Raw genomic sequence first — 55,910 nt, 5'->3', positions numbered from 1 at the left:
AGCGACGAACGCCGGATCTTTTACCGCTTTGGTGCCGATGATCACGTAGCTGACGCCAGCCTTGACGTAGTGCTCGATGGTTTCCAGCGAGCGGATGCCGCCACCGATCTGGATCGGCAGGGTCGGGTAGCGCTTGGCGATCGCAGTCACCACTTCGCCATTGACTGGCTGGCCTTCGAACGCGCCGTTCAGATCGACCAGATGCAGACGGCGGCAACCGCCCTCCACCCACTTGGCAGCCATGCTCACCGGGTCATCGGAGAACACTGTGGAATCTTCCATGCGGCCCTGGCGCAGACGTACGCAGGCACCGTCTTTAAGATCGATAGCGGGAATAATCAGCATCTGGCAAACCTTCAAATTTGAATGTTCAGCTTGGCTCGGAAATCAGTTTTTCTCGAGCGCCCACAGGTCGCTTTCGATGCTTTCAAACCGCTCTTTGAGGTGGGTCTGCACATCGAAAATCGCCCTGTTGTAATAGTGCGGAGCAATTTCGCGGGTAAACAGCTCAAGAATTTCCGCCGCTTCGAACGAACCCAGGTCCAGTTCGAAACGATCTTCCATGAACCGCTGAATCTTGCGATTGGCGTCACTCTCCTGCTCGGCAGTGAGGGTCAGAATCGGCGGTTTGGACTTCTTGGCAGCCATTTACCAGCGACCGTCCCACGCAGCGAAGTTCTGCAGCAACTGCAGGCCATGGGTATGGCTTTTCTCCGGGTGGAACTGCACGGCGAAACGCGAGCCATCGGCCAGCGCCGCAGCGAAATCGACGCCGTAATGACCGCCACCGACCACTTGCCGCGCGTTGGCAGCGGCGATGTAGTAGCTGTGCACGAAGTAGAAACGCGCCATGTCCGGAATGTCATGCCACAGCGGGTGGCTGACCTTCTGCTTCACCTCGTTCCAGCCCATGTGCGGGACTTTCAGGTGCTCGCCGTCTTCGTGCAAATCTTTGCCGAAGAACTTCACCGCGCCCGGGAACAGACCGATGCAGTCGACGCCGTCGTTCTCTTCGCTGGTGTCGAGCAAGGCTTGCATGCCGACACAGATGCCGAGAAACGGACGATCCTGACTGACTTCACGCACCAGCGAATCGAAACCGAGGCGACGGATCTCCGCCATGCAATCGCGAATCGCGCCAACGCCTGGGAACACCACGCGGTCGGCTTCGCGAATCACGCTCGCATCGCTGGTGATCAGCACCTTGCCAGCACCGACGTGCTCCAGAGCCTTGGCCACCGAGTGCAGGTTGCCCATGCCGTAATCGATAACTGCAACCGTCTGCATTACAGAACGCCTTTGGTCGATGGCATTTGCCCGGCCATGCGCTCATCCAGCTCGACGGCCATGCGCAGCGCGCGGCCGAAAGCCTTGAACACGGTTTCGATCTGGTGGTGGGTGTTAGTGCCGCGCAGGTTGTCGATGTGCAGGCTGACCAGCGCATGGTTGACGAAGCCCTGGAAGAATTCCTGGAACAGGTCAACGTCGAAGCCACCGACGGTGGCGCGGGTGTACGGCACGTGCATCTGCAGGCCTGGACGGCCGGAGAAGTCGATGACCACACGCGACAGCGCTTCATCGAGCGGCACGTAGGCGTGGCCGTAGCGACGGATGCCTTTTTTATCGCCGATGGCTTTGGCAAATGCCTGGCCGAGGGTGATACCGACGTCTTCCACCGTATGGTGGTCGTCGATATGCAGATCGCCCTTGCATTCAATATCCAGGTCGATCAACCCGTGACGGGCGATCTGATCCAGCATGTGCTCAAGAAAAGGAACACCGATATCAAATCGGGCCTTTCCGGTGCCATCAAGGTTGATCGAGGCTTTGATCTGGGTTTCCAGAGTGTCGCGCTCGACAGACGCCTTACGTTCGGCCATCACCAGCTCCGCAAAATCATTGGGCGAAAAAGGCAGCCATTATAGGCACGCGGGGCGTAAACAGAAACACGAGAGGTGAGATGGCTGACGGATAGAATGCCCGGCTGTCGCGGGTAGACATGTCCATACAAGCCATTACAGGCACTGCAAAAACCAATGTGGGAGCGAGCCTGCTCGCGAATGCGGTGGGTCAGCCAACACTGATGTCGACTGACACTCCGTCTTCGCGAGCAGGCTCGCTCCCACAGATTCGGTGTTTATCCAGCTAACACCTTAGTGAAACAGTACCGCCGTCTTCTGCAGGGTTACCCACACACCCCACGCCAACGGAATACCCACTGCCAGCCACGCAGCGATGGCCAACGGCTTGCTGCCCGGCGCGGCTTTCCACTCCAGAACCGTGCTGGCATCAGCACCTTTGTCGTGACCCAGCGCCTGTTCGGCGGCCAGTTCCGCGTCGGTCATGAAGTACTTGTCGGCCACCGGACGCACCAGCAGGTTGCAGAGGAAACCCAGCACCAGCAGACCGGCGAGGATGTACAAGGTGATGTCGTAAGCGGCAGCGCGTTCAACGCCGATGCTCAACTGATATTCACGCAAGTAGTTCACCAACACTGGACCCAGTACGCCAGCCGCAGCCCAAGCCGTCAGCAGACGACCGTGGATCGCACCGACCATCTGCGTACCGAACAGGTCGGCCAGATACGCCGGCACCGTGGCAAAACCACCGCCGTACATCGACAGAATGATGCAGAACGCCGCCACGAACAGCGCAACGTTGCCCAGATGGCCCATGTTCGGGATCAGCGCGTACAGGGCAAAACCCAGGGCGAAGAACACGAAGTAAGTGTTTTTGCGGCCCAGGTAGTCCGAGAACGACGCCCAGAAGAAACGACCACCGATGTTGAACAGGCTCAGCAAACCGGTGAAGCCGGCAGCAATCGCCGCAATCGAAGCCAGTTGCCCGGCGTCGAGTTGACCGAACGGCACATCAACGCCCAGCAGTTTGCCGCCGAACACTTCCTGCAGCAGTGGCGAAGCCATGCCGAGGATGCCGATACCGGCGGATACGTTCAGGCACAGCACCAGCCACACCAAACGGAATTGTGGGGTTTTCCACGCCACATTCACGTGCACATGACGATTGGTGATCATCGCATTCGCCGCTTTCTTTGCCGGCGCCGTCCAGCCTTCAGGCTTCCAACCGGTTGGCGGCACGCGGTAAGCCAGAGCACCACCGATCATGAACACAAAGTAGATCGCGGCCATGGCCACGAAGCTCTGCCAGACGCCAACCCCTTCAGCCGAGCCGAAATGGCTCATCAGCGCGGTTGCCAGCGGTGCACCAACCATCGCGCCGCCACCGAAACCCATGATCGCCATGCCGGTCGCCATGCCGCGCTTGTCCGGGAACCACTTGATCAGGGTCGAGACCGGCGAGATATAGCCCAGACCGAGACCAATACCACCGATCACGCCGGAACCGAGCCACATCAGCCAGATCTGGTGAGTATAAATACCCAGCGCCGAGATCAGCAGACCGCCGCACCAGCACAGTGCCGATACCACGCCAGCCTTGCGCGGCCCTGCGTGTTCCAGCCAGCCACCCCAGATCGCTGCCGAGCAGCCGAGGAAGATGAAGAACAGCGTGTAGATCCAGCCGAGCATGGAGATCGGCCAGTCGCATTGCGACGAAAACACTTGTGTGATGAAGCTCATGTCCGGTGCGCAAGCCACCGGAGCGGTCACGCCCAGCGCTTTGGACAGCGGCAACCAGAACACCGAGAAGCCGTAGGCCATGCCGATGCACAGGTGGATGGCCAGAGCGGCCGGTGGAACCAGCCAACGGTTGAAACCGGGCTTGGCGATGATGCGTTCCTTGGACAGGAACGCAGGCTGGTCGGCTTTGAGGCCGTCCGCCGTAATGCTCGTGCTCATTGTGTATCCCCCAATTATTAGTATGGTTCGCCAGCCACTGTTCACCCTCGGCCTTATGCACGCAGGCATGACCGTTTTTTAAGGTGAAGCTCCTTGAAGGCGCGACGTTAAGTCGCAGAAGGACGGACGAACGGGCGAAGGTTACCATTTGCAGGTGACAGAAAAACCAAACTGATATCACCTTTTTTCATGTCATCTGATCTCTATACCGGGGAAACGCATGCCAATCATCGTTCAGGCGCTTGCAGACAGCAGTTATCAGGATCAACAGGATTTGCAGAAAATCTACCGCGACGCTCCGCCGTGGCTGTTCGCGCCGTTTTCCGGGGAGATCGATCTGATCGAGCGCAGCCTGGCTGACGGTTGTTTTATTGCCGGACGTTTCAATGATCGCCTGCTCGGCGCAGCGCGCCTGCAAAGGCACCATGACGTTTGGTACTTGTCCCATTTATGCGTACGAAAAGTTACCCGTCGCCGTGGGGTCGCTGAACGGCTGGTGAACCAAGCGCAGGAAATGGCGTCGCAAGCGGGGGCCGAACTGCGCCTGCTGGCGCCTGCCGGGCATCTTGAAGCTCAGGCCATCGCAGCGAAGTTGCACGTCCCGCTGGAGGTACTGGCAACATGACGCCACACCGAACCGGGCATTTGCAGCGCTATACTCCCCGGCTAAATTACGAATTCGACTAATTACAAGGACTCGCCCATGAAAGCGTTCGGCAAAATCCTGGGTCTGGTACTTCTCGGGTTGTTGCTGATCATTGTGGCGGCAGGTTTTGCCCTGACCCACCTCTTCGATCCCAACGACTACAAAGACGAGATTCGCCAGATAGCCCGCGACAAGGCCCACATCGAGCTGACGCTCAATGGCGATATCGGCTGGAGCCTGTTCCCGTGGCTCGGCCTGGAGTTGCACGAGGCCAGCGTCGCCACCCTGGTCAAACCTGCCGAACCGTTCGCTGATCTGCAGATGCTCGGCCTGTCCGTGCGCGTGCTGCCGTTGCTGCGCCGCGAAGTGCAGATGAGCGACGTACGGGTCGAAGGCCTGAACCTGCGCCTGAACCGTGACAAGAACGGCCACGGCAACTGGGAAGACATCGGCAAGGTGCCCGCCCCCGCCGGAGCAACGCCGCCAACCGCTACGCCGGGCCAACCGGCCACCGAAGCCCCTGTTGCAGTGGAAAAACCACCACAGCCGATCCGCCTCGACATCGACAGCCTGACCGTCAACAACGCCCGCGTTGAGTACAACGACGAGCAGACCGGCAAGCAGTTCAGCGCCGAGAGCATCCAGCTCAGTACGGGGCCGGTCCATGACTCGACCAATATCCCGGTGAAAGCCACGGCATTCCTCGGCACCAACCAGCCCGTCCTGCGCGTGCGCACTGAACTCACTGGCGAGTTGCGCATCGAGCGCGCACTGCAACGCTACAAATTCGAAGACATGAAGCTGTCCGGCGAACTGGCCGGCGATCCGTTGCAAGGCAAGACCATGACGTTCGCGGCTCAGGGCCAGATATCGCTGGACAAAGCCGCGAACGTCGCCGAATGGACCGGCATCAAGATCTCCGCCAACCAGTTGCGCGCGTTGGGTGAACTGAAAGCCAACGACCTCGACAAGACTCCGCAGATCACTGGCGGCCTTTCCATCGCCCAGTTCGATCTGGCGAAGTTCGTCGACAGCATCGGCCAGAAACTCCCGGCGATGGCCGAGGGCAGCCTGAGCAAAGTCGAGCTGGTCAGTCGCGTGGCCGCCACGCCAACCAGCGTCGCCTTCGACAACATCAACCTGAAACTCGACGACAGCAGCTTCAGCGGCCGCATCGCCGTCGAAGATTTCGCCAAGCAATCGCTGCGGGCAATCCTCAAGGCCGACACATTTAACGCCGACCGTTACCTGCCGCCAAAATCGGAAAAAGCCGCCAGCGCCACACAAACGCGTCAGGCCGAAGTTGCCAGCACGGAAGCCGATGCCATGGCCGGCGCGGGCTCCACGCCTCTGCCAGACAAACCAAGCAAAACCGCCTGGAGCACTGAACGCCTGCTGCCGGTTGAACGCCTGGCCAAACTCGACATCGACGCTGACCTGACCTTCGGCCAGTTGACCCTCGATAAATTGCCGATCCAGAACGCAGCGCTCAAGGCCACCGGCCAGGGCGGCTTGCTGACCCTGACCAATCTGAGTGGTGAGCTGTACAACGGTGGTTTTGCAGCCAACGGCACCCTCGACGTTCGCCCAGCCGCACCGGTGCTGAACCTGCAGACCAAGCTCAACCGGGTCCCTGTTGAAAAGATTCTCGAAAGCCAAGGCAAGAACCCGCCCGTCAAAGGCCTTGTGACCCTCACCAGCAACGTGACCGGCAGCGGCAACAGCCAGCAGGCGCTCATCGACACGCTCAACGGCAACGCCAGTTTCGTGATCAACAACGGTGTGCTGCTCAACGCCAATCTTGAACAGCAACTGTGCAAAGGCATCGCCACACTCAACCGTAAAACCCTCAGCGGCGAGCCGCGGGGCAAGGACACGCCGTTCCAGGAACTCAAGGGCAACCTGACCTTTCGCAACGGTGTCGCCAGCAACCCGGACCTGAAAGTGCGCATCCCCGGCATGACCGTCAACGGTGACGGCGACATCGATTTACGCGTGCTCGGCATGGATTACCGCGTCGGCATCATCGTCGAAGGCGACACCAGCGCCATGCCGGACCCGGCCTGTCAGGTCGGCGAAAAATTCGTCGGCATCGAGTGGCCGCTACGCTGCCGAGGCCCGCTGGAATTGGGCGCCAAGGCCTGCCGCGTCGACAATGATCGCCTCGGCCAGGTCGCGACCAAACTGGCCGGCGACAAGCTCAGCGAAAAGATCGACGAAAAACTGGGTGACAAAGTCAGCCCGGAACTGAAAAACGCATTGAAGGGGCTGTTCAAGCGATGAGAGCGGAGCAGTTTTCCACGGCGGTGCTGGAATGGTTCGACCGCCACGGCCGCCACGATCTGCCTTGGCAGCAGGACATCAACCCGTATCGGGTGTGGGTGTCGGAGATCATGTTGCAGCAGACTCAGGTCAGCACCGTGCTCAATTACTTCGACCGTTTCATGGCTGCGCTGCCGACGGTCGAAGCGCTGGCCGAAGCGCCGGAAGATGAAGTACTGCACTTGTGGACCGGCCTCGGTTACTACACCCGCGCGCGCAACCTGCAGAAGACCGCGAAGATTGTCGTCAGCCAGTACGGTGGCGAGTTTCCGCGTGACGTCGAAAAGCTTACCGATCTGCCCGGCATCGGCCTGTCCACGGCGGGCGCCATCGCCAGCATCAGCATGGGCCTGCGCGCGCCGATCCTCGACGGCAATGTCAAACGCGTGCTGGCGCGCTTTACCGCGCAAGAGGGCTACCCCGGCGAGCCGAAGGTCGCCAAACAGCTCTGGGCCAACGCCGAGCGCTTCACGCCGCATGATCGGGTCAACGCCTACACCCAGGCGATGATGGATCTTGGCGCGACACTGTGCACACGCAGCAAGCCGAGTTGCCTGCTGTGTCCGCTGGAACGTGGCTGCGAAGCGCACATGCTTGGCCTCGAAACCCGCTACCCGATCCCCAAGCCGCGCAAAGCCATCCCGCAGAAGCGCACGCTGATGCCGATGCTCGCCAACGGCGACGGCGCGATTCTGCTTTACCGTCGCCCTTCGACGGGCCTGTGGGGCGGTTTGTGGAGCCTGCCGGAACTTGACGACCTCGACGACCTGCAACATCTCGCCGATCAGCACGCGCTGACCATGGGCGAGCAGCAGGCGCTGCCGAGCCTTGTCCACACCTTCAGCCATTTCCAGCTGTCCATCGAACCCTGGCTGGTTCAGGTACAGGAGGCCAGCCATCACGTGGCCGAGGCCGACTGGCTCTGGTATAACCTCGCCACCCCGCCGCGCCTGGGCCTCGCCGCCCCGGTCAAAACCTTGCTCGAACGCGCGGCCGCCGTCTTGAATGCAGGAGAGTCGCCATGACCCGCACCGTAATGTGCCGCAAGTACAAAGAAGAATTGCCCGCGCTGGACCGCGTTCCTTTCCCGGGCGCCAAAGGTCAGGATATTTTTGACCACGTCTCGGCCAAGGCCTGGGCTGACTGGCAAAAACACCAGACCCTGCTGATCAACGAAAAGCGTCTGAACATGATGAACGCCGAAGACCGCAAATATCTTCAGGGCGAAATGGACAAGTACTTCTCCGGCGAGGAATACGCCAAGGCCGAAGGCTACGTTCCGCCCGCAGAGTAAACCCCGCAAAATCGGGGCTCGGATCGTAAGCGACGGAATTAATTTAAGAAATTTTAAAAAAGTCGTTGACGTAAATCCGAAAAACCCTTTTAATGCGCCCCGTTGCCCAGATAGCTCAGTCGGTAGAGCAGGGGATTGAAAATCCCCGTGTCGGCGGTTCGATTCCGTCTCTGGGCACCAAATACCGAAAACCCTGAATCGCAAGATTCAGGGTTTTTTTATGCCTGCGATTTGCTGACTACTGTTTTAGGCACTGAACTCGCGCTACCTTGATCGCCCCTTACGGAAGAGGGTCATCCCGGCGATGAACCAGAAACGCACCCGCATTCCCCTGCCCCATCCGCCACCGTACCGCCCAAGCCGCGTGACTTACTGGCTGACCGTCCTCGTTGCCGTGCTGATTATTTTCGCCATCGGCACCTCGATCTGGATGCTGGTCGACAGCTGGCTCAGTGGCTCCATCACCACCAATAACCGCGGCCCACGCAGCACCTACACGCTGGCTCTGCAACCACGGCGGTTCTGGTTTGAGTTCGTGCAGCAGAGCATCGGCACAGTGTTCTTACTGATGATCGGGGTATTCGGGCTGTGGGCTTATCGCAAAGTGCAGGAGCCTGTGCAGCCGCCAAAACGTAAGCGCCGCGCAAAGAAAACCTAAAGTGTATTGATGTAATCGACAGGCAGCAGAACCGTATCCAGCGCGGCATCCACTGGCAGGGATACGACGGTGATGACCGGGCAGACAATCATCATGTAACAGATGACGGCCGCCGGCATGCCATCGCTGCCCCCGCCACGCACGCCCAGCAGGTGCAGGTTGCCATCAACCCCGCGGTAATACTGGGCATCGGACAAGCCATCATTCAAACGCCCGATAAACGTTCCGCAGCCGGTCAACTGCAACACGATGCCTGCAACACCAACAGCCCGAAGAATCCCTTTCAAACCAGCGCTTCCTTACATCACCAAACAAGAGGCGCGGGATTGTACCCGCGCCTCAACTCTGTAATCACACCTATCGCTATCCAGCGTCATTCCAGTGGAACACCAGATTGCGCGCCGTGGCGCTGCCGACGTCTGTCACATCGTGCCGCACTTCGCCGTTTCGAGTGACGACCACGGTGTACTTGCCGGGTGGCAATTGCACGTACACCAGCGGCCCTGTGTGATTGAGGGTCAGTACGGTTTGTCCCGGCGACTTTTCAATCACCACATCAACGTCAGCGGTGTACTCCTTTTGCGCGCCCGCCGAAAACGTCATGTGCAGGTTGTAACCGGTGGTTTGTTGAATGGCCTTCGCCTCATCCTCACCGACCCCGCCGGCCAGATAGCTGATGCCGTTCTGTTGTTGCTGCTGGACTTGCACGCCCGCGTTGTCGATGGGCTCAAGACTGGCTGCCTGCAACATCACTGGAAACAACAATGCGATCACAGCGGCGACGGGCAGCATGAAGGTTAGAACGCGTTTCATGATGACGACTCCCGGGCTCTGGCAGAGCCCAACCGTTACTCCTTTTAGATTTTGCCGAACGCGGCGGGTTTCAGATTGATTGGCACTTGGCGGGTGTACGAAATGGACTACAGCCCTTGCCCGTCAGAGCCGTTTTGCTCGGCAATGTCCTGCAACACCAATCGCCTCTTCCTGCGGATTTCATCGTCTCTCCCGACATACCGCAACCGCGACTATTGGCATGCTTTTGTCTCTGTTCCCAATGACGCGGAAGACCGATGAGCCAGCTAAAACCTGCTGACACGCAAGACCCGAAAATCGATTCATTGCTGGGGGAGCTTGGCGAACTGATTCGTCAGGCACGGCAAAAAGTGCTGCGAGCGGTTGATACGATCCAAGTGCAGACCTGCTGGCAGATCGGCAGGCATATCGTCGAGTTTGAACAGCAAGGTGCCCAGCGTGCGGGCTATGGAAAACAGCTGATTGGCCTGCTGGCGAAGGACCTGACGGCGAAGTTTGGTAAAGGATTTGATGATCGTAATCTGCGATACATGCGCAGTTTTTATCAATTGTTTCCAATTTGGAACGCAGTGCGTTCCGAATTGAGCTGGACCCACTACCGTCGGCTGTTGGGAGTGAACAATGAAAAAGCACGCCATTGGTACATGGACGAATGCGCCAACCTGAACTGGTCGAGCCGCGCCCTCGATCGCCAGATCCTTACGCTCTACTACGAGCGCCTCCTCATGAGTCGAGACAAAGCCGATGTGATCGACGAAGCCACCACCAACATCGATGCAATGAAGTGCAATCCGCGTGAATTCATCCGCGATCCCGTCATGCTCGAATTTCTCGGTCTGCCATCAGCGGGCAAGGTCAGGGAAAGCGGCCTGGAACAAGCCCTCATCGATCACCTGCAAGGCTTCCTTCTTGAGCTGGGCAAAGGCTTTTCCTTTGTCGCCCGACAACAACGCATCAGTACCGACGGCGTCGATCTGTACATCGATCTGGTGTTCTACAACTACCTGCTCAAATGTTTTGTGATCATCGATCTCAAACGCGGAAAGCTCAGCGCCCGCGATGTCGGGCAGATGGACATGTATGTGCGCATGTACGACGAGCTCATGCGCAGCGAGGGCGACAAGCCGACAGTCGGGATCATTCTGTCTGCCGAGAGCAACGATTCGGTGGCGCGCTACTCAATGCTCAAGGGCAATGAGCAACTGTTTGCCAGCAGTTACAAGACAATCCTGCCGAGTGAAGAAGAGCTTCGCGCAGAACTCAATCGCGAACAGGCCTTGATCGAAGAGCGCATGCTCACCCAAGCCACTGATTAAAACCTGCGGATTGTTCCCGGGCGGCGCGCAGACTATCGTTGGCAACTTAGCCGCCAAGGTCGATCGTCATGAGCTGTCAGGACACGCCCGCAATGCAGGATACGCAGTCAAGGTCGCCGACTTTGGCTGCAATGCAAGGTGAGCCTTTCAAGGAAGCGGCTGCCGACGGCTATGTGCTTGGTGGTTTCACCTGGGGCCACACAGCCCCCGATGCTCAGCGCCCCGTGGTCATCATCAACGCGGCTACGTCTGTTCGCTGCCGCCACTACTCGCGTTTCGCGGCATACCTGTTCGCCAATGGTTTTGACGTGATGACCTACGACTACCGTGGCATCGGCGAATCGCGACACGCTTCGATCAAAGGCTTGAACGCCTCATGGACGGATTGGGGCGCACTCGATTTCGAAGCGATGCTCAAACGCGCGCAACGGGAGTTTCCCGGTCAACCGGTCGATGTGGTCGGCCACAGCTTTGGCGGTTGTGCGGCGGGGCTGGGCGAGTCCGGACAGATTATCCGACGGCTGGTCACCGTCGGCGCGCAGTTCGCGTACTGGCGCGATTACGCCCCCGAGCATCGCTGGCGCATGTTCGGCAAATGGCATGTCGTGATGCCGTTGCTGACGCTGTTCTGCGGGTTCTTCCCGGGTAAACGTCTCGGCTGGCTGGAAGATACACCGACAGGCGTTGTGCGCGACTGGAGCACGCCTGCCGCGCGTTACGAAGACCGACCGAGCGGTCGTTCACTCGTGGACAAACCCGGCGCCCTGCCCTTCGCTAATGTCCGCGCAAAAACCCTCGCCCTCAGCATCAGCGACGATCCCTACGGCACGATTCCCGCCATCGAACGCTTGCTCGGCTACTTCGGCAACGCGGCAAAAACCCACCTGCGCATCGAACCGCAGGACATCGGCGAGCAACAAGTCGGACATTTCGCCTTTTTTCGCAGCGCATACCAAGCCACACTATGGCCCATCGCTCTGACCTGGTTGCAAACCGGCGCACTGGCCCCCGACACACCCGGGCGGCAAGTCCCGCGCAGCTGAGCCCTCTCAACGCACGACGGAACACATCATGGCCTCCGCCAACAAGCAGCAAAAACGCGCCACCCGGGCCAAAGCCAAGGCCAAGCAGAACCGCACCAAACGCGCCGAAGCGCCGGTCGAGCTGGACCCGAACGACGACCGCATCGACTTCGAATCGGTGGACCTGACCGAGCTGTTCAAGAAAATGATCGACGCCGAGAAGATCAGCCAGCAAGCCCTGTGCAGCGCCTTCCTCGAAGACCCGTTGCTGGAGCTGGTTTACGAACAGGAAGGCGAAGAAGGCGCAATGGACTTCATCCTTGCCGCACTGATCGAGTATCGCCAGTGGTCGCAGGAAACCGACGAGGCCGGCGCGCTGGCGTGGATCGAATCCCCGGCCTTCCAGGCCGACTATGTGGCGGCGTCCGACGCAATCGCCGCGCAAACCCAACAGAAGAACTGAGTTCCCATGGCATCCCTGAACAAGCAACAGAAACGCGCCAAACGCGCCAAGGCCAAAGCCAAGCAAATCCGTATGGTCGGCCGCAAACCACTGGAACAGGACGAAGACCTCGACCACCTCGCCGAGCCGATCCCGGAATACACCCTGGCGATGTTCAGCAAAATGCGCGACGCCGAAGCCATTAGCCGCAACGAAATGTTGCTGACGCTGCTGCGCGAACTGGCGTTCGTCATCGTTGACCACCCAGAACTGCTGGACATGGAAAACGCCGACAACGAAGGCATGGCCGCCACCCACCTGGCCGCCGACATGCTGATCGACTACCGCATGTGGGCCGAAGGCGTAACGATCGAAGAGGCCCAGGCCTGGCTGAGCGAGCCACAGTTCATCACCGATTTCGGGGTGGCGCTGGATGCTTATGGCAAGTCGGTGGAAGCGCAGGAAGACAAGAGCGAATAAACCCCGCTCACAAACAAAAACGGCCGCTAGTCATCACTGACAGCGGCCGTTTTGCATTACGCGTTGCGGATCAGTTCAACACCACCGCTCCACGTTTTTCCAGCTTGCGACGACGTGCTACCAGCAGACCGGCAGCCACTACCATCAGACTCAGCAGGCCAGTCGCGAGGATTTCCACGCGATGCGCTTCCTGGAACAGCATGATGGTCAGCGCCGCGACGATGAAGATGATCACCGCGTAGGTCAGGCCCGGGAACAGCCACATGCTGAATTCGATTTTCTCGCCGCGCGCCACACGTTGTTTGCGCATGCGCAATTGCGAGAAGGCGATTACCAGGTAAACCAGCAGGGCAATGGCGCCGGAGCTGGCCAGCAGGAATTCGAACACCGCGGCCGGGGCCACGTAGTTGGCGAAGGTGCAGAGGAACGCCGCGCCGGTGGACAGCATTACAGCCCAGTAAGGCGTGCCGCTTTTGTTGGTGCGAGTCGCCATCGCCGGTGCGTCGCCACGCTTGCCGAGGGAGAAGAGCATGCGCGACGAGGTGTACAGCGCCGAGTTCAGGCAGCTGGTCACCGCGACCAGCACCACGATGTCGACGATCATTTTCGCGTTCGGAATGCCCATGCGCTCAAGCACGGTCTGGTAGGAACCGAGGTTGGCCAGCGTAGGATCGTTCCATGGCACCAGGGCCACCACGATGAAGATCGACACGAGGTAGAACAAGCCGATCCGCCAGATCACCGAGTTGGTGGCCTTGGAGATCTGCTTGCCCGGGTTCTTCGATTCTGCGGCCGCAATGGTCACGATCTCGGTACCCATGAAGGAGAACATGGTGGTCAGAATTGCACCCAGCACCGCGCCCATGCCGTTTGGCAGGAAACCGCCGCTGTCGAACAAGTGCGAAACACCGCTGACCTGGCTGTTCGGCAGGAAGCCGAAGATTGCCGCCAGACCGAGGATGATGAAGCCGATAATCGCCAGCACTTTGATCAGCGCGAACCAGAATTCGAACTCGCCGTAATTCTTCACGCTGAACAGGTTGGTCACGGTCAGCAACAGGGTGATGACCAGCGCAAACGCCCAGATGCCGACATCAGGGAACCAAGCGTGCAGGATGGTTGCAGCGGCGTTGGCTTCCAGTGGAATCACCAAGACCCAGAACCACCAGTACAGCCAGCCGATGGTGAAACCGGCCCAGTGCCCGATGGCACGGTCGGCATAAGTCGAGAACGAACCGGTATCCGGCGAGGCAACAGCCATTTCGCCGAGCATGCGCATCACCAACACCACCAGCGTACCGGCGGCGGCGTAAGCCAGCAGCACGGCAGGGCCGGCGGCAGCGATGGCGTGGCCGGAGCCAACGAACAGACCGGCGCCGATCACACCGGCGATCGACAACATAGTCACATGACGCGGTTTGAGCCCCTGTTCGAGGCCATTGGAGCTTGGGGTACTGCTCATCGAAACTACCTTTGCGAGGAAAGCGATTGCGTCCGGCCCGTCTGGTATTTTCTTTCTCGTAAAAAGAAACCAACGGGGCGTTCCAGATTCTGCACGCAATAAATGCGCCAAAATGTTTCAAAGTCTTCTGGAATGCGGTTTTGCGCGCGACCGGACAGTCATCGCAAGTCCTTGAGATTAATGGCTATTCGCCAGAACGTTACCCTGCGACTCACTTTCAAGACGAATTCGCGCACCAGAAACACACTGAAAAAGTGTGGGATGCACAATAAAAGGGCGAATCAGGAACGTTCGGCCGGATAGCGCTTCCAACACCCCGCCAAAGCTGGCAACATCGCGCCTTTTTTTACGCGACACCCACGGGTTTGCACGATCAAAGACCCGTTCGGTTGTTGATGGGGCGACAGTCTGCTGCGCCGATGCGACAACCTGCCACATGCCACCCGTTTACCGCTCGTAGCGCTGTTGGCTGCCATTGAAACGCTATGCTAGCTTGGCCGCCTCGCCAGGAAGGCCATCCAACAGCTGGAGCGCAACATATATGAGGAACGCACATGGCTGAGGCCACGCCCGCGCTTGAAATCCGCAACTTGCACAAACGCTACGGACAGCTTGAGGTGCTCAAAGGCATCTCGCTGACCGCCCGCGACGGCGATGTGATCTCGATCCTCGGTTCCTCCGGTTCCGGCAAGTCCACGTTCCTGCGTTGCATCAACTTGTTGGAAAACCCGCACCAGGGTCAGATTCTGGTGGCCGGTGAAGAACTCAAGCTCAAGGCCGCCAAGAATGGTGAACTGGTGGCCGCCGACGGCAAACAGATCAACCGCTTGCGCTCCGAGATTGGTTTTGTGTTTCAAAACTTTAATCTGTGGCCGCACATGAGCATCCTCGACAACATCATCGAGGCCCCGCGTCGCGTGCTCGGCCAAAGCAAAGCCGAAGCCATCGAAGTCGCCGAAGCGCTGCTGGCCAAGGTCGGCATCGCCGACAAGCGCCACGCCTACCCGGCGCAATTGTCCGGTGGCCAGCAACAACGCGCAGCGATTGCCCGCACGCTGGCGATGCAGCCGAAGGTGATCCTGTTCGACGAGCCCACCTCGGCGCTTGACCCGGAAATGGTTCAGGAAGTACTTAGTGTCATCCGCGCATTGGCTGAAGAAGGCCGCACCATGCTGCTCGTGACCCACGAAATGGGTTTTGCCCGTCAGGTCTCCAGCGAAGTGGTGTTCCTTCATCAGGGCCTTATAGAAGAGCAAGGATCGCCTCAGCAGGTGTTCGAAAACCCGCTTTCGGCGCGCTGCAAACAATTCATGTCCAGCAACCGCTAACGGAGCAACATGCATGCAGAATTTCAAGAAGGTCTTCCTGGCCGCCGCCGTCACCCTCGCGTTCAGCGCCGGTGCCATGGCTGAAACCCTGAAGATGGGCATCGAAGCGGCTTACCCGCCGTTCAACAACAAAGACGCCAGCGGCAACGTGGTCGGCTTCGACAAAGACATCGGCGACGCCCTGTGCGCGAAGATGAAAGTCGAGTGCACCGTGGTCACGTCCGACTGGGACGGCATCATTCCGGCCCTGAACGCGAAGAAGTTCGACTTCCTGATCTCCTCGCTGTCGATCACCGAAGAGCGCAAGGGCGCGGTCGACTTCACCGACCCGTACTACTCGAACAAGCTGCAGTTCATCGCCCCGAAAAACGTCGACTTCAAAACCGACAAGGACTCGCTCAAAGGCAAGACCATCGGTACCCAGCGTGCCACCCTGGCCGGTACCTGGCTGGAAGATACCTACGCCGACGACATCAAGGTCAGCCTCTACGACACCCAGGAAAACGCCTATCTCGACCTGACTTCCGGTCGCGTCGACGCGATCCTCGCCGACAAATACGCCAACTATGACTGGCTGAAAAGCGACGCCGGCAAGAACTACGAGTTCAAAGGTGACCCGGTTGTAGAAAGCGACAAGATCGGCATCGCTGTGCGTAAAGGCGATCCACTGCGTGAGAAGTTGAATGCCGCTCTGAAGGAAATCGTCGCCGACGGTACCTACAAGAAGATCAACGACAAGTACTTCCCGTTCAGCATCTACTGATCCTGACCTGTGGGACTGGCGCCGTGATGCAACGGCGCCGGCTCCCGACTTTGCCTGCCGCAATTTGAACAGAAACCCATGATTATCGACCTCTACGGATTCGGCCCGGCCCTCGCTGCCGGCGCGCTGATGACCGTCCAACTGGCCCTCACCGCCCTGTGCCTGGGACTGGTGCTCGGCCTGCTCGGCGCCTTGGCCAAGACTTCCCCGTACAAGCCGTTGCAATGGCTTGGCGGTACTTATTCGACGCTGGTACGTGGCGTCCCGGAATTGCTCTGGGTGCTGTTGATCTACTTCGGTACGGTCAACCTGATGCGCGCCCTCGGTGAGTACTTCGGCAACCCCGACCTGCAACTCAACGCTTTCGCCGCCGGTGTGATCGCCCTCGGCCTGTGTTTCGGCGCCTACGCCACGGAAGTGTTCCGTGGCGCGATCCTCGCCATTCCCAAAGGCCACCGTGAGGCCGGCCAGGCCCTGGGCCTGTCGAAATGGCGGATCTTCACCCGGTTGATCATGCCGCAGATGTGGCGCATCGCCCTGCCCGGTCTGGGCAATCTGTTCATGATCCTGATGAAAGACACCGCGCTGGTCTCGGTGATCGGCCTGGAAGAAATCATGCGACACGCGCAAATCGGCGTGACCGTGTCGAAACAACCGTTCACCTTCTATATGGTCGCCGCGATCATGTACCTGGGCCTGACCGTGCTGGCGATGACCGGCATGCACTTTCTGGAAAAACGCGCCGCCCGCGGCTTTGCGAGGAGCGCTTAATGAACTGGGAAGTGATCATCAAGTGGCTGCCGAAACTGGCACAGGGCGCGACCCTGACCCTCGAACTAGTCGCCATCGCGGTGATTGCCGGTCTACTGCTGGCGATTCCGCTGGGCATCGCCCGCTCTTCCAAGCTTTGGTACGTGCGTTCGCTGCCTTACGCTTACATCTTCTTTTTCCGTGGCACGCCGTTGCTGGTTCAGTTGTTCCTGGTTTACTACGGTCTGGCGCAGTTCGACGCAGTACGTGAAAGCGCGTTATGGCCATACCTGCGCGATCCGTTCTGGTGTGCAACAGTGACCATGACGCTGCACACGGCGGCGTACATCGCCGAGATTCTGCGCGGCGCGATTCAGGCGATTCCGCCGGGCGAGATCGAAGCCGCGCGGGCCTTGGGCATGTCCAGGCCCAAGGCGATGTTCTACATCATCCTGCCGCGTGCCGCGCGCATCGGCCTGCCGGCCTACAGCAACGAAGTGATCCTGATGCTCAAGGCCAGTGCCCTGGCCAGCACCGTAACCTTGCTGGAACTGACCGGCATGGCGCGCACGATTATTGCCCGCACTTACTTGCCGGTGGAGATCTTCTTCGCCGCTGGCGTGTTCTATTTGCTGATGGCTTACGTGCTGGTACGCGGCTTCAAGCTGCTGGAGCGCTGGCTGCGCGTCGATGCCTGCCAAGGGCGCTGACATTTCCCACGTGCTGACGGGCGAGGACTTACTCGCCCGCTTCACCGCGCTGGATGCTTTTCTGATTGAGCATCAGGCGCTGTGGAAACCTCGACCGTTCACTCATCTGCAACTTCCCTGGGAAACGTCCCACCCTGAATTGGCTTTGTGGCTACGGGGGCGGTCGCTGGAAGATGCCGAGAATGCTCACAACCAACCTGCCGAACTCAATAATGCGCCGCAACCGTTTGCTTCCCTGGCAGCGCGGTCGGCTGAACTGAGTGCCGTCGGTGCGCTGCCGGCACATGCGCTGGAAGCGGCCGGACATCGACTGAATGTCGATGTACCGGGGCGCAAATGGCAGCAGATCGAGGCATTTGCCAGTCGCTTGTCGTTCGTTGCGCCGCCGACGCACTGGCTGGACTGGTGCTCCGGCAAAGGTCATCTGGGCCGGCGGCTATTGGCTGAAGGGCAGCAACTGACGTGCGTGGAATATGATCCTGCGCTGGTTACCAGCGGGCAGGCATTGAGCCAGCGGCATCACCTGAACGCTCTGCATGTTGAGCAGGATGTATTGGCGTCGGATGCGGCAGCACTGCTGAGCAGTGTGCACACCCCGGTCGCCCTGCATGCTTGTGGTGATCTGCATGTGCGCTTGATGCAACTGGCCAGCGCTGCCGGTTGCCGGCATATGGCAATCGCACCTTGCTGTTACAACCGCATCCAACACCGCGAATATCAGCCATTGTCCTCTCTCGGATCGACATCGCTCCTACAACTCTCGCTGGAAGATCTGGCACTGCCTATGAGCGAAACCGTCACCGCCGGTGCACGCGTCCGACGTCAGCGCGACACCTCGATGGCCCGGCGTCTGGCTTTCGATTTGCTGCAGCGGCAGTTGCGCGGTGTCGACGAATACCTGCCGACACCCTCCCTGCCCAGCGCCTGGCTGGATAAACCATTCGCCGGTTATTGCCGCGATCTGGCCGCCCTCAAAGAGTTATCCACAATCGGCTCAGCCGATTGGACGGCACTGGAAGCTGCCGGTTGGCAGCGGTTGGCCGAAGTTCGCAACCTGGAATTGCTGCGCGGACTTTTCCGACGGCCACTGGAGCTTTGGCTGAATCTTGATCGGGCGCTTTTCCTCGTCGAGCAGGGATGCGTCGTACGCCTGGGGACCTTCTGCGACACCCCACTCACACCACGCAATTTTTTGCTGCTGGCTGAACGTACTTAAAATCTGGCAGCCTGTGGATAACTCTGTTGATGGATTTGCCGTGGATCCAATATCCGCGCCTGTTTCGCCCCTTTACCAGCTCTGGTCATTTTTTGTTCATATAAATAAAAAACCTGTAAAACAGGGATTTGCGAACAAAATGAGAACGCGTCCACAAAATCCCCCGCAAGCGGTGCGACGCCGCTTCCTGTTGTGCATAAGCTCCAGATCGAAATGACATAACCGCCGAATGGCGGACTGGTTCAGGAGTGAATTGCGCCTGTGCTCCACCCTTGCTATACAAGCTCACACCGTGCAGGCAGCACACCCTCGAACAAGAAAAACCCGACCGACAGGGAGCGACCGTGACGTTCATTTCATACGCACAGAATTTAGAAGACATCCGTCTATGGCGCGCGCTCAAATTCTTTGAAAACGGCTTTTACCTCGACGTCGGCGCCAACGATCCCATCCATGATTCGGTGACGAAGGCCTTCTATGATCGCGGCTGGAGCGGCATCAACATCGAGCCGATGCAAAATTTCCACGACGCCCTGGTCGAGCAACGGCCACGTGACACCACTTTGCAATGCATCGCCAGCGATGCGCCCGGCGAAGTCACCTTTTACGGCATTCCCGGCACCGGCCTGTCCACCGCCGACCCGGTGATCGCTCAGGAGCGCAAGGACCGCGGCCTGAATGTGCAAAGCCTGACGGTGAAGGCCCGCACGTTGACCTCGATCTGCGAAGAACACGCCGCCGACCGGCCGATCCACTTCCTGAAAATCGACGTCGAAGGCCACGAAGAAACCGTCCTGCGCGGCATGGACTTCAGCCGCTTCCGCCCGTGGCTGATCCTCATTGAAACCCCGTTCGAACGCGACCACACCTGGGAACACCTGATCACCGACGCCGGCTATCAGAACGTCTGCTTCGACGGCCTCAACAGCTACTTCCTCGCCGACGAACACCTGAACCTGAAACCGGCCTTCGACATGCCGCCCTGTCAGCTCGACAACTTCCAGCTGTGCCTCGGCCACCCTTTCGCCCACCCCGTCAGCCCCAGCGAAGCTGACGCCTTGGCCCAAATCAGCGCCGCCACACAACGCGCCGAACGCGCCGAAGCGCAACTCCACGCCATGCAGAACAACCGCGCCTGGCGCGCCCTGCAGAAACTGCACAACGTGCTGCGCCGGGCATGATCCGGCCCCACGCAAAAATAGTCTGAATTCAGGGGTTTACAGAAACCACCCAATCGCTATAATCGTCGCCCACAACGCCGGTATAGCTCAGATGGTAGAGCAACTGACTTGTAATCAGTAGGTCCCGGGTTCGATTCCTGGTGCCGGCACCATACAAAACAAAGCCTCTGCAGAAATGCAGGGGCTTTGTTGTTTCTGGGGTATTTATATTTCTCGCGGTCCAACCTTCAGTGGAAATAGCTTCTCCCCTCGCCGCACACTTCGCTCGATCAGCCAAATCCTTTTACACACTTCGAAAGCACGGACTTTGAACCGACGGTTCACATTTCCGTCTTTATGCTAAATTATGAAATAGCAATAATTATGCTGTACACATAAAAAGGTGTAATCGTATGAGCAGCATTTTCCAGCGCCCTGAACTGGCTGAGTCAATGGCCAACCAGCTTCTCAATCCAGGCGTACTCGACGAAGGTCTACGCTCAGGTCTATTTCTATCTGGGCTGCGCCGCACAGGTAAAACAACGTTTCTGAGGAACGACCTTATCCCGGCCCTGGAGGAAGCAGGTGCTTTGGTCATCTACGTCGACCTATGGAGCGACACTCTGGCCAACCCGGCAACGCTTGTGCACAACGCCATCCGGAAAACCCTGAAAGATCTGCAAACGCCGGGCTCCTCTGCTTTGGAAACATTCAAGCGAGTCAGCAATGTTGAAATCGGCGCCGCTGGATTTAAATTCGGTTTCAAACTCGACAGTATTGGCAGCGCCGACGGCCCGACTCTGGCACAAGCACTCACCGAAGTTGTCGATCAAGCAAAGACTGATCTGGTGCTGATCATTGACGAAGTGCAGCACGCCATTTCCTCCGACGACGGCAATCAACTGCTCCTCGCACTCAAGGCCGCCCGCGACGCCATCAATCCTCGCCCGAAAACGTCGGGATATTTTCTGTTTATTGGTACTGGCTCACACAGGGCGCAAGTCAGCGAACTGACCGCCAAACGCAACCACGCCTTTTCCGGGGCCACGTCAGCAGCCTACCCATTGCTGAAAGGCGAGTACGTTGAATTCCTGCTTAACCGGCTCGCAATGACAGTGAAGAAGGACAAACTGCCATCTCTCGAAGCCGCTATCGACGCGTTCAACACCTTGGGAAATCGACCTGAGGAAATGCTGAAGGCCCTCCGCCAACTCTTGCAGCAAGAGGGTGAGCCTGATGTATTCCTACCGGTAATTGCCAGCACGTTACGCTCAGCGGCGGCGAGTATCGAGCTGGAAAAAGTCGAGCAACTGGGAAGCCTGGCTCAAGCCATTTTCAACAAAATCGCGTCTACGGAAGGCGATGCTCGCGGAATTTTTTCCACTGACGCGGCGGCCGAGTATTCAAAGTCAGTCGGGCGAGAGGTACGGGTCGAAGAGATTCAACCGGTGGTGATTGCGCTGGTTGCCGAGAACATCATCATGCGACGAGGGCATGGGATTTATGCGATTACAGATCAGTTTGTTCAAGAGATCTGGTTGGAGGAGCGGGCTCTAATTGAGGGGAGTTAAGCTGTGAGGCTGGTCTCGATCCTGTAACGGATATCTGCGGCTGTAAGCGGAATCAGGAAGGATGCAAATCACGCAACGCCTCTGGATGCTGACTGGCAACCCTCAAGAGAGTTTGCGCAGCACCAGTCGGTTGCCTGGACCTTGCTCCCAATCCTGCAATGTCCGCAGACTTACACCGATCAGCTTGGCAAAAGCGCTCTGCGAAACGCCCACCTTCGCACGTGCTTCTGCTGCCGCAGAGAGCGGCACCTGCGTTACGCGCGAGACCTTTCCTGCCTTCATCTGACGGACAGAGTCCAGCAAGTCCTCCTGGAACTGCTCCAGTTCATTGACCATCGCTGATTTCCTCCTTCAATTGCTTAACGCAGGAATATACGGCTATGCCGTATACACAAACCATAAACGCTTATGAAGAAGTTCGAAGAACCGCATCATGCGAATTCTTGGGAAATTTGCCGTAACGAAAAGCCAGGCAAAGCCACTACTCGCCACGATTGCGCATCCGCTCTCGCCCCAGCTACCGTCCAGTTCGTCGCTGCCAATTCGGCGACCGGGCCTGAGAACCCGCGTAAGATGCAGGCGCACCAGCGCCCCAACCCACGTTTGCCGGCGTTTTTTGTGCCAGCATTTCCGTGTCATGGCGGCTGTGCGTGGGAGACCTTCGGGTCTGCCGGGTTCCTGTATCTCCGGTTTCTCAGCCTGCGCACGGCTGCCACCTTTTCGCCTGAGAACGAAAGAAGCAGCGCTCATTTGATACAGGGAGTTTTACGAATGAATGCCATTGTTCCATCCGCAATCCGCGTCTTTGCTGCTCCAGTCATCCACCGCCCAGCCACGGCAGGTAAAACCCAATGACTGATATTCAGAACCTCAAAACCCTCGGCCTCACCCACTTCGCTTTCCAGTCGAACCACGCATTGTTTCGCACCAATCGCGGTGTTCCGGTAATCACTGCTCTCTCCCACGCGTCCCACCTGCTCCATATCTCCAGACTTCTGACCGCTGAAAACTGCGCCGCACACGATCCCGAGCTTCACAGTTGCGCTTCGCAATATCTGCAGGAGTTGAGCAAGGCGCTGATCGATGACGTGGTGAAAGTGCTGGATGCCCCCACGCCCCAGCCATAAACCGTCACCCACAAAAAAGCCCCCGCATTTCTGCGAGGGCTTTGCACACCTGCAATCCTCAGTGCCCAGCGCTCTGCCCACCGTCCACATGCAGGATCTCACCGGTTACAAATGCCGCGTTGTCCAGGTACACCACCGCCTGCGCGATGTCTTCGACTTCGCCCATACGCCCGACCGGGTGCAAAGCGCCCAACGCTGCGTGCGTTTCTTCGCCATGCATTGGTGTCTTGATGATGCCCGGTGATACCGCGTTGACCCGAATCCCCCGTTTGGCGTATTCGATCGCCAGGGATTTGGTCGCGGCGTTGAGGCCGCCCTTGGTCAGTGAAGCGAGCACCGAAGGCACGCCGTCGACAGCGTGGTCGACGAGGCTGGTGGTGATGTTGACCACGTGGCCCTTGCCCTGTTTTTCCATTTCGGCGATGGCCAGTTGGGTGATGTAAAAGAAGCCGTTGAGGTTGACCGACAGTACGGCCGCGTAGTCTTCGGCTGTGTAAGCGGTGAAGGGTTTGGCAACAAAGATGCCGGCGTTGTTGATCAGGGTGTCGATGCGGCCGAAACGTGCCAAGCCTTCGCTGATCACCCGTTGCGCGGTGGCCGGGTCGCCGATGTCGCCAGCGATGGTCAGGATCTGCGGGTCATTCGATGGTTTGATCGAACGCGAGGTGGCGACAATGTTGTAGCCCAGTTCGCGAAACGCTTTAAGCATGCCTTCGCCCAAGCCTTGGGATGCACCGGTGATAACAACGGTTTTTTTGAAATTGCTCATGATGAAATCCTCGATAGATAAATAGTGTTTTAAAGCAGTGATCGATCAGGCCGCGGCCAGCTGTTTGAGCATCTGTTCGTAGTACTCGACCGATTGCGAACCGGACACCAGGTGCGTGCCGTTCAGAATCATCGTCGGCACTGAGTTGATCCCCTGCTGGCGATAGATCGCTTGCAACTGGCGCACCTCGCTGGCGAATTCATCGTTGGCCAGTAACTTGCGGGCCTGCGCTGTATCGAGTCCCGCTTCGCTCGCCAGACGCACGAGGGTCTGGCGGTCGCTGGGGTTCTCGCCGTCCTGGAAGTAGGCACGCAGCAAGATCTTTTTCAGCGCCACCTGGCGTCCTTCCTGCGCTGCCCACAACAACAGGCGGTGGGCGTCGAAGGTGTTGTAGAAGTGCGTGCGCTTGTCCAGGTCGAACTCGAAACCGATTGCATTGCCGCGTTCGATTTGCATCTTTTTGCCGGCGGCGACGTCTTCGGCTGTGCGGCCGTATTTGCGCATCAGGTGCTGCACCGCCGGTTCGCCTTCGGCCGGCATGTCCGGGTTGAGTTCGAAGGGCTTGTAGGTCAGCGTTACCGAAACCTCACCGGCCAGATTGCCGATCGCCTGCTCCAGCGCCGTCGCCCCGAGCGCGCACCACGGGCAGACCACATCGGAGACGAAATCGATGGTGACGGTCGGGGTCATGACTCACCCCGTTCCGCGAGTTGCCGGCGGTATTGGGTGGTGGAAATGCCGGCGTAACCCCAGTTATCGGTGTCGACTTCCTCGATCACGATGTGGGTCAGGTCCGGGCGTTTGTTGAGGACGCGTTGTAGGGTTTCGGTGATTTCGGCGATCACCTGCGCTTTTTGCTCGGTGGTCACCCCATCACGGGTGATGCGTACGCTGACAAATGGCATGACGAATGCTCCAGTGACCTGCCGCGGGATGTGGTCAGGTGTTGGAGCTCAATGTAGGCGTGCGCCGAGAAGGGAAAAAGTAGCCATGGGGTACTTCATTTGTGATGCGGTGTAATGAATGCGGCGCTGCCTCAGCCGTGTGCCGGGAATGAAAAAGCCCCGAATCAATCGGGGCTTTCGCGCTTAAATCTGGCTGATTTCGAAGACCACTGTGATCCTTCGCGCCAGCGCACTCCACACATAACGCAGATGCTTGCCCTGTTTCGGAATCGACAGCGCTGGCGGGCGAAAAGCGGCGACGCATTCGTGACCGGGCAGACGCACGCTGTTGTAGAGCAAGCCCCACGACAGCGTTTCGCGCAGTTGCCGAGCGAAGCTCTGGGAAGGTCCGTACGCGTCGGGATCGGGGTTGTGCAATTGCGGGTAATCGCTGCGGATGTCGTGCAACGGCTTGACCACTTTGCTGACGTAGGTACGCAGGGTCAACTCAAGATCCGCTTCGTGGGTCGCGGCGAGAAACCGCTCCTGGTGATAACAGGTTTCGGCAATGGCGGCGGCCTGGCTGCTGGCAGCGTAATAGACGCCGAAGCTGCCGTCGCAGAAGCGGCTGCGTTTGCCGATGTGGGTGAACGCGGCCATCACCGGCGTTGAACCGGGGCCGGAGAGTCGATCTTCGGGTCGGACTCGGGCGAGGACACCGGCCTGTTCGATCAAGCGATCATTGGTCAGCGCTTCAAGGGCGTAGGCGATTTCCAGATCTTCTGGATCGAGTACATCTTCGAACAGCGTAATCGGCGGGAAGCTACTGTTGACGATCCGATACGCCCGCGACCATTGCGCATCGGCCAGCGCTGGCACCTTCAACCGCGCACGCCATCGAGGTAACGGCGCACATCGGCGATGTCCACCACGCGTCCGGCGAGCATGTAATCCAGCGCGGTCTGGCCATTGAACGGTGCGGCCGTGTTCGGGCTGCTGACCCACGTATAAGCGCGCTCGCGGCTGTTGCTGAAGATGATGCTCAACGCCTTGTGAATGCCCATCAGATAGGAAATGCGCTCAAGGGTGTCGTGGGGCAGACGCACGTTCGGCGGCAAGTGTTTGTACTTGTAGAACGTCGTATTGCCGACACCACCGAGCAATGTGCGTTGCTGCTCGGCGTTGCAGCCCCAACGTTCCATAAGGTTGAAGAAAAACTTCAGGGCAACGCGCCCGGCTTCGGGGGCATCAAGTTGTGCGCGTGGGGGCAGGGCTGGGGATGAGGTAGGCATGAGACCGCCTTCATTACTGATGACATGCTCATCAGCCTAGTACATATATGGATACTTTTATGTATTTAATTCGCGAGTGAATTTAGTCGTTCTTCAAAACGAGTCAGAAAAACCTTGCCGTTCTCTGATTTCAGGTGAAGGTTTTTTGACCCCAATCACCCCCACGTCACCAAAAACCCCGATCCTGTGTCAGCCTCCAGCCATCGGCAGGGACATCAATTCGCTACTAAACCCGCGACAACTATGCTCAGGTACAGGAATATAGCCAGCATATGGCGCCGAACCGGCAGTCTCGTAAACAACAATACCCAGCCCACTTCAGAGGGCATTACCCATGGATAGCAGAACCTTACGCAACCTCATGCGCATCGTGCAGACCGGCTCCTTGTCGGCCGCAGCCGAGCATTCGTGCCTGACTGTGCAGGCGTTGGCCGCGCAGTTGAACAAGGTCGAAGAGCAGTTCGGTTTCCGCTTGTTTCGACGTTCCAACAAAGGCCTGACGCTGACGCCGCAAGGCACCGAGCTCACGCCTTATATGGACAAAGTGCTGATTGCCACGCGACAGATGGAAGAGAAGGTCGAGGCGCTGAAAGTGCCGGGGCAACGGACGTTGAAGGTTGCGTTGAACAACACCTTGGCAACTGATTTCAACCGGCGAATGATCGGGCGCCTGATCGAGGTGTTTCCCGATTACCAAATGGAATTCAGCTACGCCGAGTCGATGGAAAACCTCAGCAAGCTGAAGAATGAAGACTTCGACCTGGCGGTGCTGATCGGTCCGCAACGGCCGGGGTTGCCAAGCATTGTCTTGCCGGATGTACAGGTACAAGTCGTCGGTGCGCATTGCGGGCAGGAGAACGATCCGCTGACGTTGCTGGGCAACAAGTTTCAGGTGCGTCCTGCGGAAGATTGTCCGTATTCCCACAGCTTCTTGCGTTTTCTCGACGCCGGGCTGGGCAATCACGAGAACGGTCAGCGCATGGTCTATTCGTGCAGCGAAACCCTGACGCTGTCGCTGATCACGCAGATGGACGCGGTCGGCATGGTCTCTCGCGAGGCCGCGCAAAAGAACGGCCTGACGATTTTCCCCGGTTTCGAGGATTTCCTTGAAGTGCGTCTGGCGGTGAACAATCCGGAGTTGTCGAACCAGGCGTTGAACGATGTCGTCGACCTGCCGCTACATGAACGAGCCGAGCGCAATGTACGCAGCCGTCCCAACCGCCACACTGAGAAAGAGGTTTTTGCTGAAATACGCACATAACAACGTCGGAATCGCGGCATAGAATTCCGGGCGATCGAGCTGTATGTGCTGATCCTTGATCAACAAGGGAGTCAGGCTGATCGCAGCGACGATCGCCACCGGCAGGTATTCCAGCGCCCGCGCGATAAACGGCGGCCAGTGCTCGGTATTCACTTGCAGCGGCAGGGCGCGCGGCAGAAAGGTCACCGCCATCATCAGCGCGACTACCAGAATCAGGAACGTTTGGTCAGGCATACACCCACTCCGCAGCCCACAAACGTGGCGATGAATACGTTGAACGGCGAACTGCCAACCAGGCTCAATGCGCCCATGCACACCACAGCGGCGGCTGCGGCGATGAGCTTGTTGCGGGTGTTGCACAGCGACACCAGCACGTAGAGCATCATCGCCGTCAGGGCATAGTCGAGCTGATATTTGATCAGGTGCGCGGCATATTGCGCGCAGACCGCGCCGAGCAAACCACCGAGCACCCAGGAAGTGTGGCAGAACAGGTTGAAGCCAATCAGGTAACGCACGTTGACCGGCGCGCCGGTGCCGAGCTTGACGCTGTGGAAGGCGAAGGATTCATCCGTCAGGCCGCCGGCATAGCACCAGCGCTCCATGCGGCTGAGCCCCAACGCACGCAGGGCCTTGGCCATATAAACCGACATCAACATGTGTCGCGCGTTGATCAGAAACGTAGTCAGCACAATGGTAGTCAGCGAGGCACCGCTGGAGATCAGCGCCAGCGCGGCGAATTGCGAAGCGCCGGCATAGACGAACAAACACATTGCTACCGGCAGCCACATCGGCAGGCCCGCGTTGACGGCCATCAGTCCGAACACGAATGACACCGTGAAGTACCCGGCGACCACCGGGCTGGCTTCGGCAAACGTGCGCGACGGCTGATGGTTGACCATCAACGGCGCACTGCCGGACGTTTCATTCATAGATCCCTCTCAAATGTCCGTTCGCCATGAGGTTCGCAAAAACCCTGGGCAGCCCAAAAACGCTTGCCGGCGAGGTTAGCATCGTCGACGAACAGAAACATCCGCAACACACCGACGCGCTTCATGTCGGATGACGCCGCTTCAACCAGACGTTGACCGACCCCTTGGCTGCGATAGCGCGGGCTTACGGCCAGATGATTGATCGTGCCGCGACTGCCGAGCATGCCGCCCAGCACCGCGCCGACGATTTCACCGGCGACGTCGAAGGCCAGATAGGCCGTGGTGGTTTTTTGGATCAGCACGCCGCGCAGGCACTTGGCGTCCTGCCATTCGCAGAAGGACACTTCGTCGAACTGGCGGAAGAAGCGCTCCATGCGCTGCGCATCCTTGGCCGTGGCGCGTCGCAGCACCACCGGCGTCGAGCATTCGACGCCGTCGATTGGGGTGATCTGATTAGCGAACAATGTCGAAAGCGGTCCCGGGCCGCGAGAAGGAAATCGCCAGAATCTGCCGGTACGCCATAGCATGGGTGTGCGTGTTGCGCGCGGGCGTCACGTAGTGGCGCATGTCGCGGTCGAGGAAGTAGGTGGTATCGAGAATTTCCTGGTACGTAGTCGACGCCAGTTGATGCTCGTGGATGTCGTACAAACGACTCTCCGCACCCTCGACGTTGTTGCGGCCCCAGAAGTGCACACCACTGAACGGGTAACCGTCGCAGTGAATCCCTTCAGGGGTGATTTCCAGTTGTTTGCCGGGTTTGATCTCGATACGGATCTGATGGATCTGGCACTGCCAGATTTCATCGTGCAGCTCTTCCGGGAGCACGCTTTTGTACACTTCGAAATCCGTGTCGATCAGGCTGCGCATCACCGGCGAAGTAATCACTTCATCGGAGAAGTCCTGAAAGTGCCGCACCAGGCCGCCGACATAGGCGTTGTTTTCCTTGGATTGCACATAGGCGCGATGCTCGAGTTGCTTCAGCTCGCGAGTCTTGGGGTTGTACTCAAAGTCGCTGTAACGACGGTAACGCATGCCGGCTTCGGCCTGACCGTAGTAGCTGTCAGGCTCCATGTTTTCCCAACTTTTGGTCAGTCTGACGAAGTCGGCAAAATGACCGTAGAGATTGAAGTCACCACCCTGGACGTTGACATATTTGTCGCGCCGTAGCGATTCGCCCACTTCTCTGTTCAAAACGATCATTACCAAATTCTCCGCTGCGTTGAGCGGCCTAATCTATTAGGTGGAGAATTTGCGTCCATGAGAAAGAATTTCAGGCATTTAAAGCTCTGTTTGAAACGGAGTTTGCAGCCACCTGAAAGCAACTTTTTCATGACAAAAACACAGGTTTTTTCCGGTTTTCGTCGAAAAACCGTCGAAAAAAAACCCCGAACCAGTCGGGGTTTTTCTCATGTTTCTTACACCTGATCGAGCATCAGAAGATGTTGATCGGGTAGTCCACGAATACACGCAGTTCGTTACCGCTGACGTTGTACTCGCTGGATTTCTGCGAAACACGCAGGATCGAGCTGCGCAGTTTCACGCTGAGATCTTTGGCCGGGCCAGACTGCACGACGTATTTGAACTGGTTGAAGATCTCGCGCTCGGTGCCGCCTTCGCTGGTGGACGTGGTGATGTTGTCGCCACGCACGTAAGCGAAGTTGTAGCTCAGGCCCGGTACGCCGAATGCGCCGAAGTCGAGGCCGTAGCCCAGCTGCCAGCTGCGTTCATCTTCAGCGTTGAAGTCGGACCAGTAGGAGTTGGCCAGGTAGATCGTGTTGCCGCCGTCGCCGACACGACTCTGTTCTTTCTGGTAGCCGCCGTAGGCGTAGCCCAGGTTGCTGTCGCCAGTGGAGCGCTGGTGCGCCACGGTGAACGAGTGCGGGCCAGTGGCGAACGTTGCAGCCAGGCTCCAGATCTTGTTGTCGCGACCGGTCACGATGCTTTCGCCCGGAACGGTGTTTTCGCGAACGTACGAGCTATCCAGCTTGGTGCGGTAGCCATTGAAGTCCAGGGTCAGCGACTGATCCTTGTTGAACGGCAGCACGTAGTTGGCATTCACGTATTGTTTCTTCAATACGTCTTCGACGTCGGAAGCGTACAACGCGCCTTTGAAGTTCTCGGTGAACTGGTAGCTACCGCCCAATACGTTGATCGACTTCAGACCACCGCTGTCACGGCCTTCAGCGCTCTTGCGCGATTCGGCGGTGAAATGACCGGCGTTCAGCTCCAGGCCTTTGATCTCTTTGGAAGTGATCAACGTACCGGTGTAGCTTTCCGGCAGCAGACGCGAGTTGTCGTAGTTCAGTACCGGCAAGGCCGGCATCTGGTCGCCGTAGGTCAGCACCGTATTGGAAATACGGAATTTGACGGCTGCACCGCCCTTGGACAGGTCGTTGGCCGCTTTATCACTACCGCCAGGCGCGTGATCCGCTTGCTTGAAAAAGTCGATACCTTGCGCGCCGGTGCGGCCTTCACCACCGTCCAGACGCAGTGCGTACAGACCGAAAGCGTCGACACCGACACCCACGGTGCCTTGGGTGAAACCGGACGAGAACGTACCGATGGCCGCTTGGCCCCACTCGGCTTTGTCCGGACGACCATCTTTGTAATCACGATTGATGTAAGCATTGCGCAGCAGCACTTTGAGGCTGCTGTCTTCAACAAAACCCTTGGACTCGGCCTGGTCGTTAGCCATGGCCTGAGTGGCGCTCAACATCCCCAATGCGATCAGACTGATTCGCTTGTTCAACATTTTGTTTTCCTTATTACGGGTTGAAACGCGCTGTGTCGAACGGCGGAAACGGCGCTTTTGCACTCTTTTATTCACCCCGAAACAAAAAGGCCCGCCCACGATAACGTGATGGCGGGCCTGCTCCTTATTTTGAGTCATGGCGGTTGGCCACAGGCGTTGGGCCGAATCGTAGCCGCGCCCTGAACTATGTGTCAATTTCAAGAATCGTCTTTAAATAGGTAAAAATCGTCTAAGAAACGTAAATTTTGCGCTGACTCCTTGCTGGGAAATGCAAACAGCCAGTGAATCCAGTGCGTATCAAGCGCAGCCATCAAGACTACAAAGTGCAGAAGCTTTGCCCGACACATCGAGGACGATGGCCTGTTTCAACCAATCGGCAAATGCCTGCGGCTTGCCCAGCCAGCGACTGATGTCGATCAATTGGAATGTCCCGTTCTGCTCCAGAGCAATCGTTGGAAAACCCTGGCCGCCCAATTGAGCCAAAAACTGGCGACTGGCTTTTATCTGCCCCTCGCTGTCAACGGACTCAAACGCGACGTGGAAATCTTCCTGCGCATAGCCCATCTGCATGGCCAATTCCAACAGCACGACTGAGTCGGCAATACGTCGCCCTTCCACATAGTGCGCAGTTTGTAACCGACCCAGCATGCGCAAACCGCCTCCGTCGATGGCTTCGGCCGCCATGACCGCAGCAATCGGTGGCGTCGAATCGAACACCGCCGAGTGATCGCGCAGCAAACCTTCGAAGTACGCTTCGCCAAAAGGCTGGTCGGTGTATTCGGCGATGCGTCGGTCGTGGGGTATGACGTAATCGCGCAATTGCGCGGAAACATGTTGGCGATTGGCGCCACTCATCATGCCCCCGGCATGGGTGATCACCGGCAACACAGACTGTGCCGCTTCAACCAGCGGTTTGGCGCCATAACACCAGCCGCACAACGGGTCGTAAATGTAGTGAAGAATCATGGGAAAACTCCGGCAAAAAGTCAGGAAATCGATGGCCGCAGATTAGTCCTGGATCTGTTGCGGAAAAACGCCGGAATGGCTTTCAGTCTGTTTCGAGAATCGGTCGAATTGTCCGATCGGTCAGATTGTGTCAATACGGACACAAATTGAAACAATCTAGCAAGGGAACTTATAAGGAATAATTAACGGAAGCAAATGCAAAGCATTACCATTCGCGCGCTCGAATTCCTCCAACCTTTCGGATGCGCTGTTCAATGCCTGCCCCGTTCCGTCTCACACCCGTCACCCTCGGGCTGTCTGCCTTCCTGTCCAGTGGTTTTGCCTATTCGGCGACCGAGTTACCCGCCACCGCGATCAGCGCCGAAGCGCAAGCCGATGATCCTCGGGTGAAGCTCAGCAGCACCGCGACCCGCACCTCAACGCCGGTGCGTTATGTGCCGCAAGCGATCGATTCGATCAAGACCGCCAACGTCGCCAACTACGGCACCAACGATATTGCTGACGCCTTGAGCGGCATGCCCAACGTCAGCAGCAGCGCCGACACTCGCTTCGACAGCCTGCGCATCCGCGGTTTCGACGCGAGCAACGATTTCTATCTGGACGGCATCCGCGACGACAGCCAATACAAGCGCGACCTGCACAACATCGAACGCGTTGAAGTGCTCAAAGGCCCGGCCGCCGTGCTGTACGGGCGCGGCAGTCAGGGCGGGATCGTCAACCGCGTGAGCAAGATGCCGGAATTCGGCCGCCGCTCGACCATCGAAGCGCAGGGTGGCAGCGAGGATTTGCGCAGCCTTTACGCAGACCTCAGCACCGACCCGAGCGACAACATCAGCCTGCGCCTGAACATGGGCAACATGGATGAAAACAGTTTCCGCGATGGCGTCAGTGGCAACCGCCAACTGTTCGCGCCGTCGATGAGCTGGCAACTGACGCCGGATCTGAACTGGCTGGTGCAGTACGAATACAGCCGTTACAACCGCACCCCGGATCGCGGCATTCCCGGCGTCAACGGGCGCCCGGCGGATGTTGGTCGTGACACTACATACGGTAACGATCACGACTTCATCGATGACAAGTCGCAGTCGCTGCGCTCAAAACTCACTTACGAAATCAATGACAACTGGCAACTGCGCCAGACTCTCGGCGTGTTCAAGCTCGACAGCGATTTCGACAACACCTACCTCACCGGTTACACGCCGGCGACCAACAAGGTCACGCGCCAGCATTGGCAGCAGGATCTGACCACCCGCAACGTCTACAACAACGTTGAACTGGAAGGCGGATTCGATACCTTCGGCCTTGAGCATCGCCTGCTCACGGGCATCGAGATCGGCAGCCAGCGCCGCGATCCGACGCTGTACAACGCCGCCACTGGCAGAACGCCGGGCGCGCAGCCGGTGCCAGCTCTCGACCTATACAATCCGAATCGCGATCTGCGCCACACCGGGGCCATGCAGGTTTCCAGCAGCAGCCACACCGAAGTCGAAAGCCGCGCGGTGTACGTGCAGGATCAGTTGCGTCTGAACGACCAATGGCAAGTGCTCGCCGGTCTGCGTTATGACACTTTCGATATCGAGTCGACCAACAAGCTGCGCAACATCTCCGAAGACCGTGACAGTCACAGCACCAGCCCTCGCGTGGGCCTGGTCTGGACGCCACTGCAAAACCATTCGTTTTACGCCTCGTGGTCGAAAACGTTTTCGCCAGTCGGCGGCGGCTTGATCGGCATCACCCCTGGCGCGGCGGGCAACACCAACGACCTCAGTCCCGAACTGACCAAGCAGAAAGAAATCGGCGTGAAGAGCGACTGGTTCGACGATCGCCTCAGCACCACGCTGGCGATCTATGACCTGGAACTCTACAACCGCCGCACCGCCGATCCAAACGACCCGACCCTGACCGTGATGTCAGGCCTGCAGCGTTCACGCGGGATCGAACTGACGGCCACTGGCAACATTGTCGGCAACTGGTACATGCGCGGTGGCGTCGGTATGCAGGACGCGAAGATCGAGAAGGACAACAACGGCCTGGAAGGTAAACGCATCAACAACGTCGCTAAACACAACGGCAGCCTGTTCCTGACCTGGAAACCGGAGATGGGCTGGTACGGTGAAACCGGTCTGACCCTGGTTGGCCAACGTTATGCCGATAACGCCAACACCACTGTGTTGCCGGGTTATGGCCGCTGGGATGCGCTGGTCGGTTACCGCTTCAAGGATTGGGATTTGCGTGGGGCGCTGAACAACATTACCGATCGTGAGTACTACGCGTCGGCGACCAGCCAGTATCAAATCCAGCCGGGCGCGCCACGTAGCGTCGTGATGACCGGCACCTACAGTTTCTGACTTCACACAAATCCCTGTGGGAGCGAGCCTGCTCGCGAAAGCGTCGGGTCAGTCGGCATCTTCGTTAACTGACCCACTGCATTCGCGAGCAGGCTCGCTCCCACATTGAATGGGTGTGTACAAAATAATCGTACAAAAAAAAGCGCCGCCATCCCGGCAGCGCTTTTACCAATCCCTGTTGTTCTTCTTATCCTTCCATTACAGCCCACAATGCATCCAGTTCGGCCTCGCTGAACAGGCCAGCGGGGTAACGCTCGATCATCGTCCGGCGCGGATCAGGTTCCCTGATCTGACGCGTTCCATTGGACTTCAACCAGTGCGCGACAATCTGGAGCGATTCGCCGTTAACGGCCATGGGATGCAACGTCCGCTCGCTGACTACGTTCACTTCGGCGTTCATTTCAGCGCTCTCTCCCCGTTCGTGAGCGGCTACGTTATCCAAGGTTTATGACAGAACTGTTGAAGTTCTCCCCCCTCCCTAGTGCACGGGTGGTGAATACAAGAGCTATGCCAATATTTCTCGGTTGTCGACAAGCGGATACAAAGAAGCCCGCCGTCCTCTCGGGCTGCGGGCCTCGGTTGATGCATAGCGAGCTAATCATTGCCCGGCTGATTTGGTAATCAACTCAAGCTGTTACGACTCAACTCACTCTTTGTGCGGCGCGGGTTGCTGTTGGGTAAGGCAGTGGATATTGCCGCCACCCAGTAACAGTTCGCGGCCCGGCACCAGCACCACTTCGTGCTGCGGGAACAGTTTCTGCAGAATCTCTTTGGCCGGGGCGTCCATTGGATCGTCGAAGCTCGGCGCAATGATGCCGCCGTTGACGATCAGGAAGTTCACGTAGGAACCGGCCAGGCGCACGGATGGATTACGCTCCTGCGTGCCGTCCACCGGATCGACACCGGCGCACTCTTCTTCAGTCGCGTAGAGCGGCCCGGGAATCGGCATTTTGTGCACCGTGAACGGGCGACCCTTGGCGTCAGTGCTGCTTTGCAGGACTTTCATCGCTGCCTGGCAGCGCGGGTAGTTCGGATCCTGCGGATCATCGGTCCACGCCAGCAGCACTTCGCCCGGACGCACATAGCAGCAGAAGTTATCGACATGACCGTCGGTCTCGTCGTTGAACAAACCGTCCGGCAGCCAGATGATTTTATCCACAGCCAGATTGGCGCTCAGCACCGCTTCGATTTCTTCGCGGCTCAGGTGCGGATTGCGATTGCGGTTGAGCAGGCATTCTTCGGTGGTGATCAGCGTGCCTTCGCCGTCGACATGAATCGAACCGCCTTCGAGCACAAAACCTTCCGTGCGATAGCGCGGGCTGCGCTCGATTTCGAGGATCTTGCCGCCGACCTGCGAATCACGATTCCACGGCGAATACAGACCGCCGTCGAAGCCGCCCCAGGCGTTGAAGTCCCAGTTCACACCGCGCACTTCGCCGCTGTTGTTGATGACGAAGGTCGGGCCGCTGTCGCGTACCCAGGCGTCATCGCTGGACATCTCGACCACACGGATATTCGGCACGTCGAGGCGCGCGCGGGCGTTTTCGTATTGGCCGGCGGACACGGCCACGGTCACCGGTTCGAAACGCGCGATGGCCTTGGCCACCGCTGCGTGTGCGGCTTGCGCCGGTTTGCCGCCCAGACGCCAGTTGTCCGGGCGCTCGGGCCAGATCATCCAGGTCTGCGTTTGCGGCGCCCACTCGGCCGGCATGTGAAAGCCGTCGGCGCGCGGGGTACTTTTCAATGTGGTCATCGGGATCAGGACTCCAGGGAACCGTCGAGGGTTTTCAACGCGCCGTACAGGTTCGGACGGCGGTCACGGAATGAACCCCACGCGCTGCGAATGTGTTCGAGCTCGTCGAGGTTGAAAGTGTGCACAAGAATACCTTCTTCGGTTTTATTCAGCTCCTGCACTTTTTCGCCGAACTGGTTGGCGATGAACGAAGAGCCGTAGAACGTGATGTCGTAGCCGTCCTGTTCTTCATTGCCGATACGGTTGCTGGCGATCAATGGCATCAGGTTGGCACCGGCATGGCCCTGTTGCACGCGCTGCCAGTGATCGCGCGACGAGATGGTTTTGTCGTGCGGTTCGCTGCCGATTGCGGTTGGGTAGAAGAGGATTTCCGCACCTTGCAACGCCATGCTGCGCGCCGCTTCCGGGAACCACTGATCCCAGCAGATGCCCACGCCGATCTTCGCGTAGCGGGTGTTCCACACTTTGAAACCGGTGTCGCCCGGGTTGAAGTAATACTTCTCGTGGTACCCCGGGCCGTCCGGGATGTGGCTTTTACGATAAATCCCGAGGTTGCTGCCGTCGGCATCGATGATCGCGATGCTGTTGAAACGCGCACGACCGGCCAGTTCGTAGAAGCTGATTGGCAGCACCACTTGCAGCTCTTCGGCGATTTTCTGGAAATGCTTGATGGCGACGTTTTCTTCCACGGTCGTCGCCAGTTGCAGGTAGTCCGGATTCGGCTTCTGGCAGAAGTACGGCGCCTCGAACAGCTCCTGAATCAGGATGATCTGCGCGCCTTTGGCGGCGGCTTCGCGCACCAGCCTTTCAGCGATTTCGAGGTTGGCGTGCAGATCCCAGGAACAGGCCATCTGAGTGGCAGCAACGGTAACGATACGGCTCATGAATCATCTCCGGGCAGGTGCTTTGACGGTCGACAATTCGACCGAAAAGAAAAACGCGCGCACCGGACATGAGATCGCCATGCCGGAGCAATGGCGACTTTATAGCCGATAAATATCGGCTTTAGAAGCTTGCTTAATGCCTTTCGTCTAAATAAATTCAATAAAAGCCGATACAAATCGAATTAACAACCCAAGAAAAAATGTGGGAGCGAGCTTGCTCGCGAATGCGGTGTATCAGTAACTGCATAGGGTGACTGACACACCGCTTTCGCGAGCAAGCTCGCTCCCACAGGGGATTGGCTTCGTTTTACAGGCCTTCGTTGAGCACCCGATCAAGCATATCGACAAAGAAATCCACACTCTGACGCGACGTCACCATCGGCGGTTTAATCTTGAGAATGTTCAGATCATCCCCGGTCGGCTGCATGAAGATCCCCAACTCACGCAGGCGATCGCACAGCAACGCGGTCTCTTCGGTCGCCGCTTCCAGCGTCTCGCGGTTGCGGATCAACTCAAGCCCCAGATAAAACCCGGAGCCGTGCACCGCGCCCACCAGCGGATGTTTATCGATCAACGCTTCGAGCCGCGCCTTGAAGTGGCCACCGACCACTTGCGCGTTCTCCCAGAGTTTTTCTTCTGCCATGACATCGAGCACCGCCATGCCGATCTGGCAACTCACCGGACTGCCGCCCGCCGATGAGAAGAAGTAGCCCTCGGCCTCCAGCGCCTCGGCGATGTCGCGACGGGTGATGACCGCTCCGAGTGGCTGGCCGTTGCCCATGCCTTTGGCCATGCTGATGATGTCCGGCACGACGCCTTGATCTTCAAAACCCCAGAAAAAATGCCCCATGCGCCCGTAACCGACCTGCACTTCATCGGCAATGCACACCCCGCCCTGCGCACGAACCAAGGCGTAAACCTGTTTCAGATAACCCGGCGGCAGCGAGATGCCACCAGCATTGCCATACACCGGCTCGCAGATGAATCCGGCCAGTTGGCGCTTCTGTTCGGCAAGCTTTTGCAGATGATGCTCAACGCTGCGCACGTAGTCCGGCGCGGAATCGAGGCCACGGAATTCGCCGCGATACATATTTGGCGCAGGCACCGGATGCACCCAGTCCGGGCGGCTTTCCAGGGCTTTCGGATTGTCGGCGATCGACGTCGATACCGCGTCGGCACCGACCGTCCAGCCGTGATAGGCCTCAAGCACGCTGACCATGTCGCGACCACCGCTGTAGGCCCACGCCAGACGAATCGCCAGGTCATTGGCTTCGCTGCCGCTATTGACCAGAAACACCCGGTCCATGCCCTCCGGCGCCAGTTTCAGCAGACGCTCGGAAAATTCGGCGACCGCCGCGTAGTTGAACCGCGAGTTTGTGTTGAGCAGTGACCACTGGCGCGCTGCGACCGCCGCCATGCGTGGGTGGCCGTGGCCGAGCACCGCGACGTTGTTGAGCATGTCCAGATAGGAGCGACCCTGCATGTCGATCAGGTGATTGCGCCAGCCGCGCTCGATGCGCGGCGGATCGACATAGTAGTGTTTTTGCGTGCGGGCAAAACTGGCATCACGGCGTTCCAGCAGGGTTTTACCATCCAGCTCCGGCTCGGCATCACAGGCCAGTCCCAGCAACGCTGCCGGCGATGGACACAGCGCCTGCCACGCCGCCGCCCGCGACGGCGTGCAGAACAGCGGCGCAGCCAGTTGCGCGCCACGGCATAACTGCACCAGCAATGGGCCGCTGACCGCACCGAGTACCTGACCTTTCACCAATGCCGCGCCACTGTGCAACGACGGCGTCACGCCCCACAGGCGCACGCTCAGTTGTGGCCCATCAAGCTGCAGCGCACCGCCAGCCGTCTGGTGCAGCACACCGGCAAAGGGGGCTTCCACAGTGCTGCCGTTCGGCACACGTAACTCGACATGCAGCGCGAAGGTATCCGGCTCGTCAGCGCTGTCGGGGCGAGTGCGCGATAACCGGTATTGCCCATAACGACTGGCGGCCAGGCCATGTGCAACCGCCGCTTCCGTCAGCAGACGCTGATCGATGCCGTCCTGCTCCCAGTTGCCCGCCTCGAAATGCGCGCTCAAAACGCCGAGATCAATCAAGGCAAATTCACGCCCGAGCAGACCTGGAAGCAACGGGGCAAAACCGTCGCTGTCGATCATCGGCAACGTCTGGCCCACCGCGCTGAGAATCGCCGCTTCCATCAGCGCCAGCGGCACCGAGGTGGCGACGTGGAAGATCTCCCATTCATGGCTGAGATTATCGCGGCTATAGGTATTGGCGGGGTCGATGCTGACCTGCTGTTCGCCACTGAGCACCAGCACTGCCGCCCGCGCAACGATCAATGGCCACAGTGCTCGCAGTTCCTCGGGTTGCAGCGGATTGACCACGTGATAAGCCTGCACCGCCGGCAGAATCACAAACGGATCGCCTGTGCCGTGATGCAACAGCGCCGCACAGGTCACCGACAGATCGGTGATGCGCCAGGTACGCACCAGATCGCCGAAATCAATGACACCCTGCAATTGCCAATGGCGCTGGGCATCACGCTGCCAGACGGCATTGTCATCGGTGATGTCCATGTGAATCGCCTGCACTGGCAACTTGTCGAGCAACGGCTGCAAACGGCGCTCGGCCTGTTCGGCCGCCTCGGCGATCAATGCCCGCTGACGCTCATCCTTGATCACTGGCAGCAAATGACTGATCAGCGCACTGGCGTGGCGCGCATCCCATTGCAACGTGCGCTCAAGGCCCGGATGGTCGAAGCCGGCAAGCGCCAGGTCCATCTCACCGCAGAGTCGACCAAACCCGGCCACCACCGCCTGGCCCAAGTGATCGAGATGGGTCAGCGACTGGCCCTCTATGTAATCGAGCAGGCGCACATGCACCGCTTCACCACCGACATGCAGCGACAGCAGATCGGCGCCATTATTGGCCACGATCACCCGTGGCACCTTCACCGAAGAATGCTCGGCCAGAAACTTCAGACCCGCATGCTGGGCCTGCAATTCGACCAAGGCGTAATCGCCACGGCAGATTTTCAGTACAAAGCGCCCGCGTGCGCTGTCCACCCGATAATTGAGATCCTGCTGGCTGCCAAGGGCCTGCAACGTACCGCTGAGCCCGTAATGTTCGGCCAGCCATTGTCGGGCCTGCTCAGGAGAAACCTGCGGGCTGGGCAAACTGGCGCGATGAATCAACGTGGCGAGCGGCATGAAACGACCCCTGAAATTTTATTAGGCGCCTATATCGCCATTGCTGCCGACGTTGCGCAACCCCCACCTGCGGTCATCACCAGATGCAAGTACTTGTGTGCGAACACTCGCGCCCTCCGACACTTTGCGCAAGAATGGCAGCCATTCACACCCTTCAATGGAAAAACACATGAATGTCATCACCACCGAACTGCCCGGTGTTCTGATCATCGAACCCAAGGTATTCGGTGACGAACGCGGTTTTTTCTACGAGAGTTTCAATGCCAAGGCGTTCCAGGAACTGACCGGGCTGACCCCGCAGTTCGTTCAAGACAACCATTCGCGCTCGGAAAAAGGCGTGCTGCGCGGCCTGCATTACCAACTGCAACACACCCAAGGCAAACTGGTGCGGGTGACGGCCGGTGAGGTTTTGGACGTGGCCGTCGACATTCGCCGCAGTTCGCCACACTTCGGCAAGTGGGTGGCCGTTCGTCTGTCTGCCGACAACCACCGTCAAATGTGGGTGCCCGAAGGCTTTGCTCATGGCTTTGTGGTGCTGAGCGAGTTCGCTGAATTTCTCTACAAGACCACCGATTTCTATACGCCAGCGGCCGAACGCAGCATTCGCTGGGACGATCCTGACTTGGGCATCGACTGGCAACTGGATGAAGCGCCGAAATTGTCGGCCAAGGATCAGGCAGCGGTGTTCTTCAAGGACGCTGACGTCTTTTCCTGAGCCTAGGCATAATGCGTCTGTCATTACAGGCGCATCCGGCTTATGAAACCATCCCTTCCCCGCAGACCCCGCTGGCGCAGCCTCGCCCTCTTGGCTCTGTGCCTGGCGCCACTGCTGTGGCCGCTGGAACATCTCGCCGAGCGCTATTACCGCAGCGAACTGGCCGGGCAGAACCGCCAGACCCTCGACCTCTACGTCGCCAACCTGCTGGGCACCCTGCACCGCTACGAAGTGTTGCCGCAGATCCTCGGCGACCTGCCGGCGCTGCGCGCGGTACTCGGCGCGCCGGACGACGGTGTCACCCAAGGCAATGCCAATCGTCTGTTAAAGAACATCGCCGCGCAGACCGGCGCCGAAGTCATGTACCTGATGGACACCAGCGGCCAGACACTGGCAGCGTCGAACTGGGATAAACACGACAGTTTCGTCGGCCGCAACTTTTCCTTCCGGCCGTATTTCAGCGAAGCCATGGCCGGGCGTCTGGGGCGGTTTTTCGGCCTCGGCACGACGTCGGCCAAGCGCGGTTATTTCTTCGCCGCCGCGGTGCGCAACGGCGAAAAAATCATCGGCGTGCTGGTGATCAAGGTTGACCTCGACCACACCGAAAGCCTGTGGGGCAAAACCCCGGAGCAACTGCTGGTGACCGACCACAACGGCGTGGTCATCCTCACCTCGCGTCCGGAATGGCGCTTTCGCTCGACCCGCGACTTGAGCGACGGCGAACGCTCGGCGATCACCGCCATCCAGCCCTACCCGACCCGCGAGCCGCGCCCGCTGAACCTCAGCCCGACGGCGTGGCTGATCCAGACCCACGACATCGCCGAAACCGGCTGGAGCGTGAGCATTCTCGCGCCACGCACGCTGATCGACCGCCCGGTGCGCACCGTGGTCGCCATCGGTGGCGCCACGCTGTTGGTGGTGATGTTGTTGCTCGGCCTGATGATGCAACGTCGTCGGCATTATCTGGAACGCATCGCCTTCGAAGCCAAGGCCCGTCGCGAACTCGAGGGTCGAGTGGCCGAACGTACCAGCGATCTCGAAGGCCTCAACCGCCGATTGAAGCAGGAAGTGCTGGAACGCGAACAGGCGCAGCAGGAATTGGTGCGCGCGCAGGACGATCTGGTTCAGGCCGGCAAACTGTCGGCACTGGGGACGATGTCGGCGAGCATCAGCCATGAACTCAACCAGCCGCTGGCAGCGATCCGCAGTTACGCGGAAAACGCCGAAGTGCTGCTCGATCATCAACGCACCGACGATGCGCGCGGCAACCTCAAACTGATCAGCGAACTGACCGGGCGCATGGCCTCGATCATCGCCCACCTGCGCGCCTTTGCCCGCCGCGATCGCCACGCCCCGGAAAGCGTCGCCCTGCAACCGGCACTCGACGATGCCCTGGCCCTGCTGGCCAAGCGGCGGCGGAGCATGGAAGTCGAGCTGATCCGCGATCTGCCGGCTGCCACTCTATGGGTCGAGGCCGGGGAAACCCGCCTGCGCCAGGTGCTCGGCAACCTGCTCGCCAACGCGCTCGACGCCCTCACCGAAAAAGGCCCGCCGCGCAAATTGTGGCTGAGTGCCGAATCCACCACCGAGGGCGTCAATCTGTACATTCGCGACAACGGCCCGGGGTTCTGCATGGAAGCCCTCGGCCGCGCCAGCGAGCCCTTCTACACCACCAAGACGCGCACTCAGGGTCTGGGGTTGGGCCTGGCAATCTGTGAAACCCTGATGCGCGCCTTTGGCGGTGAACTGTCATTCGCCAACCACAAGCAAGGCGGCGCCTTGATCACCCTGCGGCTGCGCGCCGGTGCGCCCGGGGTCAGCCTGCAACCGTCCGAGGATCGAAGTGCATGACCATCGACAATCGCATTCAGGTGGTGTTGATCGACGACGATCCGCACCTGCGTCAGGCCCTCGGCCAGACCCTGGATCTGGCTGGGCTGAAAATTCTGCCGCTGGCCGAAGCCAAAGGCCTGGCCGCACAGCTTGAGCGAGACTGGCCGGGCGTGGTGGTCAGTGACATCCGCATGCCGGGTATGGATGGCCTCGAACTGCTCAGCGAATTGCACGCACAGGACCCGGAACTGCCCGTGCTGTTGATCACCGGCCATGGCGACGTACCGCTGGCGGTACAGGCCATGCGCGCCGGCGCCTATGACTTTCTCGAAAAACCCTTCGCCAGCGATGCGCTGCTCGACAGCGTGCGCCGCGCCCTCGCCCTGCGCCGACTGGTACTGGACAACCGCAGCCTGCGCCTGGCCCTCAGCGATCGCAATGAACTGAGCACGCGCCTGGTCGGCCATTCGACGCCGATGCTGCGCCTGCGCGAACAGATCGGTGCGCTGGCCGCGACCAAGGCTGACGTGCTGATCCTCGGCGAAACCGGCGCCGGTAAAGAAGTCGTCGCCCGCGCACTGCACGATCTGTCGAGCCGCCGCAACGGCCCGTTCGTCGCGATCAACGCCGGGGCTCTGGCCGAGTCGGTGGTGGAAAGCGAACTGTTCGGCCACGAACCCGGCGCGTTCACCGGCGCGCAAAAACGCCGCATCGGCAAATTCGAATTCGCCAATGGCGGCACGCTGTTCCTCGATGAAATCGAAAGCATGAGCATGGACGTGCAGGTGAAACTGCTGCGCATGTTGCAGGAGCGCGTGGTCGAACGGCTTGGGGGCAATCAACTGATCCCGCTGGACATCCGTGTGATCGCCGCGACCAAGGAAGACCTGCGCCAGGCTGCCGATCAGGGGCGCTTTCGCGCCGACTTGTATTACCGCCTCAACGTCGCGCCGCTGCGCATTCCGCCGTTGCGCGAACGCGGTGAGGACGTGCTGGTGTTGTTCCAGCATTACGCCGATGAAGCCAGCGCGCGCCACGGCCTGCCGCCGCACGAACTGCAACCGGCACAACGCGCCCTGCTGCTGCGCCACACCTGGCCCGGCAACGTGCGCGAATTGCAGAACGCCGCCGAGCGTTTTGCCCTGGGTCTGGAACTGGCACTGGATAACAGCGGTGCCGAAGGCGGCGCCGGTTCAACCGTGGTCGTCAGCGGCGGTCTCAGCGAGCAGGTGGAAAACTTCGAGAAATCATTGATCGCCGCCGAGCTGGCGCGCGCTCACAGTTCGGTACGCAGCCTGGCCGAAGCGCTGGGCATTCCGCGCAAGACCCTGCATGACAAGTTGCGCAAACACGGACTCAACTTCGCCGACAGCGGCGCCCATGGAGAAGAAGCCGAATGAACCGCGACAGCCGCTATCTCGAGTCGGTGCTGCATCACGACATCCCGCTGACCCGCGACATGGGCCTCAAGGTGCTCGACTGGCAGGCGCAGCAATTGAGCCTGTATTTGCCGCTGGCCGCCAACGTCAACCACAAGAGCACCATGTTCGGCGGCAGTCTCTATTGCGGCGCGGTGCTGGCGGGTTGGGGCTGGTTGCATTTGCGCTTGAAAGAGGAAGGCATCGAGGACGGGCACATCGTGATTCAGGAGGGGCAGATCAGTTATCCGCTGCCCGTTACCGGTGATGCCACGGCACTTTGCCCGGCGCCGGATGCCGCGGTGTGGAAGAAGTTTCTGGCGATGTATCGGCGTTATGGGCGCGCGCGGTTGGCGCTGAATACGCGGATCGTCAATCAAGGTAGTGATGAGGATGCGGTGAGGTTTATCGGGCAGTACGTTTTGCACCGCTGAAGATCAACAGCCCCTCACCCTAACCCTCTCCCCGAGGGAGAGGGGACTGATTGGGGGATGCTTCAGAAGTACACCGACCTGATAGCGCTTTACTGAATCCATAATCGACCTCATCTTTCAGGTCGATGTATGACGCAAGACAACTCGGTCGGCTCCCTCTCCTGGGGGAGAGGGCTGGGGTGAGGGGATGCCGGATCAGCCCACTTAACCCCGAGCCAACTCCAACAATCGCGAACGCCAGGCTGCCTTCGCCGGCAACGCCAAAAAGAACTCATTGCGCAGCGATTCCCGCGCCGGATAACAGAACGCTTCGCCCTTCAAATCCACCACTTCCCCGCCCGCCCCTTCCAGCACACCTTGCGCCGCCGCCGTGTCCCACTGCGAAGTCGGCGCCAGCCGCGGATAGCAATCCGCCGCGCCTTCGGCCAGCAGGCAAAACTTCAGCGAGCTGCCGATATTGGCCAATTGCAGTTCTCCGAGGCTGGCACTCAAACCCGCCAGCAAACGCTCTTGCTCGGGGCTGGAGTGTCGACGACTGGCGACCACAGTGAACGCTTCACCCGGCCCTGGCACATCGCGTACTTGAATCGAAACAGGCGTGCCGTCCTGATCGCAACGCCAGGCACCGAGGCCAGCGCCGCCGACGTAATAACGACCGTTAGTCGGCATCGACACCACCCCAAACACCACCCGACCGTTTTCGATCAGCGCAATGTTGACGGTGAATTCTTCGCTGCCGCTGATGAATTCCTTGGTGCCGTCCAGCGGGTCGACCAACCACCAGCGCTGCCATCCGGCGCGCACACTCTGCGCGATATTGGCGTCTTCTTCGGACAGCACTGGAATGCTCGGATCGAGCGCCGTCAGCCCGGCGAGGATCAGGTGATGTGCGGCCAGATCTGCTGCCGTTACCGGTGAGTCATCGGACTTGGCCGTGACTGCAACGTCCACGCGCCAGAACGGCAAAATCGCTTCGCCAGCGCGCAATGCCAGCTCAATCACCGGGGCCATCAAAGGATGGGGATAATTCATCGACGTCTCACTCATGGCTGAAAGAACCCGCGCTGAGTCAGCAGGTCCCGGGTCAAATAAAGCGCCGCCAAGGCACGGCCTTCTGAAAATTGAGGATTGAGCGCCAGCGCCGACAACTCGCGCAGGTTGACCTTGTCGACCCGCATCGGCTCGGGCTCGTCGCCCTCCAGTCGCTCCTCGTACAAATCGGTCGCCAGCACCACCTGAATCTTCTGGCTCATGTAACCGGGTGACAGCGACAACTCGGTCAGGTGTTCCAGTTGCCGCGCGCCATATCCGGCCTCTTCCTTGAGCTCACGCTCGGCCGCCGCCAGTACATCCTCGCCCGGTTCGATCAAACCTTTGGGCAGAGACAGTTCGTACTCATCAGTGCCGCCACAGTATTCCTCGATCAGCACGGCGTGCTCGCTGTCCAGCATCGCCACAATCATCACCGCGCCATACCCGGCGCCCTTGCCGACCAGACGCTCGTATGTGCGTTCCACGCCATTGGAAAAACGCAGCTTGAGTTCTTCGACGCAAAACAGGCGACTGGTGGCGACGATCTCGCGGGCAAGTACGGTGGGTTTCTGGCGCATGCAAAGCTCCTTGGCGTGAACGCGCTACTATAACGCGGCTTTCCCGATTGTTTATGTCGGATATCTTTCTACCGTTCGAGACGTTGCCATGCCTTCATTACCGTGGTCCGACATCGATACCGTTCTGCTGGACATGGACGGCACGCTGCTGGATCTGCACTTCGACAATCATTTCTGGCTGGAACACCTGCCGCAGCGCTACGCCGAACTGCACGGTGTCAGCCGGGCCATGGCCGAGATGGAATTGCAGCCATTGTTCGAACGGCATGCCGGCCAGTTGCAGTGGTATTGCCTGGATTTCTGGAGTGCCGAGCTGAAGTTGTCGGTACGTGAGTTGAAACTGGAAACCGCGCATTTGATCGCCTTGCGCCCGGATGCCGACACGTTTCTGGAGGCGATCAAACGGGCGGGCAAACGGGTGATCATGATCACCAACGCACACCGCGATTCGTTGTCACTGAAGCTGGAGCGAATTGAGTTGGCGCCGTATTTCGAGCGGCTGATCAGCTCACATGATTACGGTTTTCCCAAAGAGAATCCGCAGTTCTGGGACGCCTTGCAGGCAGACATCGGCTTTGATCCGGCACGCAGTCTGTTTATCGACGATACCTTGCCAATTCTGCGCAGTGCGCGGGATTTTGGTGTGGCGCATTTGTTGGCAGTGAAAGAGCCGGACAGTCGCAAAGGGCCGAAGGACACCGCCGAGTTTGCAGCGGTTGAGGATTATCGCGACCTGATCGCCGGACTCTGAGACCGAGTTGCCCCCTTCGCCAGCAGGCTCGCTCCCACATTGGAATGCGATCCAGTGTGGGAGCGAGCCTGCTCGCGAAAGCGTTTTGAAATTTTATTCAGGAATACGCAGCTTCTGACCCACATAGATTTTGTTCGGATCCTTGAGCAGTGGTTGGTTCGCTTCAAAAATCTTGTTGTACTGGTTGGCATCGCCATACACACGCTTGGAAATCGCGCTCAACGTGTCGCCCTTCTCAACCTCGACATATTTTGCCTCCTTGGCCACGCCACCCGTTACAGTGATCTGATCGTCCACGCTGCCAACCCCGGCAATGTTGCCCACCGCCAACAGAATCTTCTCTTTTTCTTCCTGACTTGCCACTTCACCGGTGACGGTCACTTTGTCGCCATCCACCGTCGCCTGCACATTCGGGTTGCCCAGACCGACCTTGCTGATGTGTTCCTTCAACTGCTCACTGGCATTGGCGTTACCCGGGGTCAGCAGATCGAGCAGCTTCTCACCGGCTTCTTTCACAAAACTCAAAAGGCTCATTGTGTTCACTCCATGGAATAAAGGGTCAGACGTCCAAGCCTAGACCACCGCGGACAAACCCGGTTCCAAGCCGACCAATGACCCTGCCGCCACCGAGGCGGTAGAATCGGCCACCCCTGCCAGCGCCCGGAGCGAAGATGGACATCAAGCAGCTGAAATTCCTCATCGCCCTCGACGAAACCCGCCACTTCGGCCAGGCCGCCGCGCGTTGTCATATCACCCAGCCAACCCTCTCGATGCGCCTGCGCAGCCTCGAAGAAGAGCTCGACTTGCCGCTGGTCAACCGTGGCCAGCGTTTCGAAGGTTTCACCGCGCCGGGCGAGCGGGTGCTGGCCTGGGCACGTTCAGTGATGGCGGCTTATGACGGCTTGCACGCGGAAGCGGCGGCGTGTCGCGGTAACCTGATCGGCACGCTGCGGTTGGGCGTGGTGCCACTGTCGAGTTTCGATCCGCTGCCGTTGATGCAACGCCTGCATGGCGCACACCCGGACCTGCGCTTCGAAATGTCGGCGCTGAGCTCCGAACAGATCCTCGAGCACCTGGCGAACAACCGCATTGACCTTGGCGTGTCCTATCTGGATCGTCTGGATCACGAACGTTTCGAATCGCTGGCTTTCAACGAAACCCGCATGGGTCTGCTCTACGACCAGCGCACCTTCAGCTTCGGCGAGGCGCCGTTGAGCTGGCAATCGCTGATCGAACTGCCGCTGGGCATGCTCACCAGCGGCATGCATTTTCGCCAGTCCATCGACCACAACTTCCACAGCCGTGGCCTGACCCCGCAACCGTTGCTGCAAACCGACGCCGTGCATCAATTGTTACAAGCTGTGCACGGTGGTTTTTGCTGCGCGATCATGCCGCTGGACGGTGGTCTGGAAAAGCTCACCGATCACCTGCGTCTGCAACCGATCGAAGACGCGCAAACCCTCGCCCCACTGGGCCTGATCATGCGCCGCGGCGCACCGCGCTCGGCGCTGGCCGAGGCCTGTTTTGCGCTGTATCAAGAATCACCAATAGCCTCTTGATCGACGGCATCTATCGATAGATCGACAGTAGCGATTAGACGCGACAACTTGCCGCGCCTAGTCTTAACGTTGATCAAACCGTCGGTGATGCCATGAACGCCAAGCGCCCAGCCTGCGCGGCGCCAGCACTCGAAACGCCCGCGCCTGCCGCCAGCCAGACCTACAGTTACAGCGATTTACCCCGCGAAGAATCGGCCAGCACCGCGCTGGCCGAGGAAGTCGCGTTGGCGATCGCCTACAACGGCATCAGTCAGGCGGTGATGCTGGTGACACCCACCGACCTGGAAGACTTCATCGTCGGCTTCAGCCTCGGCAGCGGCATCATCATCGATGCCACCGACATCTATGACCTGCAACTGACCGGCGCCGGCTCGGCGCAATACGCGCAAGTGACCATCGCCAACCGCGCCTTCTGGAACCTCAAGCAACAGCGCCGGCAACTGGCTGGCACCAGCGGTTGCGGACTCTGCGGCGTTGAAGCGGTGGAACAGGCGCTGCCCGATCTTAAGGTCCTGCCCGGCGCGCCGTTGCCACCGATCGAATGGCTGGACGGTTTGCGTCAGCGCATCGGCGCGTTTCAGCCTTTGGGTCAGCATTGCGGCGCGGTGCACGCAGCGGTGTTCATGAACGCCAGCGGTGAATTGCTGCTCGGTCGCGAAGACATCGGCCGGCACAACGCCCTCGACAAACTGATCGGCGGGCTGATCCGGCAAAAGATATCCACAGAAGGCGGCCTGGCGATTGTCACCAGCCGTTGCAGCCTCGAATTGATCCAGAAAGTCTTGCGTGCCGGCATCCAGACCCTGGTCAGCCTGTCCGCGCCCACCGGCCTTGCCGTGCAGTGGGCCCGTCGACACAACCTCAATCTCATCCACCTGCCGCAGAAAAGTGCGCCGCGGGTGTATAGCCCCGCGATGGAGAATCAAGCGTGAGCCAACATCATCAAGCCGACCAGAAACCTGTCCCGCGCTACAAGCCTTACAAAGGTGCCGCCGGCGGCTGGGGTGCCCTGATCAGTGTGGCCCAGGCCTGGTTGACCAGCGACAACGCGCTGAAAAACCTGCGCATGATGCTCAAGACCAACCAGAACGGCGGCTTCGACTGCCCGGGTTGTGCCTGGGGCGACTCGCCGGAAAGCGGCATGGTCAAGTTCTGCGAGAACGGCGCGAAAGCGGTGAACTGGGAAGCGACCAAGCGACGCGTCGATGCCAAGTTCTTCGCCAAACACAGCGTCACTTCGCTGCTGGAACAGAGCGACTACTGGCTCGAATATCAGGGCCGTCTGACCGAGCCGATGGCTTACGACGCCGAAACCGATCGCTACAAGCCGATCAGTTGGGAGGACGCCTACGCCCTGATCGCCAAGCACCTGCAAAGTCTGCCGAGCCCGGATCTGGCCGAGTTCTATACCTCGGGTCGCGCCAGCAACGAAGCGGCTTATTTGTATCAGCTGTTCGTGCGCGCCTACGGCACCAACAACTTCCCTGACTGCTCGAACATGTGCCACGAGGCCAGTGGTGTCGCGTTGGCGCAGAGTGTCGGCGTCGGTAAAGGCACCGTGACTTTCGATGATTTCGAACACGCCGATGCGATTTTCGTCTGGGGCCAGAACCCGGGCACCAACCACCCGCGCATGCTCGAACCGCTGCGTGAAGCGGTGAAACGCGGCGCCCAAGTGGTGTGCGTCAACCCGTTGAAAGAGCGTGGCCTGGAGCGCTTCCAGCACCCGCAACACCCGATCGAAATGCTCACCAACGGCGACAAGCCGACCAACACCGCCTATTTCCGCCCGGCACTCGGTGGCGACATGGCGCTGCTGCGCGGCATGGCCAAGTTCCTCTTGCAGTGGGAGCGTGACGCACAGAAGGCTGGCGCGCCGGCCGTGTTCGACCACGACTTCCTCAATGCCCACAGCACCAATGTTCTGGAATACCTCGGTGTAGTCGATGACACACCGTGGGAGCAGATCGTCGCGCAATCCGGCTTGACCCTCGTCGAGATCGAACAAGCTGCGCGCATGTACGCCAAGGGCAAAAACGTGATCATGTGCTGGGCGATGGGCATCACCCAGCATCGCCATTCGGTGCCAACCATCCAGGAAATCGCCAACCTGATGCTGTTGCGCGGCAACATCGGCAGACCGGGCGCGGGTCTGTGCCCGGTGCGCGGCCACAGTAACGTGCAGGGCGACCGCACGATGGGCATCAACGAGCGCCCGCCAGTAGCCTTCCTTGATTCGCTGGAGCGACGCTTCCAGTTCAAGGTGCCACGCCACAATGGCCACAACGTAGTTGAAGCGATCCATGCGATGGCCGAAGGTCGCGCCAAAGTCTTTATCGGTCTGGGCGGCAACTTCGCTCAGGCAACGCCGGACAGCCCGCGTACGTTCGAAGCGCTGAGCAATTGCGACCTGACCGTGCAGATCAGCACCAAACTCAACCGCAGCCATCTGGCTCACGGTAAAGACGCGCTGATCCTGCCGTGCCTCGGTCGCACCGACATCGACATCCAGACCGAAGGCCCGCAAGCCGTCACTGTGGAAGACTCGTTCAGCATGGTTCACGCCTCCAACGGTCAGTTGCAGCCGCTGTCGAACCAGATGCGCTCGGAGCCGTCGATCATCGCCGGCATCGCTGCCGCCACGCTGGGCAGCAAACCAGTGGACTGGAACTGGCTGGTGGCTGATTACGGGCGCATCCGCGAACTGATCGCTGACACCATTCCCAACTTCAAAGAATTCAACGAAAAAATCAAAAACCCGGGTGGCTTTTATCTCGGCAACAGCGCCGGCGCGCGCAAGTGGAACACGCCGTCGGGCCGGGCCAATTTCCGCGCGAACATGCTGCCCAAGGATCTGGTCCACGAACGTACGCGCGCCACCGGGCAACTGCCGGATCTGATTCTGCAATCGATGCGCTCTCACGATCAGTACAACACGACGATTTATGGCCTCGACGACCGTTATCGCGGGGTCAAAGGCCAGCGTGATGTGTTGTTCGCCAACGAGGCGGACATCATTCGCCTGGGCTTCCGGCCGGGGCAGAAGGCTGACATCGTGTCGCTTTGGGACGATGGTCGTGAACGTCGGGTGAAGGGCTTCACCCTGCTGGCGTTTGATATTCCGGCCGGGCAAGCGGCAGCGTATTACCCGGAAGTAAACCCACTGGTGCCGCTGGAAAGCACTGGGGATGGCAGTCATACGCCGACGTCGAAGTTCATTGCGATTCGGTTGGAGGCGGCGAGTGAAACCGGGTTGATCATGGCCAAATCTGCCTGACGCGGTGTCAGTACCGGCCTATTCGCGAGCAAGCTCGCTCCCACATTGGAATGCATTTCAAATGTGGGAGCGAGCTTGCTCGCGAAGGCGTCGGTTCAAGCAATACTTGTCTGAGCCCAAGCACCTTTCAAACGCCCACAAAAAAGGCCGCTTTTTCACAAAAGCGGCCTGTCCGAAGTAGCTAAAGACCGGCGAAAATCGCTTAAGTTCCGCATACAAAACAGCAACTTGCGAAATTGTATACAAGTCGTGTTATTCGTCGGATTTCGATTGTCACGCTTGTGACACAGCCTCAGGATCGGCGCCGTCATCCCTTTGAGGCTCCTCTATGAAGTTCTCCTCGATTCTCTTGTTGTCCCTTGGCCTGGTCAGTGGTTTGGCGTCTGCAGGCGGCACCACCGAAGCAGGTGTGGGCGGCGCATTGGGCGGGGTTCTTGGCTCGGTCGTCGGTCAGTCTTTAGGCGGCAATACAGGTTCCACCATCGGCGCAGCCCTGGGCGGCGCGGGTGGTAGCGCGGTCGGCGCTGACAAACGCAGCCGTGGCGAAGCCGCCATCGGGGGTGCGTTGGGCGCGGCCGGCGGTAACGTGGTTGGCCGCAGCATGGGCGGCACCACCGGCAGCCTGATCGGCTCCGCAGCAGGTGGCGGCGCCGGTGGCGCGCTGGGCAACTACATGGGCAACAAGAGCGATGACGACGATCGTCATTACGATCGCGGTCGTGATAACCGTCGCTATTACCGCGACGACCACCGTGGTCGCGGTCATGCCTATGGCCATCGCAAGCATCACAAGTACTATCGCCATCGTTAAGGCGAATGCTTGAATAAAAATCGCAGCCCAAGGGCTGCGATTTTTTTTGCCTTTTACAAAACCAGGTATTCCAGTGCCTGCCGCAGTTCGGCGGGAATCGGCACCGGCTGGTTGCTCGAACGGTCCACGAATACATGCACGAAACGCCCGGCCGCACAGGCCTCGCTTTCACCGGCCTTGAACACCGCCAATTCGTATTGCACCGAACTGTTGCCCAACTTGCCGACCCGCAGACCGATCTCGATCAGATCCGGAAACGCGATCGAGGCGAAGTAATCGCACGCCGAACTGACCACAAACCCCACCACCTCGCCGTCATGGATATCCAGGCCGCCGACCTGAATCAGGTAGGTGTTCACTGCCGTGTCGAAGAAGCTGTAATAGGTGACATTGTTGACATGACCGTAGGCGTCGTTGTCGTGCCAGCGCGTGGTGATGGGCTGGAAGTGTGGGTAGTCGGTGCGTTGTGGCATCGGGTTGGACATTGCTCAACAATCCCTGAAGTTAATGGGCGAGTCTAATTCAAAATCGCGCCGCACCCTTCGCGAGCAGGCTCGCTCCCACATTTGAAATGCGCTCTCCTGTGGGAGCGAGCCTGCTCGCGAAGGCGTCTGCACCGCCGCCAGACTTAACGATCTGCAAATCCCTTGCCCTGCGCCGCCAACTCACCAATCAACCGCGCCGGTTTCCACTGATCGCCCTGGCGCGTCTCCAGCGCCAGCAAGCGCTGATGAATATCCGCCAGCCCTTGCTGATCCGCCCAGGCCATCGGCCCACCCTTGTCCGCCGGGAAGCCGTAGCCGTTCAGATACACCAGATCGATGTCATGGGCGGATTCGGCAATGCCTTCCTGGAGAATCTTCGCGCCCTCGTTAACCAGTGCCAGCAGGCAGCGCTCCAGAATCTCCTCGGGGCCGATCTCGCGACGTTGAAAGCCCAGACCTTCACTGACCTGCAACACCAGCGCATCGACCTCAGGATCATGCTCAGCCTGACGACTGCCCGGCTCGTAATGGTAATAACCATTGCCGGACTTCTGCCCGAACCGGCCCAGTTCGCACAAGCGGTTATCCACCTGGACCTCTGGCGCGTCCTGGCCCTTGCCGGCCAATTCGCGAGCGCGCCATTCCAGATCGATGCCGACCACGTCGTACATACGAAACGGTCCCATGGCAAAACCGAAGCCTTGCAGCGCCGCGTCGACCTGCTGTGGATAAGCGCCTTCGAGCAACATCTTGCGTGCCTCCAGCACATACGGATGCAACATGCGGTTGCCGATAAAGCCGTGGCAGTTGCCCGACACCACACTGACCTTGCCCATGCGTTTGCCTAACGCCAGCGCCGCCTCCAGCACGGCCGGCGACGTCTGCGCACCACGAACAATTTCCAGCAGTTTCATGATGTGCGCCGGGCTGAAAAAATGCAGGCCGAGCACCTGATCCGGACGTTTCGTCGCTGCAGCGATCGCATCGATATCCAGCGCCGAAGTATTACTCGCCAGCAGTGCCTCAGGCTTCAGCAGGCCATCCAGTTCACGAAAGATCTTCTGCTTGAGCTCGAGATTTTCGTACACCGCCTCGATCACCAGATCGACATTGCGGATCGCCGCGTAATCCGCCGCAGCACTGACCCGAGCGATACGCGCATCGGCCTCGGCCTGATCAATCCGTCCTTGCCGCACGTTGTGTGCATAAGTGTCAGCCACCGTCGCCAGTGCCTGCTCGAGCATTTGTGGATTGTTATCCACCCATTGCACCGTCACGCCGGCATTGGCCAGGCACATGACAATGCCGCGGCCCATGGTGCCGGCGCCGATCACGGCGGCCTGCTGAATATCGAAGGATGTCTGGCTCATATTGTTCTCTTGTTGGCGATCCAAAGACTGGTCTCACCTTAGTCAGCCATCGACATTTTTTGAAGTTTATTACCGTGATGATCGACATTCAGCGGATGGATACAGCGCGTGGTTCCAAACCAGCAACACGCGTCACAGGTTTTCCTGGGCCCAGTCACGGACGTCAGCGTAGGGGTATTCTTCCAATGCCGCGTACCCGGAAATCTGCCGAGCCTTGAGCTTGGTGAACAACGGCACGCTGATCCCGCACAAAAACCGCGTCAGCCGCTCCGCTGTCGGCACGCTGCCCGTGTGCTGCTCATGCTTGTGGATAAAATCACCGCACAGCGCCGCGAAGTTTTTATCCACAAGCGTCGGCAATGGCGGTGGTGCCGGCAGGTGCGCGATATGTCCGTAGCACACTGAGCAATGGCCGCACGGCTCGGGGGCATTGTGGTCGCCGAAGTACTCGGCCAACCGATAGCCCAGGCAACGCTCGGTCGAGAACAGTTCAAGCATCGCGTGTATCCGCGCCACCTCGGTCTGTTCGTGGCGGGAGAAATAACCGTGCAGCTCCTCGCTCAACACATCGCTGTCAAAGTCGCTGCGCAGCACGCTGTAAACCTCGGTCATCTGCTTGCTCTCAAGCTCGACCCAGCCTTTTTCCTGAAAGTAATCCAGTGCCTTGACCACCCGATTACGCTCGGCTGAATACTGCGTGTACATCGCCTCGAAATTTACCGTCGCCCACGTCCGCGCGCGGGTTGAGGTCTGGATGATCGCCGCCACGAACGCCTTGCGCTCGCCCTCGAAACGTTCAAGCAAAGCTTCGGGTTCCAGCAAATACTTGAAGCGGTATTCGGCGTAGTAGGCATAGCGCGGGGCGATCAACCCACGCAACTCCAATTGCACCAACAAAGTCTTGAGCGGCAGCGCACGGATATTGCTCTGATCCGCCAGCGGCCCCAGCAGAAACTCCCACTGCCCTTCCGGGACCGAAGCCTTTAGCTCGTCAAGCACATGACGGATGCCGTCTCGCTCCGGCGTATCGCCATAAACAAAGTTTTCCAGCACGTTGAGGCTGTCACGATTAGCCAGCACCAGACAGTCCGAAGGCTGTCCGTCACGCCCGGCACGCCCGATTTCCTGACTGTAGTTTTCGATGGATTTGGGCAGGTCGAAATGCACCACATTGCGGATGTCACTCTTGTCGATGCCCATGCCGAACGCGATGGTCGCGACGATGCAATTGGACTGCCCGACCATGAAGCGTTTCTGGATGCCCTCGCGTTGATCGTGCGGTAACCCGGCGTGATACGCCTCGGCCTGAATGCCGTTGCGCCCGAGATGCTCGGCAATATGCTCGGCGGTTTTCTGCAAGGTGACGTAGACGATGCTCGGCTGCCCCGGGCGTTCGCTCATCCATTCCACCAGACGCCGACGCTTGTCCTGGCCGCGTACCGGCTCCACCAGCAGATTGAGATTGGGCCGGTAGAAACCGGTGGTCACCACATCCTCAGCCGCGATAGCGAATTTGGCCTGCATGTCCGCGATGACTTTCGGCGTCGCCGTGGCCGTCAACAGCAGTGTCTGCGGAATATTGAACTGACGTTGGTAGTCCGGCAGCTTGAGGTAGTCGGGGCGGAAATTGTGGCCCCACTCCGAGATGCAATGCGCCTCATCCACCACCAGCAACGAGATGGGCACCTGCT

At 59.2% G+C, this 55,910-nt stretch carries 57 protein-coding genes, 2 tRNA genes and 1 pseudogene (2 of these 60 only partly in view); 30 read left to right on the top strand and 30 right to left on the bottom strand.

All coding sequences use genetic code 11. From position 1 onward, the window contains the following. From hisA to A8O26_RS04980, 5 genes are all read right to left on the bottom strand, one after another. On the bottom strand, positions 1–345 hold the 5' end (the start) of the coding sequence (hisA, locus tag A8O26_RS05000; RefSeq protein WP_007909210.1) for a 1-(5-phosphoribosyl)-5-[(5-phosphoribosylamino)methylideneamino]imidazole-4-carboxamide isomerase. 393 nt of this gene lie to the left of the window's left edge; the window shows 345 of its 738 coding nt (coding positions 1–345); it begins with the start codon at positions 343–345; its stop codon lies off the left edge, out of view. 42 nt (positions 346–387) lie between these two features. After that, positions 388–648, bottom strand: a complete 261-nt coding sequence (locus A8O26_RS04995; RefSeq protein WP_064117035.1) for a DUF2164 domain-containing protein — start codon at positions 646–648, stop codon at positions 388–390. Continuing rightward, on the bottom strand, positions 649–1,287 hold the full coding sequence (gene hisH, locus A8O26_RS04990) for an imidazole glycerol phosphate synthase subunit HisH (RefSeq protein ID WP_064117034.1): 639 nt from the start codon (positions 1,285–1,287) through the stop codon (positions 649–651). Beyond that, on the bottom strand, positions 1,287–1,880 hold the full coding sequence (hisB, locus tag A8O26_RS04985) for an imidazoleglycerol-phosphate dehydratase HisB (protein WP_007909204.1): 594 nt from the start codon (positions 1,878–1,880) through the stop codon (positions 1,287–1,289). Before hisB ends, hisH begins: the two co-directional genes overlap by 1 nt. Before the next feature lie 273 nt (positions 1,881–2,153). Further along, on the bottom strand, positions 2,154–3,818 hold the full coding sequence (locus A8O26_RS04980) for an OFA family MFS transporter (RefSeq protein ID WP_064117033.1): 1,665 nt from the start codon (positions 3,816–3,818) through the stop codon (positions 2,154–2,156). Between the two features lie 220 nt (positions 3,819–4,038). Between A8O26_RS04980 and A8O26_RS04975 the strand changes: the two genes are divergently transcribed. The 6 genes from A8O26_RS04975 to A8O26_RS04950 all read left to right on the top strand — a co-directional run bounded on the left by A8O26_RS04975 (position 4,039) and on the right by A8O26_RS04950 (position 8,738). Further along, entirely contained in the window at positions 4,039–4,443 is a 405-nt protein-coding gene (locus A8O26_RS04975) for an acetyl-CoA sensor PanZ family protein (protein WP_064117032.1), read from the top strand. A 78-nt stretch (positions 4,444–4,521) separates the two neighbouring features. Beyond that, a complete protein-coding gene (locus A8O26_RS04970; RefSeq protein WP_064117031.1) occupies positions 4,522–6,747 on the top strand; it encodes an AsmA family protein in 2,226 nt (741 codons plus the stop codon). Continuing rightward, a complete protein-coding gene (gene mutY / locus A8O26_RS04965; RefSeq protein ID WP_064117030.1) occupies positions 6,744–7,811 on the top strand; it encodes an A/G-specific adenine glycosylase in 1,068 nt (355 codons plus the stop codon). Before A8O26_RS04970 ends, mutY begins: the two co-directional genes overlap by 4 nt. Continuing rightward, positions 7,808–8,080, top strand: coding sequence for an oxidative damage protection protein (locus tag A8O26_RS04960; protein WP_064117029.1), 273 nt, complete (start codon positions 7,808–7,810; stop codon positions 8,078–8,080). Before mutY ends, A8O26_RS04960 begins: the two co-directional genes overlap by 4 nt. A gap of 104 nt (positions 8,081–8,184) precedes the next feature. Continuing rightward, positions 8,185–8,260: transfer RNA gene (locus tag A8O26_RS04955), tRNA-Phe, on the top strand. Between the two features lie 124 nt (positions 8,261–8,384). Further along, positions 8,385–8,738, top strand: coding sequence for a hypothetical protein (locus A8O26_RS04950; protein ID WP_064117028.1), 354 nt, complete (start codon positions 8,385–8,387; stop codon positions 8,736–8,738). Here A8O26_RS04950 and A8O26_RS04945 read toward each other — a convergent pair. After that, on the bottom strand, positions 8,735–9,025 hold the full coding sequence (locus tag A8O26_RS04945; RefSeq protein ID WP_064117027.1) for a YceK/YidQ family lipoprotein: 291 nt from the start codon (positions 9,023–9,025) through the stop codon (positions 8,735–8,737). The two genes, A8O26_RS04950 and A8O26_RS04945, sit on opposite strands and share 4 nt — an antisense overlap. Positions 9,026–9,101: 76 nt before the next feature. Next, complete coding sequence (locus tag A8O26_RS04940; protein WP_064117026.1) at positions 9,102–9,551, bottom strand: hypothetical protein; 450 nt, start codon at positions 9,549–9,551, stop codon at positions 9,102–9,104. Between the two features lie 257 nt (positions 9,552–9,808). On the opposite strand from A8O26_RS04940, the gene A8O26_RS04935 reads away from it, so the two are divergent. The 4 genes from A8O26_RS04935 (at position 9,809) to A8O26_RS04920 (ending at position 12,811) form a co-directional block, all read left to right on the top strand. Further along, positions 9,809–10,867, top strand: coding sequence for a PDDEXK nuclease domain-containing protein (locus A8O26_RS04935; RefSeq protein WP_064117025.1), 1,059 nt, complete (start codon positions 9,809–9,811; stop codon positions 10,865–10,867). A 68-nt stretch (positions 10,868–10,935) separates the two neighbouring features. Beyond that, a complete protein-coding gene (locus A8O26_RS04930; protein WP_064117024.1) occupies positions 10,936–11,910 on the top strand; it encodes an alpha/beta hydrolase family protein in 975 nt (324 codons plus the stop codon). A gap of 28 nt (positions 11,911–11,938) precedes the next feature. Beyond that, on the top strand, positions 11,939–12,352 hold the full coding sequence (locus A8O26_RS04925; protein WP_016986326.1) for a hypothetical protein: 414 nt from the start codon (positions 11,939–11,941) through the stop codon (positions 12,350–12,352). 6 nt (positions 12,353–12,358) lie between these two features. Then, positions 12,359–12,811, top strand: coding sequence for a hypothetical protein (locus A8O26_RS04920; protein WP_064117023.1), 453 nt, complete (start codon positions 12,359–12,361; stop codon positions 12,809–12,811). Positions 12,812–12,881: 70 nt separating this feature from the next. Here A8O26_RS04920 and gabP read toward each other — a convergent pair whose 3' ends face one another. After that, complete coding sequence (gene gabP / locus A8O26_RS04915; protein WP_064117022.1) at positions 12,882–14,273, bottom strand: GABA permease; 1,392 nt, start codon at positions 14,271–14,273, stop codon at positions 12,882–12,884. A gap of 554 nt (positions 14,274–14,827) precedes the next feature. Here gabP and A8O26_RS04910 point away from each other — a divergent pair. The 8 genes from A8O26_RS04910 to A8O26_RS04875 all read left to right on the top strand — a co-directional run bounded on the left by A8O26_RS04910 (position 14,828) and on the right by A8O26_RS04875 (position 21,771). Beyond that, positions 14,828–15,601: an ABC transporter ATP-binding protein gene (locus A8O26_RS04910; protein ID WP_007909167.1), complete on the top strand. Its 774-nt coding sequence runs from the start codon at positions 14,828–14,830 to the stop codon at positions 15,599–15,601. 13 nt (positions 15,602–15,614) lie between these two features. Further along, positions 15,615–16,364: an ABC transporter substrate-binding protein gene (locus A8O26_RS04905; RefSeq protein ID WP_034153033.1), complete on the top strand. Its 750-nt coding sequence runs from the start codon at positions 15,615–15,617 to the stop codon at positions 16,362–16,364. Between the two features lie 78 nt (positions 16,365–16,442). Beyond that, on the top strand, positions 16,443–17,135 hold the full coding sequence (locus A8O26_RS04900) for an ABC transporter permease (protein ID WP_034153034.1): 693 nt from the start codon (positions 16,443–16,445) through the stop codon (positions 17,133–17,135). Next, positions 17,135–17,824, top strand: coding sequence for an ABC transporter permease (locus tag A8O26_RS04895; RefSeq protein ID WP_064117021.1), 690 nt, complete (start codon positions 17,135–17,137; stop codon positions 17,822–17,824). Before A8O26_RS04900 ends, A8O26_RS04895 begins: the two co-directional genes overlap by 1 nt. Then, the gene (locus A8O26_RS04890; RefSeq protein ID WP_064117020.1) at positions 17,805–19,040 is read left to right on the top strand and encodes a methyltransferase; all 1,236 of its coding nucleotides are present in this window, start codon (positions 17,805–17,807) and stop codon (positions 19,038–19,040) included. Before A8O26_RS04895 ends, A8O26_RS04890 begins: the two co-directional genes overlap by 20 nt. A 344-nt stretch (positions 19,041–19,384) precedes the next feature. Beyond that, positions 19,385–20,221, top strand: a complete 837-nt coding sequence (locus A8O26_RS04885; RefSeq protein WP_064117019.1) for an FkbM family methyltransferase — start codon at positions 19,385–19,387, stop codon at positions 20,219–20,221. Between the two features lie 76 nt (positions 20,222–20,297). Next, positions 20,298–20,373: transfer RNA gene (locus A8O26_RS04880), tRNA-Thr, on the top strand. Between the two features lie 240 nt (positions 20,374–20,613). Then, the gene (locus tag A8O26_RS04875; RefSeq protein WP_064117018.1) at positions 20,614–21,771 is read left to right on the top strand and encodes an AAA family ATPase; all 1,158 of its coding nucleotides are present in this window, start codon (positions 20,614–20,616) and stop codon (positions 21,769–21,771) included. Between the two features lie 52 nt (positions 21,772–21,823). Here the strand turns inward: A8O26_RS04875 and A8O26_RS04870 are convergent. Further along, positions 21,824–22,107: pseudogene (locus A8O26_RS04870) on the bottom strand (helix-turn-helix domain-containing protein). A 515-nt stretch (positions 22,108–22,622) separates the two neighbouring features. Here A8O26_RS04870 and A8O26_RS29310 point away from each other — a divergent pair. Further along, the gene (locus A8O26_RS29310) at positions 22,623–22,898 is read left to right on the top strand and encodes a DUF3077 domain-containing protein (protein WP_081265158.1); all 276 of its coding nucleotides are present in this window, start codon (positions 22,623–22,625) and stop codon (positions 22,896–22,898) included. A 58-nt stretch (positions 22,899–22,956) separates the two neighbouring features. Here the strand turns inward: A8O26_RS29310 and A8O26_RS04855 are convergent, their stop codons facing one another. From A8O26_RS04855 to A8O26_RS04835, 5 genes are all read right to left on the bottom strand, one after another. Further along, positions 22,957–23,667 carry an SDR family NAD(P)-dependent oxidoreductase gene (locus A8O26_RS04855; protein WP_064117015.1) on the bottom strand — a complete coding sequence of 237 codons (711 nt, stop codon included), beginning with the start codon at positions 23,665–23,667 and terminating at the stop codon, positions 22,957–22,959. Positions 23,668–23,712: 45 nt separating this feature from the next. After that, on the bottom strand, positions 23,713–24,357 hold the full coding sequence (locus A8O26_RS04850; protein WP_064117014.1) for a DsbA family oxidoreductase: 645 nt from the start codon (positions 24,355–24,357) through the stop codon (positions 23,713–23,715). Beyond that, positions 24,354–24,572 carry a tautomerase family protein gene (locus tag A8O26_RS04845; RefSeq protein ID WP_064117013.1) on the bottom strand — a complete coding sequence of 73 codons (219 nt, stop codon included), beginning with the start codon at positions 24,570–24,572 and terminating at the stop codon, positions 24,354–24,356. Before A8O26_RS04845 ends, A8O26_RS04850 begins: the two co-directional genes overlap by 4 nt. Positions 24,573–24,755: 183 nt before the next feature. Next, complete coding sequence (locus tag A8O26_RS04840) at positions 24,756–25,436, bottom strand: RES family NAD+ phosphorylase (protein WP_064117012.1); 681 nt, start codon at positions 25,434–25,436, stop codon at positions 24,756–24,758. Continuing rightward, positions 25,433–25,843 (bottom strand): MbcA/ParS/Xre antitoxin family protein, encoded by a 411-nt coding sequence (locus A8O26_RS04835; protein WP_064117011.1) that lies wholly within the window; start codon positions 25,841–25,843, stop codon positions 25,433–25,435. Before A8O26_RS04835 ends, A8O26_RS04840 begins: the two co-directional genes overlap by 4 nt. Before the next feature lie 334 nt (positions 25,844–26,177). On the opposite strand from A8O26_RS04835, the gene A8O26_RS04830 reads away from it, so the two are divergent. Next, complete coding sequence (locus tag A8O26_RS04830; RefSeq protein WP_064117010.1) at positions 26,178–27,104, top strand: LysR family transcriptional regulator; 927 nt, start codon at positions 26,178–26,180, stop codon at positions 27,102–27,104. Here the strand turns inward: A8O26_RS04830 and A8O26_RS04825 are convergent. The 6 genes from A8O26_RS04825 to A8O26_RS04800 form a co-directional block, all read right to left on the bottom strand. Beyond that, positions 27,021–27,338, bottom strand: a complete 318-nt coding sequence (locus A8O26_RS04825) for an AzlD domain-containing protein (protein WP_007909127.1) — start codon at positions 27,336–27,338, stop codon at positions 27,021–27,023. The genes A8O26_RS04830 and A8O26_RS04825 overlap by 84 nt on opposite strands. Then, complete coding sequence (locus A8O26_RS04820) at positions 27,317–28,033, bottom strand: AzlC family ABC transporter permease (protein ID WP_064117009.1); 717 nt, start codon at positions 28,031–28,033, stop codon at positions 27,317–27,319. Before A8O26_RS04820 ends, A8O26_RS04825 begins: the two co-directional genes overlap by 22 nt. Further along, complete coding sequence (locus A8O26_RS04815) at positions 28,030–28,407, bottom strand: GNAT family N-acetyltransferase (protein WP_016986309.1); 378 nt, start codon at positions 28,405–28,407, stop codon at positions 28,030–28,032. Before A8O26_RS04815 ends, A8O26_RS04820 begins: the two co-directional genes overlap by 4 nt. A gap of 79 nt (positions 28,408–28,486) precedes the next feature. Continuing rightward, on the bottom strand, positions 28,487–29,233 hold the full coding sequence (locus A8O26_RS04810; protein WP_034151909.1) for a 2OG-Fe dioxygenase family protein: 747 nt from the start codon (positions 29,231–29,233) through the stop codon (positions 28,487–28,489). A gap of 232 nt (positions 29,234–29,465) precedes the next feature. Continuing rightward, entirely contained in the window at positions 29,466–30,785 is a 1,320-nt protein-coding gene (locus tag A8O26_RS04805; protein WP_064117008.1) for an OprD family porin, read from the bottom strand. Positions 30,786–31,082: 297 nt separating this feature from the next. Then, positions 31,083–31,751, bottom strand: coding sequence for a DsbA family protein (locus A8O26_RS04800; RefSeq protein WP_064117007.1), 669 nt, complete (start codon positions 31,749–31,751; stop codon positions 31,083–31,085). A gap of 254 nt (positions 31,752–32,005) precedes the next feature. On the opposite strand from A8O26_RS04800, the gene A8O26_RS04795 reads away from it, so the two are divergent. Then, positions 32,006–34,099 carry a TonB-dependent receptor gene (locus A8O26_RS04795; protein ID WP_064117006.1) on the top strand — a complete coding sequence of 698 codons (2,094 nt, stop codon included), beginning with the start codon at positions 32,006–32,008 and terminating at the stop codon, positions 34,097–34,099. 187 nt (positions 34,100–34,286) lie between these two features. On the opposite strand, the gene A8O26_RS04790 is transcribed toward A8O26_RS04795, so the two are convergent. The 4 genes from A8O26_RS04790 to A8O26_RS04775 all read right to left on the bottom strand — a co-directional run bounded on the left by A8O26_RS04790 (position 34,287) and on the right by A8O26_RS04775 (position 39,956). Then, positions 34,287–34,499 (bottom strand): hypothetical protein, encoded by a 213-nt coding sequence (locus A8O26_RS04790; protein ID WP_007909115.1) that lies wholly within the window; start codon positions 34,497–34,499, stop codon positions 34,287–34,289. Positions 34,500–34,745: 246 nt separating this feature from the next. After that, on the bottom strand, positions 34,746–35,852 hold the full coding sequence (gene aguA / locus A8O26_RS04785; protein ID WP_064117005.1) for an agmatine deiminase: 1,107 nt from the start codon (positions 35,850–35,852) through the stop codon (positions 34,746–34,748). 5 nt (positions 35,853–35,857) lie between these two features. Then, on the bottom strand, positions 35,858–36,736 hold the full coding sequence (gene aguB / locus A8O26_RS04780; protein WP_064117004.1) for an N-carbamoylputrescine amidase: 879 nt from the start codon (positions 36,734–36,736) through the stop codon (positions 35,858–35,860). Between the two features lie 307 nt (positions 36,737–37,043). After that, positions 37,044–39,956: an aminotransferase gene (locus tag A8O26_RS04775; RefSeq protein ID WP_064117003.1), complete on the bottom strand. Its 2,913-nt coding sequence runs from the start codon at positions 39,954–39,956 to the stop codon at positions 37,044–37,046. Between the two features lie 169 nt (positions 39,957–40,125). On the opposite strand from A8O26_RS04775, the gene rfbC reads away from it, so the two are divergent. Genes rfbC through A8O26_RS04755 form a run of 4 tightly spaced genes read left to right on the top strand, consistent with a single transcriptional unit; the run spans position 40,126 to position 44,356 of the window. After that, entirely contained in the window at positions 40,126–40,671 is a 546-nt protein-coding gene (gene rfbC, locus A8O26_RS04770; protein ID WP_064117002.1) for a dTDP-4-dehydrorhamnose 3,5-epimerase, read from the top strand. A 42-nt stretch (positions 40,672–40,713) separates the two neighbouring features. Beyond that, on the top strand, positions 40,714–42,522 hold the full coding sequence (locus A8O26_RS04765) for a sensor histidine kinase (RefSeq protein WP_064117001.1): 1,809 nt from the start codon (positions 40,714–40,716) through the stop codon (positions 42,520–42,522). Further along, positions 42,519–43,904 carry a sigma-54-dependent transcriptional regulator gene (locus A8O26_RS04760; RefSeq protein WP_064117000.1) on the top strand — a complete coding sequence of 462 codons (1,386 nt, stop codon included), beginning with the start codon at positions 42,519–42,521 and terminating at the stop codon, positions 43,902–43,904. Before A8O26_RS04765 ends, A8O26_RS04760 begins: the two co-directional genes overlap by 4 nt. Beyond that, positions 43,901–44,356, top strand: a complete 456-nt coding sequence (locus A8O26_RS04755; RefSeq protein WP_064116999.1) for a YiiD C-terminal domain-containing protein — start codon at positions 43,901–43,903, stop codon at positions 44,354–44,356. Before A8O26_RS04760 ends, A8O26_RS04755 begins: the two co-directional genes overlap by 4 nt. Before the next feature lie 204 nt (positions 44,357–44,560). Here the strand turns inward: A8O26_RS04755 and cysQ are convergent, their stop codons facing one another. Together cysQ and nudE are read right to left on the bottom strand one after the other, a co-directional pair. Continuing rightward, on the bottom strand, positions 44,561–45,388 hold the full coding sequence (gene cysQ, locus A8O26_RS04750; protein ID WP_064116998.1) for a 3'(2'),5'-bisphosphate nucleotidase CysQ: 828 nt from the start codon (positions 45,386–45,388) through the stop codon (positions 44,561–44,563). Between the two features lie 11 nt (positions 45,389–45,399). Continuing rightward, entirely contained in the window at positions 45,400–45,966 is a 567-nt protein-coding gene (gene nudE / locus A8O26_RS04745) for an ADP compounds hydrolase NudE (protein ID WP_064116997.1), read from the bottom strand. Between the two features lie 88 nt (positions 45,967–46,054). Here nudE and yrfG point away from each other — a divergent pair, with 88 nt between their 5' ends. Next, positions 46,055–46,717: a GMP/IMP nucleotidase gene (yrfG, locus tag A8O26_RS04740; RefSeq protein WP_064116996.1), complete on the top strand. Its 663-nt coding sequence runs from the start codon at positions 46,055–46,057 to the stop codon at positions 46,715–46,717. Between the two features lie 93 nt (positions 46,718–46,810). Here yrfG and lysM read toward each other — a convergent pair whose 3' ends face one another. Beyond that, positions 46,811–47,251 (bottom strand): peptidoglycan-binding protein LysM, encoded by a 441-nt coding sequence (gene lysM, locus A8O26_RS04735; protein WP_064116995.1) that lies wholly within the window; start codon positions 47,249–47,251, stop codon positions 46,811–46,813. A 137-nt stretch (positions 47,252–47,388) separates the two neighbouring features. On the opposite strand from lysM, the gene A8O26_RS04730 reads away from it, so the two are divergent. The 4 genes from A8O26_RS04730 to A8O26_RS04715 all read left to right on the top strand — a co-directional run bounded on the left by A8O26_RS04730 (position 47,389) and on the right by A8O26_RS04715 (position 52,364). Then, positions 47,389–48,276, top strand: coding sequence for a LysR family transcriptional regulator (locus tag A8O26_RS04730; protein ID WP_064116994.1), 888 nt, complete (start codon positions 47,389–47,391; stop codon positions 48,274–48,276). Between the two features lie 92 nt (positions 48,277–48,368). After that, positions 48,369–49,208, top strand: a complete 840-nt coding sequence (gene fdhD, locus A8O26_RS04725; RefSeq protein WP_064116993.1) for a formate dehydrogenase accessory sulfurtransferase FdhD — start codon at positions 48,369–48,371, stop codon at positions 49,206–49,208. Beyond that, positions 49,205–51,553, top strand: coding sequence for an FdhF/YdeP family oxidoreductase (locus tag A8O26_RS04720; RefSeq protein ID WP_064116992.1), 2,349 nt, complete (start codon positions 49,205–49,207; stop codon positions 51,551–51,553). Before fdhD ends, A8O26_RS04720 begins: the two co-directional genes overlap by 4 nt. Positions 51,554–51,881: 328 nt before the next feature. Beyond that, positions 51,882–52,364: a glycine zipper domain-containing protein gene (locus A8O26_RS04715; protein ID WP_064116991.1), complete on the top strand. Its 483-nt coding sequence runs from the start codon at positions 51,882–51,884 to the stop codon at positions 52,362–52,364. Between the two features lie 53 nt (positions 52,365–52,417). Here the strand turns inward: A8O26_RS04715 and A8O26_RS04710 are convergent, their stop codons facing one another. The 3 genes from A8O26_RS04710 to A8O26_RS04700 form a co-directional block, all read right to left on the bottom strand. After that, positions 52,418–52,849, bottom strand: a complete 432-nt coding sequence (locus tag A8O26_RS04710) for an acyl-CoA thioesterase (protein WP_064116990.1) — start codon at positions 52,847–52,849, stop codon at positions 52,418–52,420. A gap of 143 nt (positions 52,850–52,992) precedes the next feature. Beyond that, entirely contained in the window at positions 52,993–54,219 is a 1,227-nt protein-coding gene (locus A8O26_RS04705; RefSeq protein ID WP_064116989.1) for a 3-hydroxyacyl-CoA dehydrogenase, read from the bottom strand. A 132-nt stretch (positions 54,220–54,351) separates the two neighbouring features. After that, positions 54,352–55,910 carry the 3' portion of a RecQ family ATP-dependent DNA helicase gene (locus A8O26_RS04700; RefSeq protein ID WP_064116988.1) on the bottom strand. It continues 370 nt past the right edge of the window, so only the last 1,559 of its 1,929 coding nucleotides appear in the window; its start codon lies off the right edge, out of view — the gene reads right to left on this strand; it ends in the stop codon at positions 54,352–54,354.

The sequence above is a fragment of the Pseudomonas fluorescens genome (genome assembly GCF_001648775.1).
Lineage (GTDB): Bacteria > Pseudomonadota > Gammaproteobacteria > Pseudomonadales > Pseudomonadaceae > Aquipseudomonas > Aquipseudomonas fluorescens_M.
This window is presented reverse-complemented; position numbering and strand designations above follow the sequence as displayed.

Bases quoted from the DNA above. Each gene is read 5' to 3' on its own strand.
- A8O26_RS04775 (WP_064117003.1), bottom strand. From the start codon at position 39,956: ATGCCGCTCGCCACGTTGATTCATCGCGCCAGTTTGCCCAGCCCGCAG.
- A8O26_RS04760 (WP_064117000.1), top strand. From the start codon at position 42,519: ATGACCATCGACAATCGCATTCAGGTGGTGTTGATCGACGACGATCCG.
- A8O26_RS04705 (WP_064116989.1), bottom strand. From the start codon at position 54,219: ATGAGCCAGACATCCTTCGATATTCAGCAGGCCGCCGTGATCGGCGCC.
- A8O26_RS04900 (WP_034153034.1), top strand. From the start codon at position 16,443: ATGATTATCGACCTCTACGGATTCGGCCCGGCCCTCGCTGCCGGCGCG.
- A8O26_RS04715 (WP_064116991.1), top strand. From the start codon at position 51,882: ATGAAGTTCTCCTCGATTCTCTTGTTGTCCCTTGGCCTGGTCAGTGGT.
- A8O26_RS04800 (WP_064117007.1), bottom strand. From the start codon at position 31,751: ATGATTCTTCACTACATTTACGACCCGTTGTGCGGCTGGTGTTATGGC.
- A8O26_RS04825 (WP_007909127.1), bottom strand. From the start codon at position 27,338: ATGCCTGACCAAACGTTCCTGATTCTGGTAGTCGCGCTGATGATGGCG.
- A8O26_RS04710 (WP_064116990.1), bottom strand. From the start codon at position 52,849: ATGTCCAACCCGATGCCACAACGCACCGACTACCCACACTTCCAGCCC.
- A8O26_RS04850 (WP_064117014.1), bottom strand. From the start codon at position 24,357: ATGACCCCGACCGTCACCATCGATTTCGTCTCCGATGTGGTCTGCCCG.
- A8O26_RS04815 (WP_016986309.1), bottom strand. From the start codon at position 28,407: ATGGAGCGCTTCTTCCGCCAGTTCGACGAAGTGTCCTTCTGCGAATGG.
- A8O26_RS04975 (WP_064117032.1), top strand. From the start codon at position 4,039: ATGCCAATCATCGTTCAGGCGCTTGCAGACAGCAGTTATCAGGATCAA.
- A8O26_RS04830 (WP_064117010.1), top strand. From the start codon at position 26,178: ATGGATAGCAGAACCTTACGCAACCTCATGCGCATCGTGCAGACCGGC.
- A8O26_RS04940 (WP_064117026.1), bottom strand. From the start codon at position 9,551: ATGAAACGCGTTCTAACCTTCATGCTGCCCGTCGCCGCTGTGATCGCA.
- A8O26_RS04950 (WP_064117028.1), top strand. From the start codon at position 8,385: ATGAACCAGAAACGCACCCGCATTCCCCTGCCCCATCCGCCACCGTAC.
- A8O26_RS04845 (WP_064117013.1), bottom strand. From the start codon at position 24,572: ATGCCATTTGTCAGCGTACGCATCACCCGTGATGGGGTGACCACCGAG.
- nudE (WP_064116997.1), bottom strand. From the start codon at position 45,966: ATGCGCCAGAAACCCACCGTACTTGCCCGCGAGATCGTCGCCACCAGT.
- A8O26_RS29310 (WP_081265158.1), top strand. From the start codon at position 22,623: ATGACTGATATTCAGAACCTCAAAACCCTCGGCCTCACCCACTTCGCT.
- A8O26_RS04875 (WP_064117018.1), top strand. From the start codon at position 20,614: ATGAGCAGCATTTTCCAGCGCCCTGAACTGGCTGAGTCAATGGCCAAC.
- A8O26_RS04820 (WP_064117009.1), bottom strand. From the start codon at position 28,033: ATGAATGAAACGTCCGGCAGTGCGCCGTTGATGGTCAACCATCAGCCG.
- A8O26_RS04930 (WP_064117024.1), top strand. From the start codon at position 10,936: ATGAGCTGTCAGGACACGCCCGCAATGCAGGATACGCAGTCAAGGTCG.
- mutY (WP_064117030.1), top strand. From the start codon at position 6,744: ATGAGAGCGGAGCAGTTTTCCACGGCGGTGCTGGAATGGTTCGACCGC.
- yrfG (WP_064116996.1), top strand. From the start codon at position 46,055: ATGCCTTCATTACCGTGGTCCGACATCGATACCGTTCTGCTGGACATG.
- A8O26_RS04995 (WP_064117035.1), bottom strand. From the start codon at position 648: ATGGCTGCCAAGAAGTCCAAACCGCCGATTCTGACCCTCACTGCCGAG.
- A8O26_RS04790 (WP_007909115.1), bottom strand. From the start codon at position 34,499: ATGAACGCCGAAGTGAACGTAGTCAGCGAGCGGACGTTGCATCCCATG.
- A8O26_RS04895 (WP_064117021.1), top strand. From the start codon at position 17,135: ATGAACTGGGAAGTGATCATCAAGTGGCTGCCGAAACTGGCACAGGGC.
- A8O26_RS04910 (WP_007909167.1), top strand. From the start codon at position 14,828: ATGGCTGAGGCCACGCCCGCGCTTGAAATCCGCAACTTGCACAAACGC.
- A8O26_RS04920 (WP_064117023.1), top strand. From the start codon at position 12,359: ATGGCATCCCTGAACAAGCAACAGAAACGCGCCAAACGCGCCAAGGCC.
- A8O26_RS04980 (WP_064117033.1), bottom strand. From the start codon at position 3,818: ATGAGCACGAGCATTACGGCGGACGGCCTCAAAGCCGACCAGCCTGCG.
- A8O26_RS04835 (WP_064117011.1), bottom strand. From the start codon at position 25,843: ATGCCTACCTCATCCCCAGCCCTGCCCCCACGCGCACAACTTGATGCC.
- A8O26_RS04855 (WP_064117015.1), bottom strand. From the start codon at position 23,667: ATGAGCAATTTCAAAAAAACCGTTGTTATCACCGGTGCATCCCAAGGC.
- A8O26_RS04755 (WP_064116999.1), top strand. From the start codon at position 43,901: ATGAACCGCGACAGCCGCTATCTCGAGTCGGTGCTGCATCACGACATC.
- A8O26_RS04960 (WP_064117029.1), top strand. From the start codon at position 7,808: ATGACCCGCACCGTAATGTGCCGCAAGTACAAAGAAGAATTGCCCGCG.
- A8O26_RS04810 (WP_034151909.1), bottom strand. From the start codon at position 29,233: ATGATCGTTTTGAACAGAGAAGTGGGCGAATCGCTACGGCGCGACAAA.
- A8O26_RS04730 (WP_064116994.1), top strand. From the start codon at position 47,389: ATGGACATCAAGCAGCTGAAATTCCTCATCGCCCTCGACGAAACCCGC.
- lysM (WP_064116995.1), bottom strand. From the start codon at position 47,251: ATGAGCCTTTTGAGTTTTGTGAAAGAAGCCGGTGAGAAGCTGCTCGAT.
- A8O26_RS04925 (WP_016986326.1), top strand. From the start codon at position 11,939: ATGGCCTCCGCCAACAAGCAGCAAAAACGCGCCACCCGGGCCAAAGCC.
- aguA (WP_064117005.1), bottom strand. From the start codon at position 35,852: ATGACCACATTGAAAAGTACCCCGCGCGCCGACGGCTTTCACATGCCG.
- gabP (WP_064117022.1), bottom strand. From the start codon at position 14,273: ATGAGCAGTACCCCAAGCTCCAATGGCCTCGAACAGGGGCTCAAACCG.
- A8O26_RS04905 (WP_034153033.1), top strand. From the start codon at position 15,615: ATGCAGAATTTCAAGAAGGTCTTCCTGGCCGCCGCCGTCACCCTCGCG.
- A8O26_RS04805 (WP_064117008.1), bottom strand. From the start codon at position 30,785: ATGTTGAACAAGCGAATCAGTCTGATCGCATTGGGGATGTTGAGCGCC.
- A8O26_RS04935 (WP_064117025.1), top strand. From the start codon at position 9,809: ATGAGCCAGCTAAAACCTGCTGACACGCAAGACCCGAAAATCGATTCA.
- A8O26_RS04795 (WP_064117006.1), top strand. From the start codon at position 32,006: ATGCCTGCCCCGTTCCGTCTCACACCCGTCACCCTCGGGCTGTCTGCC.
- hisH (WP_064117034.1), bottom strand. From the start codon at position 1,287: ATGCAGACGGTTGCAGTTATCGATTACGGCATGGGCAACCTGCACTCG.
- cysQ (WP_064116998.1), bottom strand. From the start codon at position 45,388: ATGAATTATCCCCATCCTTTGATGGCCCCGGTGATTGAGCTGGCATTG.
- A8O26_RS04890 (WP_064117020.1), top strand. From the start codon at position 17,805: ATGCCTGCCAAGGGCGCTGACATTTCCCACGTGCTGACGGGCGAGGAC.
- A8O26_RS04765 (WP_064117001.1), top strand. From the start codon at position 40,714: ATGAAACCATCCCTTCCCCGCAGACCCCGCTGGCGCAGCCTCGCCCTC.
- hisB (WP_007909204.1), bottom strand. From the start codon at position 1,880: ATGGCCGAACGTAAGGCGTCTGTCGAGCGCGACACTCTGGAAACCCAG.
- rfbC (WP_064117002.1), top strand. From the start codon at position 40,126: ATGAATGTCATCACCACCGAACTGCCCGGTGTTCTGATCATCGAACCC.
- aguB (WP_064117004.1), bottom strand. From the start codon at position 36,736: ATGAGCCGTATCGTTACCGTTGCTGCCACTCAGATGGCCTGTTCCTGG.
- A8O26_RS04970 (WP_064117031.1), top strand. From the start codon at position 4,522: ATGAAAGCGTTCGGCAAAATCCTGGGTCTGGTACTTCTCGGGTTGTTG.
- fdhD (WP_064116993.1), top strand. From the start codon at position 48,369: ATGAACGCCAAGCGCCCAGCCTGCGCGGCGCCAGCACTCGAAACGCCC.